Below are 56,642 nucleotides of genomic sequence, written 5' to 3'. Positions count from 1 at the left end.
ATTGCGCCAATCGGCAAGCGGCTTACAATTCGCATAAAGTGACCTACATGGTCTGTCGGGAAGGCCATGCCGGATACGGCGACTAGGAACGTCCCGAAAGAAGGCTCGAAGGGGCCTTGTCGGAGGCGATCGGCGAACGAGATTCCCAGGACCGGACGATGCAATGGCACATCCGGTGCCGATGGGAGGCGAAGCGGAGTTCAGGATCGGTTTCCCGGGCGCCGCTCTCGAGGATCGAGAATGGTCACGGGGTTGCTTCGGGGCCCCCGAGGTTGGGATCAACGGTAGGACTGATCGGGGTCGGCGGCAAGACAGACCGGACGGGGATGAGTAGAGACAATAGTCACGAAAATGACGGTGATACGGGAACCGTCATAGTTACGAAGGCGCGGTCGAAAACGAAACGGCCGAACATGTATCGCGTGCTGCTCCTGAACGACGATTACACGCCGATAGGGTTCGTCGTTCATGTGCTGGAGCGCTTCTTTCAGAAAAACCAGGAGGACGCCACCCGTATCATGCTTCACGTGCACCATCACGGTGTCGGGGAGTGCGGTGTCTTCACCTACGAGGTCGCAGAGACCAAAGTGACTCAAGTCATGGATTTTGCGCGCAAACATCAGCATCCGCTGCAGTGCGTCATGGAGAAGAAATAAGGGGACCCACGTGCCGTCATTCTCCCGCAGCCTGGAAAAAGCCCTGCATCAGGCTCTCGCCCATGCAAATGAACGCAACCAGGAATACGCGACGCTGGAACACCTTCTGTTGGCGCTGATCGACGATCAGGACGCGGCCGCAGTCATGCGGGCGTGCAATGTCGATCTCGATCTCCTGCGGCGCAACCTGATCGAATATATCGACACCGAACTCGACAACCTCGTCCACGACACGGACGACGACTCCAAACCAACAGCCGGATTCCAGCGCGTCATACAGCGCGCGGTCATTCACGTGCAGTCGTCGGGGCGCGAAGAGGTGACGGGAGCCAACGTGCTCGTGGCGATCTTCGCCGAGCGCGAGAGCCATGCCGCCTATTTCCTGCAGGAGCAGGACATGACGCGCTACGACGCGGTGAACTACATCTCGCACGGCATCGCCAAGCGTTCGGGTTCCTCCGAACAGCGCACGGTGCGTGGGGTCGACGAGGATGCTGCGACCGTGGAGGATCAGGAGCCGACTAAGAAGAAGACGGATGCGCTGGAGGCGTATTGCGTCAACCTCAACGAGAAGGCCCGTGAGGGCAAGATCGATCCGTTGATCGGTCGCGACAAGGAAATCCAGCGCACCATTCAGGTGCTGTGTCGCCGCCAGAAGAACAATCCGCTGTTCGTCGGTGATCCCGGTGTGGGCAAGACTGCCATCGCGGAAGGTCTCGCCCGGCGCATCGTGAGTGCGGACGTGCCGGAGGTCCTGCGTGATTCAACCATCTTCTCGCTCGACATGGGCGCGCTTCTGGCGGGAACCCGTTATCGCGGCGATTTCGAGGAACGTCTGAAGCAGGTCGTCAAGGAGATCGAAGATTATCCGGGCGCGATCATGTTTATCGACGAGATCCATACGGTGATCGGCGCCGGGGCGACGTCGGGTGGGGCGATGGATGCCTCCAACCTGCTCAAGCCGGCCCTGGCGTCGGGCGCGATCCACTGCATCGGCTCGACCACCTACAAGGAATATCGCCAGTTCTTTGAGAAGGATCGGGCACTCGTCCGCCGCTTCCAGAAGATCGACGTGAACGAACCGTCGCTCACCGATGCGATCGCCATCCTCAAGGGGCTGAAGCCCTATTTCGAGACTTATCACAAGGTTCGCTACACCAACGATGCGATCAAGTCGGCGGTGGAACTGTCGGCGCGCTACATCTCCGACCGCAAGCTGCCGGACAAGGCGATCGACGTGATCGACGAAACCGGCGCCTCGCAGAGGCTGCTTCCGGAGAGCCGCCGTCGCAAGACAATTGGTGTGAAGGAGATCGAATCCACCATCGCCACCATGGCGCGGATCCCGCCGAAGTCCGTGTCGCGCGACGATGCGGAGATGCTGTTGGGACTGTCGGCCTCGCTGAAGCGCGTGGTCTACGGCCAGGATGCTGCGATCGATGCGCTGTCGTCGGCCATCAAGCTGGCGCGTGCGGGCTTGCGCGAGCCGGAAAAGCCGATCGGGTCGTATCTCTTCTCCGGTCCGACCGGTGTGGGCAAGACGGAAGTTGCCCGTCAGCTCGCCTCGTCGCTTGGCGTGGAGCTGATCCGGTTCGATATGTCGGAGTACATGGAACGCCACACCGTCTCGCGGTTGATCGGTGCGCCTCCGGGGTATGTCGGCTTTGATCAGGGCGGTATGTTGACCGATGGCGTCGACCAGCATCCGCACTGCGTGCTGCTGCTCGATGAGATCGAGAAGGCCCATCCGGACCTGTTCAACATCCTGTTGCAGGTGATGGATCACGGCAAGCTGACCGATCACAACGGCAAGACCGTCGGTTTCCGCAATGTGATCCTGATCATGACCACGAATGCGGGCGCGGCCGACATGGCCAAGGAGGCAATCGGGTTCGGGCGTACCAAGCGCGAGGGCGACGATACGGAGGCGATCAACCGGCTGTTCACGCCGGAATTCCGCAACCGTCTCGATGCGATCATCGCCTTCGGCAACCTGCCGATGGATGTGGTCTACCAGATCGTCAACAAGTTCGTCATGCAGCTCGAAGCCCAGCTCGCCGACCGTGGCGTGACGTTCGAGCTGACGGACGAGGCGGTCAAATGGCTGGCCGACAAGGGCTACGATCCGCAGATGGGCGCGCGCCCGTTGTCGCGGGTCATTCAGGACAACATCAAGCAGCCGCTTGCGGATGAGGTGTTGTTCGGCAAGCTGCAGAAGGGCGGCACCGTCAAGGTCTCGGTGGAAACGCCGAAGGACGGCAAGCCGGGTCTGAAGCTTGAGGCCATCGAGGACACGCTGGTTCGGCCGAAAAAGCCGACGGCCGCGAAAAAGCGCAAGAGCACTTCCAAGGCGAAATCAGCGCCCAAGGGCGACGGCGGCGGTGAGGACGCAAAGCGTTCGCTGGTGCCGAAGGTGCCGCTAGCCGATTGAGCCTGCGCCATACGAAACAGAGAAAGGGTCGGTCCCGTGGGGCGGCCCTTTTTGTTTTGGGGGAGGAAATCCTTTTCCAGAGCCGATTTTTCCATTTTAGCTATGACAAAAATGCGTAGGCTATCCGTCAGCACATGCATCTTATGACCTGACCTAGCGGTTCCGGCTTGTTAGTGTGTCATCTCTAATTTTTAAATCTCCAAATGGATCTGTCCCTTGTCTGAAGTCGATGAGATGTCACGGCCGGAGCCTTGTCCTTCCGGTTGCGTCCGGTTCTTTCGCGGTGCTCGTGCCGTGGTTTCACTTCCTGCCGTCATTCTGAGACCGCGGCCTTTATCGGATATGCCGGGCTTGCGCGTGGGAGCGGGCTGTCGCTCGGCGAAACGCTGGCGCTGACCGGGCTCGTGTGGGCGCTGCCTTCCATCGTGGTGATGACGGGAGCTATCACCTCCGGCATGGAGCTCATTCCCACCGAGATCGCCGTGGCGCTCGCATCGGTGCGCTTGATGCCCATGTCCGTGGCGTTGATGCCCGTCCTGCGGGTCGAAGGGCGTCGAATGCCGCGCTGGAAATTGTCTGACCTCTCATTTCGTCGCGGTGACGGCCTGGGTCTACGCGATGATCCACCTGCCGAACCTGCCGAGAGAGGGGAGGTTGCCTTTCTTCCTGGGGTTCGGGGCGACGATTTCCGGGTTCGTCTTTTCTGCATGACCGGCATTGCCTATGAGCTTGTGGGTGCCATGCCTGAGCCTCTGACGGCGGCATTGTTCCTGCTGATCCCGGTCTACTTTCTCTGTTACTTGTGGGAGGCGTCGCGGCAGAGCGAGGAAAAGCCGGCTATGACCGCCGGGCTCGTTCTGGGACCGCTCTTCTATGTCTATGTGCTGGGGCTCGATCTTCTGTGGAACCGGACTTCTCGGCGGCACGTTGGCTTATGCCGGGACGCGCATCGCCAACGCGGTGCGGCCATGAATGCGATGACAGATGCCTGGTGGTGGCCCTCTATGTGATGATCATCGTCGCAGGTTGGCTTGCGACTGACATATGGCGCTGGATTGGCGTGGTGGTCGCGGGTCGTCTGCGCGAGGACAGCGAGATACTCGCCTGGGTCAAGGCGGTGGCGACCGCGCTGGTGGCGGGCGTCATCGCGAGGCTGATCCTGTTTCCGGCCGGTTCGCTGGCGGAGGCGCCGATCTGGCTGCGCGTTGTCGCGGCTGTGGCCGGGTTCGCGGTATTTCTGAGCACCCGTCAGCGCCTCATATTCGGGATATTGAGCGCTGGGGCGATCCCGATCGGCGGCTGGATGGTGCTGGAGTTATGAACGCACGGAACGCTGCGGAGACAGGTTTCGCGCGGCGTTCGTGCCGGTCATCGTGTGAAGCGCTCTTTGAAGATGGTCAGGACAGCGCCTGGTGGATATTTTCGGCCTGAGCGGCCAGCACGTCCTGATCGCCCATCTCGCCGGTATGGGGGCGCAGGCTCACGCCGGTGAAGCGCGGAATGACGTGGACGTGGGTGTGAAAGACCGCCTGTCCGCCTGCTTCTTCTGAAAACTGCTGGATGGTGCAGCCGTCGGCCTCAAAGGCGGCGATGCTGGCGCGGGTGACCTTCTGGACTGTCGCCATCAGCGTCGTTAGGTCGGCGGGGGCGATGTCGAAAATGTTGGTTGCGCGAAGCGGCCTTGGGGACCCACCAGCACATGATCGTCGCCGCGAGGCATCACGTCCATGAAGGCCAGGGTGTTGTCGTCTTCATAGATCTTGTGGCAGGGTAATTCATCGCGCAGGATTTTCGCGAAGACGTTCTGGTCGGCATAGTCGGGCGTGGTCATGGACTCAGCTTCCACCGGTTGTTGTTAGGATCGCGTTTCCTATAGCTCAAATTCGCTTCGGACAAAACGAGACGAAGGTGCACGACGCAGTCGCGCCGCGGCGCCCGGCATTGAGAAAACGATTCAACTCGCGCCGAAACGGGAGTCGTTTCAGGGCTCTCACTCAGTCCCTTCACCCCGTCTGTAGGGGGCGTGGTGGCTCAGGACCTCCTGTTCTTCCGCCACCGCGCGGCGTTCATCCTCTAGGTAATCCTCAACCGCACGGTGCAGGCCGGGATGGGCGATCCAGTGGGCCGACCAGGTCGTCTCGGGCATGTATTCCGCGGGCGAGCTTGTTGTGCTCCCTGAGCTCCCGCTTTCACGCGCCTGAGGCGGTGGCTGATCGCGTAGTCGATGGCCTGGTGGTAGCATAGCTCGAAATGCAGGAAGGGGTGATCCTCCGTGCAGCCCCAGTAACGGTCATAGAGGGTATCGGAGCCGATCATGTTGAGCGCTCCGGCAATGTAGTGACCATCCCGTCGGGCCATCACCAGCAGGATGCGCTCCCCCAGCATCGAAAAGAAGGTGCGGTTGAGGTAAGGCCGTCCCCACTTGCCCGAGCCGGTGTCCATGTAAAATTCGTAGAAGGCGTCCCAATGGTCCTCGGTGATGTCCTTGCCGGTGAGCCATTCGATCGTGATGTCGTTCTGCAGCGCTTCGCGACGTTCGCGACGCACGGCCTTGCGCTTGCGCGAGGCCAGCGTGGAGAGGAAGTCGTCGAATGTCTCGTAACCGCGATTGGTCCAATGGAACTGGCGATCGGTGCGAATGAGAAAATCGTCGCGGTCGAGAAACTCGGCTTCGTCCTTCGGCAGGAAGGTGAGGTGGACGGAAGAGGGGCCGAGTTGGTCGCACAGTTGATGGAGACCGGCGGCCAGAACGGCACGGCCGGTGTCGCGGTCGATGTCGGGACCCACGAGCAGCCTGCGACCGGTTGCGGGCGTGAACGGCACCGAGATCTGCAGCTTGGGATAGTAGCGCCCGCCGGTCCGTTCAAATGCATCCGCCCAGCCATAATCGAAGACGTACTCGCCTTGCGAATGCGTCTTCACATAGCAGGGGGCTGCGGCCAGCGGTGACCCGTCCTCGTCTTCCAGCAACAGGTGCTGTGCCAACCAATCCGTGCGGGGCGCTGCGCAGCCGGACTCCTCAAGTGTGTATAAAAACGCATTTGAAATGAATGGGTTGAAGGTGGTTTCTTCGCGTTTTGATTCAGGTTCTTGAAGTTTTGATTCAGGCGGTCGAGGATCTGCGCCGCCTGTCAGGGGCTTGGTCGCGCCTGTTGGGGCAGAGGTGCGCTCTGCTTGATGTGACGATTCAAGTCGTCCTCTCTCACTCAGGATCCAGCCTGGATTGGCCAGTCGGTCCCAGCGGGTTGCCGGAATATCGGCGAGGGTGGAGAGGACGCGGATGATGTGGTTCGAACTGTCGGTCATCGCTTGATGGCTTGGGACGAGGCTCTTGAATATCTAGTACGTCGTTCGGGCAGTTCTATGGTCACGCGCGATCTGGATGATCCGCGTGGAAATCGGAATGCGGGATCCGTCGAGATCGGAGACTAGATCCGATCCGGATCAAAGCCTTCGAAAACGATCTGATCTGCATAGCGGGCAGCTGCCGCGCGATCGTCGGCCGTGCGCACTGTCCAGGTCATGACCGGCACGCCGAAAAGGTGGCGCATGATCCAGGGCGCGGGGGCGGGCAGGGAGTGCACGCCGTAGGATATGAAATCGGGCCGGGTGCGTGGCCAATGCAGCATGTTGCGCAGGATGAAGCGTTCCATGACGCCAAATTGTCGGCGCCATTCCGCGCTGCGCGTGTTCTCCGCCAGGATGCCGCGTGGGCGGTCCGGCATGGCGTGGCGAATATTGGTCAGAATTTCGGGATCGAACGTTTTCAACGTCACCGACCCGTCATAGGAGGCGAGCTTTTCGGCGACACCTTCGACGAAGGCACGTTGGCCGTTGCGGGCGTTGAGCGACTTCAACTCGATGATGAGCAGCACGCGACCGGCGACGAGGGCATCCAGATCCCAAAGCCTGTCCTTGCCGTCGCGAACTCGGAATGGTTACGAGCTCGGCAAGCGTGCGCGTCCGGACCGGACCCGTTTCGCGGGTCAGCCGATCGAGATTGTCGTTATGGAAGACGACGGCTCCCTGGTCGGCCGTTTCCTGCAGGTCGACTTCGATGGCAAAACCGCGCTCAAGCGCAGCGGCAACCGCGTTTGGGCTGTTTTCGATGCGACCGGCGGATGCGTCGTGCAATCCGCGGTGGGCAATCGGTCGGGCGGTCAGCCAATCGGGGGCAGACATGGGCACGTGTCCCGTTCAGCGATGGTCTCAGGACAGCTCGAAGATCGCCTCGACCTCGACCGCAACGCCGAAGGGAAGCCCGGCGACGCCGACGGCGGAACGGGCATGACGTCCCTTGTCGCCCAGAACCTCGACTATCAGCTCCGACGCGCCGTTGATGACCTTCGGCTGGTCGCCGAAATCGGGCGTGCAGTTGACGAAGCCGGTCAGCTTGACCAGCCGGGCGATGCGGTTCAGGTCGCCGGTCGCGGCCTTGGCCTGGGCAAGAAGGTTGATGGCGCACAGGCGGGCGACCTTTTGACCGTCTTCCACCGAGAGATCTTCGCCGCAGCGGTCTTTAAAGCCAATGCCGGAGCTGTCGGAGGGGAGTTGCCCGGAGATATAGAGGTGCGTCCGCTGAGTACATAGGGCACATAGTTGGTGGTAGGGGCGGCGGGACTGGGCAGGACAATGCCTAGATCGGCAAGTCTGGTTTCGATCGATGCACTCATGGGAGGCTCCGGCAGATCAGGAAAATGAGGTGGGGGCATTGGCGCAATTTGCGAATGGCGGCAACGGGGTTATCCTTTCTTTTCATGCGGGGATGTTATCAAGCTTGGACAGGCGCATGGCGCCGACTTGTTTCATCCGTTGTCTCCGTCGGGTTTCGGCGCGGAGCGCATCCCCATTCCAAGGTGTGGCGCGCGCGTAAACGTCCCCAGGTCGAGAGGCTCATCCGTGCCGCACTCCGTTCGTCGTTCCTTCAAATCCTTCCGTTTGTTTTCGGGCGTTGCGGGGATTGCGACCGCCGCGTTCATGGGCTTGTCGGCCGCTCAGGCTCAGGCCCTTTCCAATGTTGAGGATCTGGTACCGCATCGCGCGGTCTATAACCTGAAATTGCACGACGCCAGCGATCGGTCCGGCATCGCCGCCGTTGACGGTCGCATCGTCTACGACATTAGCGGATCGCGGTGTGAGGGGTATACGTCGACATTTCGATTGGTGATGAGGGCCTTCGATACCAAGGGCGGATCTCAGCTTACGGACCTGAAGACGTCGTCCCACGAAGGTGGCAATGGCTTCGATTTCACCGTGCGTACCTTCGCCAACGGCGTGCAAACGGAAGACACGCTCGGGCATGCGCGCCATGACGATACCGGGATCGTCGTCGATCTGAAGCGCTCGGACGAGGAAACGCTTTCCTTCGAAGGCGACGCGCTTCTCCCTGTCGAACACACGAAGGCGATCATCGCTGCTGCACAGGCGGGAAGGCATATTCTTCAAGCGGATACGTTTGACGGGTCGGAAAGCGGCCGAGCCGTGTTCCCAACTCTGACGGTTATCGGCAAGCCCGTTGACAAGACAGATGGAAACGAGGCGTCCGCAAACGCTGCCGTGCGCGGGGAAGATCATGCGGATGTCGTCGCCAAGATCGGCAAGGAACGTGCCTGGCCGGTCACGGTCAGCTACTACGATTCCAGCACGCAGATGACGGAAAGCGCGCCGATCTACGAGATATCGTTTCTTCTCTACGCCAACGGCATCACCCGCCGCTTGCTGCTCGATTATGGCGATTTCTCCATCGACGGAGGCCTGAGCGATATCGAGTTTTACAAGCCCGCGGCTCCGTGCCCGGCAAATTAGGACCGCTTGCCGCCCCAAACGAAGCCTAGCTCGACCGCGTCCTTGCCGAACTTCTCCCTGAGCGTATCGACTGCGTGCTCTGCCTTGGCGGCGCGGGTTGAGGCCTCGTCGACCAGATCGTTCGGGTCGGCAAAGGCTGCATCGCAGAGATCTGAAACGCCGATGCCGAGGAGGCGAAAGCGGCGGCCGTTCGTCTCTCCGAGAAGCACTTCGCGTCCCGTGCGGAAGATCCTGTCGGCAAGCTGGGTCGGATCGGCAAGCTGACGGGAGCGGGTATGGATGTGGAAATCAGGTGTCTTGAGCTTCAGCGTGACCGTGCGTCCGGCAATGCCTGCCTTCTTTAGCCGGAAGGAGATCTTCTCGGACAGACGGCGTAGCACCCGGATCAATTCATCCGCATCGCGGATGTCGGTGTTGAAGGTCGTTTCTGCCGATACGTTCTTGGCTTCGTTGTCTGGTGAGACTTTCCGATCGTCGCGGCCGCGGGAAAGGTAGGCCAGACGGAGCCCTATTGTGCCGTAGTACTTGGCGAGATCCGTTTCGTCGGTTGCCTGCAATTGCGCGATGGCCGTGATGCCGTCGGCGGCGAGCTTTCCCTCCAGCGACTTGCCCACGCCCCAGATCTTCGAGACCAGCAGGGATGCCAGCAGCGAGGCCGTTTCAGCCCGGCCGATGATGGAAAACCCACGCGGCTTGTCCATGTCGGACTCCATCTTGGCCAGAAACTTGTTGTGCGACAGGTCGACGGAGACGGTGATGCCGATCTCCCGCTCGACCGTGGCGGCGAAACGGGCGAGCGTTTCGGCCGGGCTTGCATGGTGCAGGCGTTTCGTGCCGGTGAGATCGAGGAAGGCCTCGTCGATGGAAAGCGGTTCCACGAGTGGCGTCAGCGCCCGCATCATTTCGCGGATCTCGCGTCCGATACCGGCTGTATTTCTCCATGTCGGGCGGAATGACAACCGCGTCCGGGCAGGTTTCCAGCGCTTTGAACATCGGCATGGCCGAATGCACGCCGGAGATACGGGCAATGTAGCAGGCGGTGGAGACCAGGCCCCGCTTGCCGCCGCCGACGATGAGCGGTTTGTTGCGCAAGCTCGGATCGTCGCGCTTTTCAATCGATGCGTAGAAGGCGTCGCAGTCGATATGGGCGATCGTCAACTCATCCAGTTCGTCATGCCGTACGATGCGCGGGCTGCCACAGGAGGGACAGTGCGGCACAGTCGGGGAGACGGGCGTCATGCAATCGCGGCATAGCGCCTTGAGGGGCCGGCCGGGCTGGGAGGGGCCTGATTGCATGGCTTGACGAACCCGTCGTAGTGAAGAGGGGAAATTATAACCCGAAGCTCGGCGGTCAGCACGCGCCTTGATTGTCGGCGGCGCTGTTATCCCGCCTCAAGCAGCGTTTCGATATGGGCGCGGGTCGCTGCCAGTCGTTGGTGAAGAGTGTCGCGCCTTCCACGGGATCTGCTCCGGCGAAAAAGCGTGGATCGGCGATGAACTGGATGATGTGGACGCCGAGAACCGCGTTGCGTACCGACGTCAGGTTCGCGATTTGTCCGAATGCGGGGTTTACTCCGGCCCGGCCTTCAGACATCGTCGTCGACCGATCCAACGAGGCGGAAATGGGCGACGGCGATCATCGTCGGCCGTATCCGCGCGTTTTCGGTAAAGGTGAGCAGCAGCGACTCGTCCGACATGAGGAATTCCAGGACACCTGCGAGGAAGCCGGGTTCTGCCGCCGCATCGCGCAAGGTGTCGGGACCAAGGCCCGAGAAAGCGAGAAAACGGCCAAGATGATCCGGTTCACGGGCGATGAAGCCCAGTGCCTCGACGGCGATTCCTTCTGCCTCTTGCGGCGTCAATCCGCTGTCTCGCTCGATTCCGATCACCTGTTTGCCTTTCCGAAACGAATCCACGTTAGTCTTTTCACCGATATCCGGGGGACGGGGTTGCTGAAAGTGTGCTGCAAGGGAAGAGACCCTCGCAAGCCGTCAGCCGTCCTCGCCCCGCCAGTAGAGGCGCTCTGATGGCAAAAACCGTGCTCATCGTGGAAGACAACGAGCTCAACATGAAGCTCTTCCACGACCTGCTCGAAGCGCATGGCTACGCAACGCTTCAGACCCGAAACGGTCTGGAAGCGCTCGACCTGGCGCGCGCCCACCGGCCCGACCTGATCCTCATGGACATCCAGTTGCCCGAGGTCTCGGGGTTGGAGGTGACCAAATGGATCAAGGAAGACGACGATCTCAAGACCATTCCGGTCATCGCCGTCACTGCCTTCGCAATGAAGGGGGACGAGGAGCGAATCCGCCAGGGCGGATGCGAAGCCTATATCTCCAAGCCGATTTCCGTCGCGAAGTTTCTGGAAACGGTCCGTTTCTATCTCGGGGAAGCTTGAACAAGGAGCTCATGCGAGCCCATGTCCGCACGCATCCTAGTGGTCGACGATATACCTGCCAACGTCAAGCTGCTTCAGGCGCGGTTGATGGCGGAGTATTTCGAGGTCCTGACTGCCACCAGCGGTCAGGAAGCGCTCGAGATCTGCGAAAACGAAGAATGCGGCATCGTTCTGCTCGACGTGATGATGCCGGGCATGGACGGGTTCGAGGTCTGCCGACGTCTCAAGGCCAATCCGGTGACCCGTCATGTACCGATCGTCATGGTGACGGCGCTCGACAGGCGTCCGATTGGGTCTGTGGGCTCGAAGCCGGAGTGGATGATTTTCTCACCAAGCCCGACAGCGAGATCGCGCTGATCGCGCGTGTGAGAAATCTCATCCGGCTGAAGCGTGCCGCCGACGAACTGACCATGCGGGCCCACACCAATCGGGAGATGGGCCACGACGAGATGGACGACGTGGAGGACACTCTGCGCGTCAGCGCCGGGAAGGCGCTGCTGGTCAATGACCGGCGCTCGTCCTATGAGCGGATTGCCGGGGGCTCTCCAGCGCATTGGACGTTTCGGTGGAGACCAACCCGTAGGAGGCGCTCTTTCGGGTTGCGGGCGGCGATTTCGACGTTGTCCTTCTGTCCTTATCTCTGGAAGGCTTCGACAGCCTGCGTCTGTGCTCGCAACTGCGTTCTCTTGAGCGGACACGTTCCTTGACAATTCTGCTGATCGTGGAGCCGGAAGACGAAGAGCGGCTGGTCCGCGGACTGGAAATCGGCGTCAACGACTATATCCGGCGTCCGGTCGATACGAACGAACTAATCGCACGCACGCGCACGCAGGTGCGCCGCAAGCGCTATGCCGACTATCTGCTGCATTCGGTGCGCGAGACCATGGAAATGGCCGTCACCGATGAGCTGACCGGCCTGCATAACCGGCGCTATTTGCTCACCCATCTGGAAAGCTCTTTCCAGCAGGCGCAGCAGCGACGCACGGGGCTGACCTTCCTGATCTGCGATATCGATTTCTTCAAGTCGATCAACCACACCTACGGCCACGATGTGGGCGATGAGGTGTTGAAGGAATTCGCGTACCGGATGCACTGCTCGTTGCGTGGGCAGTATCTGGTGTGCCGCTATGGCGGTGAGGAATTCGTCATCGTGATGCCGGACACGGATCCTGGCTCTTGCCTATGGAGTGGCGGAACGGGTGCGCAAGCGCATCGCGTACGAGCCGTTCATGGTGCAGGGCGGGGCGAAGGCGATCGATGTGACTGTGAGCGTCGGCGTGGCGGCGGTCGCCGGGCGTGACGATACGATCGAACACCTGATCAAACGCGCTGATACCGCGTTCTATGCCGCAAAGCGGGACGGGCGCAACCGCGTCGTCGCTGATGCGGCCTGACAAGCTCTTTACGCCAATCCTTCACAAGCCACGTATCGGCGGTATCCATCACAGGGTGGCGCAGAAACTTCCCCTGAGCTGTATCAAGGTGAATTTTATCCGCATGTAAATCTCGTGTTCGTGCTGGATGTTTATTGGCTGATTGAGCGTTGAAGGTGCGGTCGCGTCGCCCCCCATATCGTCGCACGAGAGCGAAATTCCTGCAGTTTTCTCCAATCTCGACTTATTGTGCTTGCGGTCTGCCACGCTAGGACTTCCGAGTCCGGCAACCTGTCGCCCGGTTTCGGGCGCTCCGGAATAAAGGATTGATCTTAGCTGGCAGAGGACGGGGAGTTTCTGCCTTGAATCGATCTACGGCCGACCTCTGAACGGGCCGGTACATCTCGTTGCTTTTCAGCACTTTCATTGCCTATGTCGGCTTTCAAATGCTCGTTCCCACGTTGACCGCGCATATTCGGCAAGCCGGCGGATCCAACCTGAGTGCCAGTCTCACCTACAGCGCGGCTGCGATTGCCGCCCTGTTGTCGCGCTCCGTCTTCGGTTCGCTGATGGACAGGGTCGGACGACAACCGGTTCTGTTGATCGGCGGTGCCATTCTGGTTGTCACCAATCTTCTGCTTTTCGCCGTATCGCAGATCCCGTCGGTGTGCGTCCTCCGCTTCTGTCAGGGTGTCGGATGGGGCATGACGTCAACCGCCTTGGCGACGATCGCCTCCGATATCGTTCCGCCGCGTCGAATGGGGGTGGGGATCGGCTATTTCGCCCTATCGATCGTCTTCGCCACGTCCCTGTCCGTTGTGGTGGGGGCATGGCTGATGAATTGGGCCGGTTTTTCCGCGATGCTTGGTTGTTCGACGGTATTGTTTGCCGCCGCGCTCATGGTGTGTCTGCGATTTGGCGCTTCGCCTTTCAATCGGCCGGATGCGGCACGAAAGCCGTTCGTCTCGCTGCCGGCGAGACGGTTTGAGCCGCGCGCTGTTCTTCCCGCCTTTCTGTGCTTCCTCCATTCGGTTGCCTTCAGCGGCATCATTACGTTCATCATGCTGTTCGGCGCCGAAAGCGGCATCGCAAATGTTTTCATGTTTTTCATCGGCTATGTGCTGATGATCGTCATAAGCCGTCCGCTGGTGGGGAGGATCTTCGACAGCAAGGGGCACGCCGTCATCATCATTCCAGGTATCGTGGCGATGATTGTCGAGCTTCTCCTGCTGTCCTGTTCCCACTCGGAGCTTTTGCTGGTCGTCTCGTCGCTCTTCTATGGCCTGGGGTTCAGCATGGTGCAGCCCTCTCTGCAGGCTTGGGCGGTCGGGCGTTCACCCGCCGATCGCAAGGGCGCGGCCAACGGCATCTTCATGTCGTCGTTGGACCTCGGCTATGCCAGCGGGGCCGTTCTGACCGGGGCAATTGTTTTGGCGACGAGCTATGCCGAGATGTACTGCTTGTCGCCCATATTGCTGGTGATCTTCCTGGCAATCTATATCGCCGCACTGAAACGCGAGCGGAAATAGCCTTTAGCCGCGACAGTCGACATCGCTCAGGTATGTAAAACGAATGCCATGCGAATGATGTCGTCCGCTTCAATCGGCGTTTGGGGGAATGCGGAGTTATCCCGGATAGGGGAAAGGCTTTGGGGGTAATTGTCCCACGTCCAGAACGCCCAGCCTTAAGGTTAACGGTTTACTAAAATTGAAGGCAATTTAGACTTAAACACCAACAAAGCGTTGAAAAATCCCGGGTGTCGAGTAGTGTTAACCTTGGAGTTAGAGTCTTGCAGCAGGCCCCGCAGAGGAGAGGGCAGCATCAGTAAGCGGAACCAGCTTCGCATTTGAAGCGTCCTTTAGGGCCGGTACGTTTGACTGAAGTCTGGGTGCGTTCGCTTCAAGAAGAACGTGCCGTTCTCCTGAACGGGACACGAGACATCCGCTTTGCGACAGAGACGGTCGATGCGAGACGATAGTGCTCGCCCAAGCTTCCGCGAAGCGGCGGTCGCGTCTGAACAGGCTCTCAACAGCTACCCTACGGAGTGCTCAGGTCCGCCGCATCTCCTGGGGCGGTGGGATCTGGCCGGTCGGAAAGCGGGTATGAGTGGCCTCCTCGTAACGCCCGCTTCCCGCCGGTCACCATCGCTTCCGGATCTCTTATCATCGACCAGGTTGCGCCAGCTCCATTCATTGAGCATGGCAAGATTCTCTATGGCGTGCAGGTATGTGCGTCGTTTCAATCCACAGGAAGCGGGTCGCACACGCGCTGGTTGAAGCTGGCGCGAAAGGGATCGTTTTGCGATTTGAGTGTGGCGATTCTCGTCAGAGCGGCGAGGGGCAGGCACAAAAAAAGCGCGGTTGAACCGCGCTTTTATATCAGTCTTCTGGAAAGAAGACTTACTTGATCTTCGCTTCCTTGAACTCGACGTGCTTACGCGCGACCGGGTCGTACTTCTTCATCGATATCTTTTCGGTCACCGTGCGGCTGTTCTTCTTCGCAACGTAGAAGTAGCCGGTATCTGCCGTCGAAACGAGCTTGATCTTGATCGTTGTGGCTTTGGCCATAGCCGTTATCCCTTGGGTCTACGCCCTCGCGGCCAGTATCCGGCAACAGGGAGAGGGCGATGGCATGAAAATCGTGCGAAAACCTACGCATCGTCGGTGCAAAGTCAAGCGGGCTCTTGCGTGAGGTGTCCGAAGGCGTGCGATTTCTCCCGAATTCATATGCCTTCGGGTTTGCGCATCCGCCGGAAGGCGACGAGAAGATAAAGCGCAAAGAACGCCGAAACGGTCCACGGCATGGCCGCCGGGATGCCGGTATCGAGTGCTGCTCCCATCGTCATCGGCCCGGCCAGCATGCCGAGGGAATACATCATCGCGAAAGCCGCATTAGCGGAGGCGAGGTTGGCGCCTGTGAAACGGGAGCCCAGATGCGCCAACCCGATCGTGTACATCCCCGCGATGATGCCGCCCCACAGGAAGAGCAACAGCGAAAGCCCCGCGAACGTGCCGCTCATGGGCGGGATGGCGAGAGCGCCGAGTGCGCCCACGAGTGCGCAGGCCGTCAGGAGCTGACGGCGCTCGAAACGGTCTGCCAGCAATCCCATGGGGATCTGCATGACCACGTTTCCGCCGACGAATGCGGAGACCAGCAGAGCGGTATGTGTCGTCTCCATTCCCACGTGAACGCCGTAGATCGGCAATAGCGACATGGATCCCGATTCCACGGATCCGAAAATGAATCCCGCCAGCGTCGCCATCGGTGCGATGAAGAAGAAACGGGCGAAAGGGCGGTCGTGCCCGCCGTCGATGATGGGACTGGTGCTGCGGGCAAGGAGCACGGGGAGGGCGGCCATGACGAGGATCGTGCTGCCGATGGCGAAGGGCAGCATGCCCGTTGCGCCGATTGCCGCAAAGAGCATCGGTCCGACGACGAAACCTGCCGACAGAATGGTGGCGTAGATACCCAGGATCAGGCCGCGTCGGCTGGCGGGAGCGAGCGCGTTGATCCAGAACTCCGACAGAACGAAGGTCGCCGTGACCGCGCCGTGGAAGACCAGGCGGAGCGGGAACCAGGCCCAGAAGGTCTCTATGACGTGGAATAGATAGAACGAGACGGCCGACAGGATCACCATCCAGAAGGCAAGCCGTGCCGTGCCAACGCGCCGCGTCAGCGGCGTCACGAACGGCGTGACGACGACGGAGGCGATCCCGGCGAAAGCCGTGTTGATACCGGTCCAGGTCGGGGAGATGCCGCGCTGCTCCAGGATGAGGGAGAGCAACGGCAAGCTGAGGCCAAGCGAGATGCCCACGGCGGTGATCGTGGAAATCGCCGCGGCGATCCCACGCCATCGCGCGCCGGAGGAAATCGGAGAAACTCGCGGTGGCGTCGCCTCGGACATCGCCTGCTGATCCTGTGACGCAAATAAAGAGGCGGGGGGGGAGCCGTCGCAGTGCGCGGCTCTTCCTCAAGGGCTTCTCTTCAAGGGGAGCGTCCGCGCCACCTCAAGTCAATGATCGGGACGCGGATCCGGCCCTCATACTTCTTCGCGCACGAAGGCCTTGTTTTGCCAGTGGTAGAAGGGCACGGGTGTTGCCGGGTCGAGATCGGGATCGTCCGCGAGGTGCTGTTGCAGCTCCTCGATGATGGTGAGCGTGATCGTCGGCATCTCGAGGTTCTTGGCCTCTTCCAGGCTCAGCCAGCACAGCTCTTCCAGTTCTCCCGTGGAGCCGGTGCCCTCCGGCAGCTGGTCGCAGATCGCATCCGCCCATACGGCCAGGAAACGCGTGTCGAAGCGGCGCGGCGGGGTAAATGGCGCGGGCGATGAAGCGGATGGGCTTTAGATCGAGCGAGATGCCGCGTTCCGCGAAGGCTGCAAAATCGCCCCGGGCCTTCCAGTCCGTTCCGTCCTTGTGGCCGATGAAGACGCCTACCTCCTCGTAGGTCTCGCGAATGGCGGCGGCGGCGAAGGCACGCGCGCGTGCCTCGCCCTTGCGGTGCCTCATGGCTATCATGAGCTTGGACTTGACCGGATCCTCGTAGTCACCGGCCACGGAAACGCGGGAGTCGAGCGGATCGACCCGACCTCCGGGAAAGACGAACTTACCCGGCATGAACTTGTGCCGGGTGTGACGGCGTCCCATCAGGACCTGCGGTTCTCCTCCCGCCTTGCGATCCAGAATGAGCAAAGTTGCGGCGTCGCTCGGGCGTACGTTGTCATAGTCCATTCGCCTCTCAGCGGCACTCAAACGCTCGACGAAATTGGTCATGCGTCGTTGGAACCTCTCCCTTCGCTCGCCATCAGGGCGTATTCATCTTCGGAATTTGGATCGAACCCATGCATGTAAAGGGCCCATTGCAGGCCGACAAGCGCACCCTTGATGGGGCGCAGCAGAAGAAGTGCGGTGATCGTGGAGAACGGTATCCACATTGCCATGTGAACCCACATGGGAGGACGGAAGGCTGCCTCCACTCCCAGAACCAGGGAAATCAGGATATGGCCCAGGATTAGGATGGTGAAATAGGGCGGGGCGTCGTCGGCCCGATGATGGAAAAATTCCTCGCCGCACGTCGCGCAGGTTGGGCGAACCTTCAGGTATCCATCAAACAAGCTTCCCTCGCCGCAGCGTGGGCAACGGCAGAAGGCGCCGCGCTTCATCGCCTGGGAGAGATTCCGCTTGGGCAGCGGCGGCGGCTCAAGACTTGGGCCGCCTCTTGTTTCGACTGACATTGCCTTTTCCCTTCCTCCCGGCACCAGCCGGCTTTCCCGTCCTGTGCCTCTGCTTCGACGCCAGGCTTGCCTTGCCTGAGCGTCCCCGCATGGGACGGCCCTTGATGCCCTCGCTCAACATCTCGAATCGTAGCGCGCCAGCCAGCGGTGCAGCTTCCACCAGCTTAACCTCAACGCGGCTACCGAGCCGATATGTTTCCCCCGTCGTCCTCCCGACAAGAATATGCGACCTTTCGTCATAGTGGTAGTAGTCGGCCCCCAAAGTCGAGGCCGGAATGAAGCCGTCGGCTCCCGTCTCGTTGAGCTGGACGAACAGCCCCGACTTGGTGACGCCCGCAATGCGGCCGGTAAAGCGTGCGCCGATGCGGTCACATAGCCAATGGGCGATCAGGCGGTCGATCGTGGAGCGTTCCGCCTTCATGGCCTGTCGTTCGATCGCCGAAATCTCGGACCCGATCGCCTTCAGCTTGCCGTCGATGCCGTCCGGCAGGCCGTCGTCCCCTAGATCCAGCGCCCGGATCAGGCTGCGATGGACGATCAGGTCCGAATAGCGGCGGATCGGTGAGGTGAAATGGGCGTAGCAGCGCAGGTTCAGCCCGAAATGGCCGATATTGCCCGGCGCATATTCTGCCTGCGCCTGAGAACGCAGCACGACCGTGTTGACTAGTTCGGCGTTGGGCGTGTCCTCGACGTGCTTCAGGATGCCGTTGAAGTGGCTGGGGCGCAGAGTGCCCGCCTTCGGCAGCTTGATGTCGAGGGTGGAGAGGAAATCGCGCAAGGATTCCAGCTTCTCCGGGCTCGACGCGTCATGGATGCGGTAGAGCAGCGGCGTGCGGCGTTTTTCCAGCGTCTCCGCGACCACCACGTTCGCCTGTATCATGAATTCCTCGACGAGCTTGTGTGCATCGAGGCGTTCGGGAACGACGACGCGGTCGACGAAGCCGCCCTTGGTGAGCAGCACCTTGCGCTCTGGCAGATCGAGATCGAGCGGCTCACGGACCTCACGGCCCCGCTTGAGGCACGCATAGGCGTCCCACAGGGGCTTGAGCACGGGATCCAGAAGAGGGCTCGTCTTGTCGTCCGTACGCCCGTCTACGGCGTCCTGGGCCTGCGCGTAGGCGAGCTTGGCGGCAGAGCGCATGATCACGCGATGGAACGTGTGGCTCTTCTTGCGTCCGTCGGCGGCGAAGATCATGCGCACGGCCATGGCGGGCCGGTCCTCGCCCTCGCGCAGGGAACACAGATCGTTGGAAATGCGCTCCGGTAGCATGGAGATGACGCGGTCGGGGAAATAGACCGAATTGCCCCGCAGATGCGCTTCGCGATCCATCGCGGAGCCGGGCAGCACGTAAGCCGCCACATCGGCGATGGCGACTGTGACGATCCAGCCGTCGGGGTTTGCCTCGTCTCGGTCGGGCTCGGCGTAGATGGCGTCGTCGTGATCCTTGGCGTCGGGCGGATCGATGGTGACGAGCGGCAGCGTGCGCCAGTCCTCGCGTCCCTTCGGCTTGACCGGCTTGGCGCGCTCCGCCTCGTCCAGCACTGCCTGGGGGAAGACGTGGCGGATGCCGTATTCGTGCAAGGCGATCATGGAGATCGCCTTTTCCGGCTTCATCGAGCCGATTGTCTCGATCACCTTGGCCTTGGGGGTGCCATAGCGTCCGGTGCGTGTTGTCTCTACGGCTACGAGATCGTCGTCCTTCGCCTCATTGAGATCCCCCAGATCGATGGGCAGTTCCTTCTGCTTGCGATCAACGGGGATCAGACGGGCGACAGGGTCTCCCTCCTTCAGGCGGATGACGCCAAGGATCGAGGCCTTTTCTTTTTCCAGAATCTTTATGATGCGTGCGACATGGCTCGCCTGTTCTCCGGGATTGCCGGAGCCAAGGCGCACCAGGGCGCGATCGCCGACGCCGGGCTGCGGGGCGTTGCGGTGGCGGTCGGGGACGATCAGGACGGCCGGTACGGGGCCGTCTTCCGCATACCAGCGGGACGGCTGTCCGAGCAGTTCTCCGTCCGCATCGCGTCCTGTGACGTTTGCGACGAAAACCGGCGGCAACGATCCGGGCATGGCCAGGCGGCGGTGGCGTTTTTCCACCAAACCTTCTTCAGCCAGCTCGCGCAGGAGCTGTTTCAGGCCGATCTTGGCCGCCCCGGTCAGGCCGAAAGCGCGGGCTATCTCGCGTTTCCCGGCCTTGCCCGGGTTTTCGGCGACGAATGCGAGGATCTCTTCGCGCGAGGGGAGGTCGTCGTCTCTCCGGCGGGACTTGTGGGATACCAAAGTGTGCCTTGCCTATTCGTCGTCCGTCTCCGCCTTGGCCTTGGATGCGGACGTCGACTTTTTCGTGGTTGTCTTTTTGGTTGTCGTCGACTTGGCCTTTGTCGTCGCTTTCTTCGCCGGGGTCTTCTTGGCTGCCGTCTTTTTGGCTGTCGCTTTTTTCGCCGCAGGTTTCTTGCCGGATTTCTCCGCCTTGGCGGCGATCAGCTCTACGGCCTGTTCCATCGTCACCGAGGCCGGGTTCATGTCGCGCGGCAGGGTCGCGTTGATCTTGCCGTGGTTGACATAAGGCCCGTAGCATCCGTCGCGCACGGTAATCGGGCCGCCCAGATCCGGGTGCTCGCCCAGTTCCTTCAGCGCTGCCGGGGTAGAGCGCCCATGTCCGCCCTTGGCGGCCTTTTGCGCAAGCGCATCGACCGCGCGGTTGATGCCGATTTCGAAAACCTCATCGACGCTGTCGAGATTGGCGTAGGTGCCGTCATGCAGCACGAACGGACCGTAGCGGCCGATGCCCGCTGAGATGGGCTTTCCCGTCTCCGGATGCAAGCCGACTTCACGCGGAAGCGAGAGAAGCCGGAGAGCCTTTTCCAGATCCATCGCCTCGGCCGACCAGCCTTTCGGCAGAGAAGCGCGCTTGGGCTTGACTTCTTCGCCGAGCTGGACGTAGGGGCCGAAGCGACCGGTGCGAAGGGTTACGTCCTGACCGGTTTCGGGATCCTGACCCAGAACCTTCGGCCCGTCGGAGGCCGCGCCCTCCTCGTCGTCGCCATTGACGCCGAGCTGGCGGGTGTAGCGGCATTCGGGATAATTCGAGCAGCCGACGAAGGAGCCGTAGCGGCCGATCTTCAAGGACAGCTGGCCCGTGCCGCAAACGGGGCAGACGCGCGGGTCCTTGCCGTCCTCGGTGGGCGGGAAAATGTGGGCTGCGAGGATTTCGTTGAGCGCGTCGATCACCTGGGAAACGCGCAAGTTCTTGATCTCGCCGACATTGCCGGAGAAATCGCGCCAGAAATCGCGCAGGACTTCCTTCCAGTCGAGTTCGTTCGCGGAGATCTTGTCGAGCTTTTCCTCCAGATCCGCCGTGAAATCGTATTCCACGTAGCGGTTGAAGAAGTTCTCAAGGAACGCTGTGACAAGGCGGCCCTTGTCGTCGGGGATGAGACGCTTCTTGTCGAGCTGGACGTAGTCGCGGTCGCGCAGGGTCTGCAAGGTGGAGGCGTAGGTGGACGGCCGGCCGATGCCGAGCTCTTCCATCTTCTTCACCAGCGTGGCCTCTGTGAACCGCGGGGGCGGCTCGGTGAAGTGCTGGTTGGCCTCGATCGCCTTTTCGATTTCCTGACGCGTCAGAGGTTCGCCCATCTCCATCGGCGGCAGACGGCGCGATTCCTCGTCGTCATCATCGTCGCGGCCTTCCTGATAGAGGGTCAGGAAACCGTCGAAGCGGATGACGGAGCCGGTCGCGCGGAGCTGGGCCTGTTTGCCGGCGCCCGTGGCTTCGATATCGACCGTGGTGCGCTCGATCGTGGCCGACTCCATTTGACTGGCGATGGTGCGCTTCCAAACCAATTCGTAGAGGCGGGCCTGGTCGTTATCCAGATAGCGGCTCACGTCCTTGGGCAGGCGCCCCAGGTCGGTCGGGCGGATGGCTTCGTGAGCCTCCTGCGCGTTCTTTGCCTTGGTGGAATAGTGGCGCGGCTTTTCCGGCAGGTACTTGTCGCCGAATTTGCGTCCGATGACGGAGCGCGCGGCACCGATGGCCTCGCCTGCGATCTGCACGCCGTCGGTACGCATATAGGTGATGACACCGACCATCTCGCCGCCGAGATTGATGCCTTCATACAACCTCTGCGCGACCTGCATGGTGCGCGAGGCGGCAAATCCGAGTTTGCGCGAGGCTTCCTGCTGCAGGGTGGAGGTGGTGAAGGGGGCGTAGGGGTTGCGCTTGGTCGGTTTGGATTCGACCGACGATACCTTGAAGGCGGCGCTTTCCAGCATCGAGCGGATGGCCGTGGCTTCCGTCTCTCCGGCAATGTCGAGACGGCCGATCTTCTTGCCGTCGAAGCCGGTGAGTCGCGCCTGGACGCCGTCGCCCTTGGCGATCGTCAGGTTTGCCAGGATCGACCAGTATTCCTGCGGGATAAAGCTTTCGATCTCCGCCTCGCGGTCACATACGAGGCGCAGCGCAACCGACTGCACACGCCCGGCCGAGCGCGCACCGGGAAGCTTGCGCCACAGCACCGGCGAGAGCGTGAACCCAACCAGATAGTCGAGCGCCCGGCGGGCCAGATAGGCTTCCACCAGCGGCTCGTCGATGGTGCGCGGGTTTTGCATCGCGTTCAGGATGGCGCTTTTGGTGATCGCGTTGAAAACGACGCGCTCGACCGGCTTGTCCTTCAACGCCTTCTTGTTGCGCAGAACCTGCAGCACGTGCCACGAAATTGCCTCTCCTTCGCGGTCGGGGTCAGTGGCGAGCATGAGCCGGTCGGCGTCCTTGACCGCCTTGGCGATCTCGTTGAGGCGCTTCTGTGACTTGGAATCAACGGCCCAACTCATGTCGAAGTCTTCGTCCGGACGCACGGACCCGTCCTTGGCGGGCAGATCTCGCACGTGTCCGTAGGAGGCCAGGACGAGATAGTTCGAACCTAGGTACTTGTTGATTGTCTTGGCCTTCGCGGGCGATTCGACGATGACGACGTTCATGTATGACTGAGACGAATATCTGTTTTAACTGAAGGACATGCGACCCTTATGTCACGTGTCTGGACGGTGATTCGGAACGGACGGACATTCGAGGATCGGACCGGCACTGTCAAATGACCTGTTCGTCGCTCTTTGTCCAGCACTCGCGGCTTGCTTGATCTTTCCTTGTTAAAGGCCCTAAGGTTGCATAAAAAGATTATTGCAATTTTTAGTTTTAGCGGCGTCTGCTACGGCTGCCTTTTCGAGGTTATATATGACCGCCCAAAGGCCATCCAATTCAACCGAAACCCGCCGTTACATCGCCCGCATGTGCAAGGAAATGCGTGATATGGCCCGCGGCATCGAAATGCCGATGCTGGTCTATCTGCTCGACATGGCGCGGCTTGAGGCTAATCCTGATGAAGGGGCTCAGGGCAAGCGGTAGAAGATAGCCTTCGATCGCACGAGGCGAAACTGCCGTTACTGTCGAGACGATATCTCCCGTATTCGCAGGCCGGTTATTATCCGGTCAGCGACACCCGATTGGCCGGATGTCGTTCCAGCCGGCCCGCCAGTTCCAGTTCCAGCAGCACGATGTGAACGACGCTCACGCTTAGATCGGTATGGTGAATGAGTTCGTCAACATCGACGGGGGCAAGCCCCAGCGCGTCGATGATCTGTTGACGGGCATCGGTGCTGATATCGTCGGGGCGCAGATGATGTTCGCGCTCGGGTTCCTCCACCAGCGGAGGCGGGGGGGGAAAGGCGCGTCCGACGTCAAGAGCGGCCATGACGTCATCCGCGTGGTGCACCAGCACCGCGCCGTCACGGATAAGCGCATTGCAGCCGTCGCATCTGGGATCGAGCGGCGAGCCCGGTACGGTGAGCACGTCTCGCCCCTGTTCAAGCGCAAATCGGGCCGTATGGAGGGAGCCGGAGCGGCGGGCTGTCTCCACGAGCACCACGCCGTGCGATATGCCGGAAATCAGACGGTTGCGGCGGGGAAAATCGCGCGAACGCGGCTGCCAGCCGGCCCTCCTGCGAAAACGGCTATGGTGCCGCTCCTGAGGCTGCGGTGTGGGTGGCGGTATCGATGCCCCGGGCAAGTCCGGAAACGACCAGGAACCCGGCGTCTGTGAGATCTCCGGCGATCTGACCGGCGATCTTGCGCCCGGCGAGCGAGCAGTTGCGCGCGCCGAAGATGGAAACGGCCGGGCGACGTTCCTCGAAAATTCCGGTCCCGCCTTTCATGGCGAGAAGCGGAGGCGGGCCGTCGACATGGCGCAGCAACGGCGGGTAATTGGGTTTGCCAAGTGCGACCAATCTCGCACCCAGGTCGTTGAGCCGGTGCAGTTTCTCGACGGCTTCGTGTTTGGGGGCGATACGGATGGCGCGCTTGGCGCCGCCGCCTCTTGAGAGAGCGGGCAGGGCATCAAGGGCCGCTTCGGCGGAGCCGTAATGATTGAGCAGCGTGCGGAAGGTGGCGGGGCCCACGTTTTCCGATCTGATCAACCGCAACCCCGCCAGTTTCTGGCGATTACTTAATATCCGGCCCCTGGCCGGCGCGGGCGGCGTTTCAACCATTCACGATGTCCGTCTATTTTGTCCCGATACGCGCCTCCGTACCCTTGATGAGGCGCTTGATGTTGGCGTGGTGCTTCGCCCAGATGAGAAGCGTCAGAAGGGCGAAGAGCTCGGCATATTGCCACTGACCGAGGGCGGCCAGAATGAAGGGGCAGGCGAGGCTCGCCGTCAGGGCCGAGAACGAAGAGAAACGGGTAAAGACGGCGACATAGAGCCAGATGGCGCAGAAGATCAGCGCGCCGGGCCAGCTCAGGCCGAGGAGGATGCCAATATAGGTGGCGACGCCCTTGCCGTCCTTGAACTTCAGCCAGATTGGGAAAATATGCCCGAGAAAGGCGCCGAGACCGGCAATCAGGGCGCCGTCCACCCCCGCGAAGCTCCAAGCGAGCAACACGGCGACGGTGCCCTTCAGCATGTCGCCCAGCAGCGTTGCGGCGGCAAGGCTCTTCTTGCCGGTGCGCAGGACGTTGGTGGTGCCGATATTGCCGGATCCGATGGCGCGGATATCGCCGAGCCCGGCAATGCGCGTGATGAGCAGGCCGAAGGGGATCGAGCCCAGCAGGTAGCCGCCGATCAGGCTGGCGAGGAGATAGGGCCAGGCGCTTGCCCAGCTGATCGGATCGGGCACGGCGGCTCCCTCAACCCAGGAGAAATCAAGATCAAAACGTCAGACCGGAGGTCCTGCTCAGGCCGGACGCACAGAGTAGGGATGTACTGTGCGTCCCGCAACCAGCGTGCGCAAGACCTTGCCCTGGAAACGCGCATCCTCGAACGGGGAGTTCTTGGACCGCGAGACGATGTCTTCCTTGCTCAGCACCCACGGCATGTCGGGGTCGAAGAGGATGACGTCGGCGGGGGCGCCGGGCTTGAGCGTGCCCGTCTCAAGGCCTAGCAGTTCTGCCGGACGGCTCGTCATGGCGCGCAGCACGGTAATAAGCGGCACGTATTCGGAATGAACCAGGCGCAGAGCGGCAGGCAACAGCGTTTCCAGGCCGATGGCGCCGTCGGCGGCTTCCGGGAAAGGATGGCGTTTGGTTTCAACGTCTTGCGGATCGTGCGAGGAGACGATCACGTCGATGGCGCCATCCCTCAACGCTTCGACCATGGCACGGCGGTCTTCCTCTAGTTTGAGCGGCGGCGACATCTTGAAGAAGGTCCTGTACGGGCCGATGTCGTTTTCGTTGAGCGTCAGGTGATTGATGGAGATACCCGCGGTAACGCGATGCCCGCGGGCCTTGGCAGCGCGGACGATCTCGGCGGATTCGCCGCAGGAGATCTGGGCTGCATGGTATTTGCCGCCGGTCATGGCCGCAAGCCGGAGATCTCGCTCCAGCATGATGATTTCCGCTTCCACCGGAATGCCCATCAGGCCGAGGCGGGAGGCCGTCTCGCCCATGTTCATCACACCGCCCTCGGACAGGTTGACGTCCTGCGGGTGGTGCATGATCAGCGCATCGAAATGGTTCGCATAGGTCATCAGACGCTGCATGACGCGGGTATTGGCGATGGAGTGGCGCCCGTCTGTGAAGGCGACCGCTCCGGCCTCCTTCAGCAGGCCGATTTCCGTGACTTCGGCGCCTTCGAGCCCCTTTGTGAGGGCGGCTGCCGGATGGACCCGCACGATCGCGGTGTCGTGGGCACGCCTCAGCACGTAGTCGACCAGCGCCGGTTCGTCGATGACCGGATCGGTGTCGGGCATGGTGATCAGCGTGGTCACACCGCCCACGCTTGCCGCTTTGGAGGCGGAGCGCAGGGTTTCGCGGTGCTCCGCGCCGGGCTCGCCGACGAAGACACGCATGTCGATCAGGCCCGGTGCAACGACCTTGTCTGCGCAATCGATCACCTCGGCGCCCGCTGGGGCTGCCTTGCCGTCGGCGTCCGGGCCTGCGGCCTGGATCACGCCGTCGGCGATGATCACCGTGCCTTTTGCATCGAGATCGCGCGCCGGATCGACGATGCGCGCATTGCTAAGCACCACCGGGGCGCCATTGGCGGCGTTTGCGTCACCGCTCATCGGAAGCTCTGGATCATTTGTTGGGCAGGTGGGCCGCGAGCGCTTCAAGCACAGCCATGCGTACGGCGACGCCCATTTCCACCTGTTCGCGGATGAGGCTGCGGGGGCCGTCGGCGATTTCCGGGCCGATTTCCACGCCCCGGTTCATCGGGCCGGGGTGCATGACCAGGGCATCTTCCTTGGCGTAGCTGAGCTTTTCGGCATCCAGCCCCCAATAGCGGAAATATTCGCGCACCGAAGGTACGAAAGAGCCGTTCATGCGCTCGCGCTGGAGGCGCAGCATCATGACGATATCGGCATCCTTCAGGCCGGTGCGCATGTCGGTGAAGACATCCACGCCGAGCCGGTCCACGGCGGCGGGAAGAAGTGTCGGCGGGGAGATGACCCGCAGCCGTGCGCCCAAGGCGTTGAGCAGCAGGAAATTGGAGCGGGCGACGCGGGAATGGCGGATGTCGCCGCAGATGGCCACGGTCAGCCCTGCGATCTTGCCCTTGTGCCTGCGCATGGTGAGTGCGTCGAGCAGGGCCTGGGTCGGGTGCTCGTGGGCGCCGTCGCCGGCATTGACGACCGAACAACTGACCTTGTCGGCCAGTAGCCGCACCGCACCGGCGGCATGGTGGCGGACCACCAGTAGATCGGGGTGCATGGCGTTCAGCGTCGCGGCCGTGTCGACCAGCGTCTCGCCCTTCTTCACCGAGGAAGAGGCGACGGACATGTTCATGACGTCCGCGCCAAGTCGCTTGCCCGCAAGCTCAAAGGAGCTTTGCGTGCGCGTGGAGGCCTCGAAGAAGAGATTAATCTGGGTACGGCCGCGCAAAACGGCCTTTTTCTTCTCAATCTGCCGGCTGACCTCGACCGCTTGGTCGGCTAAGTCTAGCAGGGTAAGAATCTCGGATGGCTGCAGGCCCTCGATGCCAAGCAAACGGCGATGCGGGAATGAAGCCGCGTTATCGGTGATGTGTGCTGTCATTAAAGTGGGTTGTATAGGCGGAGTCGGCGTTTGTCACAAGCGCGCAATCGGGCCGTTCACCCGTTATCCCCCACGCCCGTGCTAGGGTCGGGCAAATTATGCGAATCGCGCCCAAAACTGGCGGAGACCTGACGAATGGATCTAGACCCCGGTGTCACCCACGAGGTGTTCAACCAGACGCCACCTTATGCCGGCCGCAACTTGTTCACAGGCGATCCGGCGCTGCGCAGTGCGCTCGATGCGCTGCTGGACCCGCAGGCTGAAGAAGACCTGACGCGTGTCGGCACCTATTGGGGCTCGTCGGACGCTCTGGAAATGGCGCGGCTGGCCAATACCAACATCCCCGTGCTGCATACGCACGATGCACAGGGACGGCGGCTCGATACGGTGGAGTTTCATCCCGCTTATCACGCCATGATGCGGCGTTCTGTGGAGGGCGGGCTTCATTGTTCGGCCTGGGATCAGGACAAGATGCTGACGGGCCGTCGGCACGCCCTGCGCGGCGCGCGTCTCTACATGACCGCGCAAGGCGAATGCGGGCACATCTGCCCCATGACGATGACCAATGCCGCGATCGCGGCGCTGAAACTTTCGCCTGAGCTTCTGGAAGTCTGGCTGCCGCGCATTACGTCGCGCCGCTACGATCATCGCTTCCTGCCGCCCGAGCAGAAGGTGGGCGTCACCATCGGCATGGGGATGAGCGAAAAGCAGGGCGGCACGGATGTGCGCGCCAACACCACGGCGGCCACCCAAAGCGGCAACGGCATGTGGGAGCTGACGGGACACAAGTGGTTCTTCTCTGCGCCCATGTGCGACGCTTTCCTCGTGCTGGCGCAAACGCAGTCCGGGCCGACCTGTTTCCTGATGCCGCGTTTCCTGCCCGATGGTAGCGTGAACCGCATTCGCATTCAGCGTCTGAAGGACAAGCTCGGCAATCGCTCCAACGCCTCCTCGGAAGTTGAATTCCACGGGGCCGGAGCCTGGATTGTCGGTGAAGAAGGGCGCGGCGTTCGTACCATTCTGGAAATGGTGACGTTGACGCGGCTCGATTGCGCGCTGGCGTCGGCCGGACAGATGCGCGCGGCGCTCGGTGAGGCCGTCCACCATGCCCGCCACCGGCAGGTATTTGGTACCCGGCTTATCGATCAGCCGATGATGACACGGGTGCTCGCCGATGTGGCGCTCGACGTGGCGGCTGCGACCGCATTGTCGATCCGGCTGGCCCGGGCGTTTGATCATGGGCCGGTGAACGAGCGCGAGGCACTGTTTGCACGGCTCGTGACGCCTGCCACCAAATACTGGGTGTGCAAGGCGACGCCGCCGCTCGTCTACGAAGCGATGGAGTGTTTGGGCGGCAACGGTTACGTGGAAGAGGGCAATCTCGCCCGCATCTACCGGGAGGCGCCACTTGACGCCATCTGGGAAGGGGCGGGCAACGTCATGTGCCTCAATGTGCTGCGCGCGCTGCAGAATTCACCGGAATCGCTTGATGCGGTGATTGGCGAGGTGGAGCGGGATCTGGGGTCCAGCGGGCCTGTCTCCAGCCAGGTGCTGAAGGCGGCGGCGCGGGCCTGCGTCGACGATCCCGGCTCCTCGCGCATCCTGACCGAGCAGCTCGCGCTGACGGTCGCGGCCGCCTGTCTGCGTCAGGTCGCGCCGCGTGCGGTGGCCGATGCCTTCATCGACACCCGGCTCGGCGGGCAGTGGCGGGCCACATACGGCATGCTGGATTCCCGGTTCGACGCCAAGGCCCTGGTGGAATACGCCTTCCCCGAGATGTGAGATCCGAAGGGGCGGAGTTGCTCAGCTCTCCGCCTCTTCGTCGTCCCCGTCAGGTATGACCATGTCGACGGCCGTCGTGGTGACGCCGACGGTCGTGCCGACTGCAGTGGTCGCCACCTTGGCCGTGCCCCCGACAACGGCGCCGGTCACGGCCACGGCGGCACAGCCGCCCAGTGTTGGCGCCGAAAAAGCGCCAGCAGAAACAAACGGATCGTCATGAAAGTCCTCCTGTGCGGACCGGTTTTCCCCACCCGGTCAGTGAGGCGTTGGATACCGCATGGGACTTAAGATCGGATGAGAAAGAGGCCGGGGTGTTTCGGAACGATCGCGTTATGGCCCATCCTTCGAGACGGTCGCTAACGCGACCTCCTCAGGATGACGAGGTGTGCTTTTTTCTTGAAAAATATCAATACGATAACGTCCTTCTGAGAAGGTCCGAAGGATTGTCTCGAAGGATGGGCTCCAACACGAAACCATCCCGACACGCCATTACTTTGCGCTCGCCTATCCCAGCACTGTCAGGTCATGGGCAGCGTCACGATCGCGGCGAGGGTCTGCAACGTCAGGATTTCCGCCATCAGCTTGGCGTCGCCTCCCATCTGGCGGGCAAGCAGATAGGCGCCGGGCGATGAGGGAATGGCGGTCGCCGGGATCGCGATGCCGTGGGCCGCACCCGTCAGGCCGAGGATCGCTGCGAACCCGGCCACCAGCGACGGCATGCCGACAAGACGCAACAGCGTGGCAGTGGTGAGGGCCGGGCCCGGTCGTCTCAACGCTCCGATATCGAGGCTCGCGCCCACGACCATCAATCCTGCGGCAAGGGCTGCGCGTCCCATCATCTCCATGGAGACCATGATCGCATCCGGCGGCATCAGATCGACGAAATTGATGGCGAGACCGATTGCTGCCGACCAGATGTACGGGATTTTCATCAGGTCTGTGAGGATGTGCAGAACGTCCTTGGACGGGCCGTGCGCATAGCGGATCATCACCAGCACGCTCAAGACGTTGAGAAGCGGGATCATGGCGACGATGGCAACCGCTATCAACGCCACGCCTTCCGCTCCCCACAGACGGTCCGCCATTGCCAGCGCGACAAATGAGTTCTAGCGCATCGCTCCTTGAAACACGGACGTGAATCGTGCGGGGGACACCACGAACCAGCGTTGCAGGAGGGGCCGCATTGCCAGCAGAAACGCAGACATGGTCAGGATCGATCCGGCCAGCGTCGCGCCGAGCTGCAGATAGGGCAGCGTGCCGAAATCCACCAGCACGAGATTTCGGATGATGATGCAGGGAAAGATAACGAAATAGGCGATCTTCTCGAAACCGCGCCAATGGTCGCCCGTTACCAGCCCCAACCGCGCCACGATGTATCTCGTCGCAATGACGAGAAGAACCGGGACCAGTGCGTCGAGGGCCATCATCATTGGCGGGGGATCTCCTCAAACCCCGGTCTGAAACGACAAGCGCCGGGATTTCCGGTCGCCAGCCATTTCGTCATGGGGTCATCGAGTGAGCGATACGGTCGAGGAAGCCCTGCAGGATGTAGGCGGCGGCCATCTTGTCGACGACCTCGTCACGCCGTGCGCGTGAGGCGTCGGCTTCCAGAAGGGTACGGGTAACAGCCACGGTGGAGAGCCGTTCGTCCCAGTAGGTCATCGGCACGGGCTTGCGGGCGGTGAGATTGCGGGCAAAGGCGCGGGTCCCCTGGGCGCGCGGACCTTCGGTGCCGTCCATGTTGAGGGGAAGTCCGATGACGAGACCGACCACCTCATGTTCCGCGACCACAGAAAGGAGCCGGTCGGCGTCGGCAGTGAATTTCTTGTGGCGGATGGTCTCCAGCGGACTGGCGATCGAGCGGCGACTGTCCGACAGGGCGAGGCCGATGTTTTTCGTGCCGAGATCGATGCCGATCAACCGCCCGAAAGGGGGCAGTGCGGCAAGGAAATCGTCGAGGGACAAGGTGGGGTCTGCAGCCATGCCCCGGCTCTATCATGCCCTTTGACTGACGCCTAGCGTAAAGCGCTGCGAGGCGAGGGACATGTCAGCCCAGCTTTTCCAGCATCTGCTCCGCCAACTGCTTCGCCTTTGCCTTGTTGCGGTCCGCGAGCGCCTCGAAAGTTTCTTGCGCTTCGCGGCACATCTCGGCCGTCGTGCGTTCCTTGATCTTCACGATTTCCTTATGCATGGAGCGCAGGCGTTCGAGTTTTTCGCCTTTCTTTTCGTTGGCAAGCTCCAGAAGCGCTTCGGTGATGGCGCCGAGCTGCTTGCCATTGCTGGCGACTTCTTCCGCTACCCGGTTTTCGATCTCCGGCGAGCCCTTGTAATTGACGGTGGTCGAGAACCATCCGCTCGTGGGCGAGATGTTTTGGAAATTGCCGCCTGCTCTGGGAAACTTCACTTCCGTCGGCCAGAAGAAAGGAAACATGGCAATCCTCCGAAATAAGGGGGCGAAACGGGATCTGAATGCGCAGAAAAAATTAGGGCAGTATCATACCGGCGATATCGTTGCAGTACAAAATATCTGCCGTTACGGGATGGCTAGGGGCGCTTGAGACGAAGCCAATACGTCCTATACTTCGCGCGCAATTGCCGGATTTCTCAATCACGACTTCTCATCTATCTGTCGTGTTCTGGTTCCGTCGAATTTTCCAAGGGAGAATAACCATGCAGATTACCTGGTACGGTCACGCCGCCTTTCGTATCGAAATCAAGGATGCCGTCATCCTGATCGATCCGTTCTTGAGCGGCAGCCCGGTTTTCCCGAAGGATCTCTACGTGGATCAGGTCGCGGAAGGCGTCACGCATATCGTGCTGACCCACGGCCACGACGATCATATCGGCGATACGGTCGCCATTGCCAAGAAGAGCGGGGCGCTCGTCACTGGCAATGCGGAGATCTGCAACTGGGCCGTCAGCCAAGGGATCAAGAACGTCAACTCGATGAATTCCGGCGGCAAGGTCGATGTTGAGCCCTTTTCCGTGGCCTTGACGATAGCGCACCATTCTTCGTCCACCAGCATCGGCAAGAAAGCCGACGACTCAGGGGCCATATATCTCGGCAATCCGCACGGCGTGGTCATTTCCGCACCGGGTGAGAAGACGCTCTATCACATGGGCGATACATGCGCGTTTAACGATATGGCGCTGATCAACGAGTTCCATGCCCCGAAGATCGGTATCGTTCCGATCGGCGACCGGTTCACCATGGGTGGCAAGGAAGCGGCCGTGGCCTGCACACGCTTCTTTGACTTCGACACGATCATCCCGTGCCACTTCGGCACCTTCCCAATCATTGACCAGAATGCGGACAAGTTCGTTGCGGCCATGGGGTCGGGCGCGTCCAAGGTGAAAGTGGCCGAGATCAACGTGCCGTTCACGGCCTGAGGGGCTCCGGCTCCTCTATAATTGGTCCGCCGGCACGTTCTTGATCTTGCGCCAGTTCGTGTCGGCGCGGCTGATGATGCCTTCTACTTCGAACAGGTAGCGCTTGTGCGGGGTATCGCCCGCATTCAGGTAGAGCTTGCCGTCGTGGATGTCCCAGGTTTTCGGATCGATCGGGATCTTGTAGCCGAAGCTTGCGCTCGTCGCGCAGTAGCCGCCATAGGCGGGGGCATATTTCGCCGGGTTTGCCGTAAACATATCCCGGTGTTCGGCGCTGACGAATTTCCAGGTGACGCCGTCATGGGTGGCGGTGAATTCGTCGGAGCCCATGACGGGTTTCATGTCGGTGAAATAGGCGACCGGGTCGATGCCGCCGAGTGCTGCGCCGTCCTTGACGTACGTGGTCACTTCGTCGGCCATAAGCGGTGCGGGAGCAACGGTGGCAAGACCGGCCACGATGCAGAGAACAGCGCTGATGCGTGCATGGTACATCTCGAGATTCCTCCGCTTGAAACCCTGCGCGCCTTGTTCGCATGAGGCTTTCAGTTCTCGCGCGAAACCGGAGAGGCGGCCAATCAAGCCCGGTCACAGGCTCGTAAGGGGTCCGTGACGGGTGGAACCTTGTATCCTGGCGGTGCGAATGCATTGCGCGCGTGCAAGCGACGGTGCTATACGCCGCAAAGTCGTTTGCTCAACACAACAGGATCGTTTTCATGTCCGTCGATACTGCCACGGTGAAACGAGTGGCCCGGCTGGCGCGTATTGCCGTCACCTATGCCGAAGCCGAAAAGATGAAAGGCGAACTGAACGCCATCCTCGGTTTCGTGGAGCAATTGGATAAGGTCGATGTTTCCGGCGTGGAGCCGATGACCTCCGCGGTGGAAACGACGATGCGCAAGCGCGTCGACGAGGTGACCGACGGCGATCGCGCCGAGGATGTCGTTGCCAATGCGCCGATGAGCGAAGACAACTTCTTCATGGTGCCGAAGATGGTCGAGTAACCGCCGCCTTTCCAACCGCGAACAATGCCGCTTTCGGCCCGACCCGAGATTTTTCCATGACCGACCTGACAGATCTGACGATCGCCGAAGCCCGCGAGGGGCTGGAGAAGAAAGACTTCTCTGCGATGGAGCTGACCGATGCCTATCTCTCCGTAATTGACGGCGCGAGCGCGCTCAACGCCTATGTGACGACCGTGCCGGAGAAGGCTCGCGAGATGGCGGCGGTCTCCGACAAGAAGCTCGCCGCCGGTGAGGGGGGCGATCTCGAGGGCATCCCGCTCGGCATCAAGGACCTCTTCGGAACCGAAGGCGTTTACACGCAGGCCTGCTCTCACATTCTCGACGGCTTCAAGCCGCGCTACGAATCGACCGTCACCGCGAACCTGTGGGCGGATGGCGCGGTCATGCTCGGCAAGCTCAACATGGATGAGTTCGCCATGGGCTCCTCCAACGAGACCAGCTATTACGGCCCAGTCTTGAACCCGTGGCGGGCCAACGGCTCGGATGCGGCGCTGGTGCCCGGCGGCTCTTCCGGCGGCTCGGCTGCTGCTGTCGCAGCGCATCTGTGCGCAGGCGCCACGGCGACCGATACGGGCGGCTCCATTCGTCAGCCTGCGGCGCTGACCGGTACGGTCGGTATCAAGCCGACCTACGGGCGCTGCTCTCGTTGGGGCGTGGTGGCGTTTGCCTCCTCGCTCGATCAGGCCGGTCCGATCGCGCGCACCGTCAAGGATGCGGCGATGATGCTGAAATCGATGGCCTCCGTCGATCTCAAGGACACCACCTCGGTTGATCGTCCCGTGCCGGATTATGCGGCCGCCATCGGGCGTCCGGTGAAGGGGCTGAAGATCGGCATTCCGAAGGAATACCGCGTCGACGGCATGGCCCTGGAGATCGAGACGCTGTGGCAGCAGGGCATCGATTGGCTGAAGGCTGAAGGCGCGGAGATCGTCGACATCTCTCTGCCGCACACCCATTACGCGCTGCCTGCCTATTACATCGTGGCCCCTGCCGAGGCTTCCTCGAACCTTGCGCGCTATGACGGCGTGCGCTTCGGTCTGTGCGTTCCGGGCGACGATATCATCGACATGTACGAGAAAACCCGCGCGGTCGGTTTCGGTGCCGAGGTCAAGCGTCGCGTGATGATCGGCACCTACGTGCTGTCGGCGGGCTATTACGATGCCTACTATCTCAAGGCGCAGAAGGTACGCACGCTGATCAGGTGCGACTTCGATCTGGCCTTCGAGGCGGGCGTCGATGCCATCCTGACGCCGACGACGCCGGATGCGGCCTTCGAGCCGGGTGCGATCACCGATCCGGTTTCCATGTATCTCAACGACATCTTCACGGTGACGGTGAACATGGCGGGCCTGCCGGGCATCTCCATCCCCGCCGGTCTCGACGGCAAGGGCCTGCCGCTCGGCCTGCAGCTCATCGGCAAGCCCTTCGGCGAGGAGACGCTGTTCCAGGTGGGTCAGGTGATAGAGAACGCCGCGGGAGGCTTCCAGCCGGAAAAGTGGTGGGCCTGATCGCCACACAACGGATTTAACGAAAAACACATAAACCCCGCCCATCCGGACTTGGCGTCAAAGCTCCGGCCCGTCCTTTTCCGCGGCCTGAAACACCCGGCTGACGGCAATGTTCTCCGCCTTGATGGTGGAGAGTTCCTTCACCCCGACCGATCCGGTTGCCGTCTCGAATATCCGGTTCGCCTGCCGGAGCCGCGCGCAGTCGAGTGCGTTGCGGATGGAGCGGGCGTTGGCGAAGAGCGGCTGGGCGCGGCGCAATTCGATATAGCGCGCCATGACGCCGTGCGCCTCATCATCGAGCCGGTAGTTCTGATCGCCCAGCAAATTGTTGGCGATCTTGAGCAGTTCCACGTCGGTGTAGTCGGGGAAGTCGATGTGATGGGCGATGCGCGAGCAGAAGCCCGGATTGGAGGCAAAGAACTTGTCCATCCGATCGCCGTAGCCGGCGAGGATGACCACGAGATCGTCGCGCTGGTTCTCCATCACCTGCAACAGGATATCGATCGCCTCTTGGCCGTAGTCGCGCTCATTGTCGGGCCGGTAGGGATAGTCGGCCTCGTCGATGAACAGCACGCCGCCCATCGCCTTCTTCAGGATCTCCTTCGTCTTCGGCGCGGTGTGGCCGATATACTGACCGACGAGATCATCGCGGGTGACGGAGACGAGGTGGCTCTTGCGCACGTAGCCGAGCCGATGCAGCAGATCTGCCATTCTCAGCGCCACGGTCGTCTTGCCCGTGCCGGGATTGCCGGTGAACGACATGTGCAGCGTCGGCGTCTCGTGCGCGAGGCCGAGTTTTTGACGGACGCGTTCCACCAACAGGAGTGCCGCGATCTCGCGGATCCGCTGCTTGACGGGTTTCAACCCGACGAGTTCTCGGTCCAGTTCATCGAGGATCTCGCCGACACCGGATTGGGTGAATTCGGCAGCAAGATCGACGGTGGCGGGCGGCTGCTCGACCGCCGGGCCATTCGTTTCCGGGGCTTCGAGCGTGTCTGTCATGGTCGCTGTGCCTTGAGGTTTGAAAGGTGAGGGGGCCGGAAAGCCGCGCCTTGCACCGCTCTGGGCGGAGAAAAAGAGCCGGTGTAATCACCTCTCCCAATGGGAGAAGTCGGCGCCAATGCGCCGGGTGAGGGGCGGAGATCTCTCGGGGATACGGAGAAATTTCCTCCCCTCACCCTAACCCTCTCCCCATGGGAGAGGGGACGGCAGACCCGGGGGGCCTACCGCACCGCTTTCAACGTGTAGTCCATGCGGCGGCCCATCACGTCGGTGCGGGTGAGGTCCAGTTTCAGTTCCACCTTCGGGCGGTTGACGATGAAGGACATCCTCACCGTCTCGAAACCACGGGTGGAATCGAAGGTGTTAAGGCGGATGTCGCTTTTCCGAACTTGTCGAGGCGCTCACGTTCCACGACGATGCCGGTCGGCGGGTCCTTGTAGGTCTTCACGTAGGCGACGGGGAAACGCATGTCCTCAAGCTGCGCCGCCTTCAGCGGCTTGAACGAGAAGACATTGCCAATGATCGAGGTCGTCAGGTTGGCGACGGAGCCTTCCTCGAACAGGATCAGGTCGTAGGCGACGTAACAGAAATACTGGCCCGGCGTGCCCGGCACCGGATCGACCCGGTAGGCCTTGGCGCGGTAGCTGTCGCAGGCCGTCAGCCGGTCGGTCCACACGACGGTCCAGGTCGCGGTGGAGCTTTCGCCCGCAACCGCTGCGGCTGCCTCGATCGGATCGACGCCTTCTTGCGGCGTGATGCGGAAGAGGGCGATGACGTCGGTGTCCTTGGGCTCGTAGTCGCCGTCCCAGTAGCCCATCTGGGCGTATTTCAGGACGCCTGCCTTGTAGCGTTCCTTGCCCCGGATTTCGGTGGTCTTGGTGTCTATGATTGGGTTCCTTGTCTGATCGGCTTTTGCTCAGGCGGCTGCGACCGGGGCGATTTGTGGATCGAGGCGACCGGCTGCGTAGCGCGCGACCATGTCGCTCATCGGGATGATCTTGATCTTCGACGCCTGACCGGCCGCGCCGAAACGGTCGAGGCAAAGCGCACGCATCGCCTCCATGGCGGGTTTGAGGAACTTGCGCGGATCGAACTCGGTTGGGTTTTCCTCCGCGATACGGCGGAACTGGCCGGTCATCGCCATGCGGCAGTCGGTGTTGATGTTGACCTTGTGCACCCCGTGGCGAATGCCGCGCTCGATCTCTTCCACTGGCACGCCGAAGATCTGGGGCATCGCGCCGCCGTGGGCGTTGATGATGTTCTGCAACTCCTGCGGCACCGAGGACGAGCCGTGCATGACGAGATGCACGTTTGGCAGCCGCTCATGGATCTCCTCGATGACTGTCATAGCGAGAATGTCGCCGGTGGGCTTGCGGGTGAACTTGTAGGCGCCGTGGGAGGTGCTGCAGGCAATCGCCAGCGCGTCGACTTGAGTACGGGCGACGAAATTGACCGCCTGATCCGGGTCGGTGACGAGTTGGTCATGATCGAGCTTGCCGGTCACGCCGTGGCCGTCCTCGGCTTCACCCTCGCCGATTTCCAACGAACCGAGAACGCCCAACTTACCTTCCACGGAAGCGCCGACCTAATGGGCCATTCTCGCCACGCGCGCGGTGATATCGACGTTGTAGTCGTAATCAGCAGGCGTCTTGGCGTCCGCCATCAGCGAGCCATCCATCATCACGGATGTGAAGTCGTGATGGATGGCCGTCAGGCAGTTGGCTTCGTCGTTGCCGTGGTCCTGGTGCATGCACAGCGGGATTTCCGGTTAGATTTCAGCCAGAGCATCGATCATGCGGGTAAGCATGATGTCATTGGCGTAAGTCCGTGCGCCCCGTGATGCCTGGATGATGACCGGCGCATTGCAGGCGCGCGCGGCCTCCATGATTGCCAGGCCCTGTTCCATATTGTTTTGTTGATGTTGAAAGCGGGAATGCCGTAGCCGTGCTCGGCCGCCTGGTCGAGCAGCTGTCTCTAAAGTGATGCGTGCCATGGTGCAGGCCTCCTGAAAACGGTCGTTTCGTGGGTGGTCCGCACTCATGCGTGCGCGGCGTCGATGGCTTTAGCCGCCGCATCCGCGACAGCCTCGGCCGTGATTGAAAAATGGCGATAGAGATCGCCCGCCGGAGCAGAAGCGCCGAAGCCCTTCATGCCGACGAAGCAAACTCCATCGCCCAGTAGGGCTTCCCAGCTCTGGGAGATTGCAGCCTCGACGCCCACGCGCGGCGCTGAGCCCAGAACCACCGTGCGGTGATCGTCGGGCTGCTCGGCAAAAAGTTCAAAGCAAGCCATGGAGACGACGGCCGCCGAGATCCCGCGTGTCTCCAGAAGATCCGCCGCCTTCATCTCCAGCGACACTTCCGAGCCGGTGGTGATCAGTGTTGCGGCACGCTGGTCGGTCGTCTCACGCAGAACGTAGCTGCCGCGTGCCGTCCGGTTCTCCGCCTCTGCTGTATCTCGCAGGGCAGGGAGCTCTTGGCGCGAGAGGGCCAGAAGCGACGGGCGGTTCTGATTGTTGAGGGCGACGGCCCAGGCTTCGGCTGCTTCCATCGCATCGGCAGGACGGAAAACCAGCAGGTTCGGAATGGCGCGAAGGCTTGCCAGATGCTCGACCGGCTGATGGGTTGGCCCGTCTTCGCCGAGCCCGATGGAGTCGTGCGTCATCACGTAGATCACGCGCTTGCCCATCAGGGCGGAAAGTCGGATGGCGGGGTGGCAATAGTCGGCAAAGACCAGGAACGTGCCGCCATAGGGAATTAAGCCCCCATGCAGTGCCATGCCGTTCATGATCGCGCACATGGCGTGTTCGCGAATGCCATAATGGATGTAGTTGTCCGCGTAGTCGCCGGGGGCGATGGCCGTGTGTGCCGCCACCCGCGTCCCGTTGGAACCGGTGAGATCCGCCGAGCCGCCGACGAGTTGCGGCAGCGCCTCGGAAAAACTCTCCAGTGCCTTTTGGGAGGAGACGCGGGTGGCAAGCGTTGGCTGTTCCACGGCCAAAGTGTTCCACGGCCAAAGATTGTTTCAGGGCATTCAGGGTTGAGGAGACAGTTGCATGGACGTCCGGTTCCAACTGCGTAGTGAAGGCGGCGCGGCGTTCGTCGTCAGTCGCCTCCAGCCGGACGTTCCAAGCGAGGTTCTCGGCAGCACCGCGATGCCCGGGATAGTCTCCGGAATTTCGAAGGGGGCGTAGGGCCAATCGAGAGTTTTGCATGGGCCAGCGATTTCATCCGTACCCAGCGGCGAGCCGTGGCAACCGGATGTGCCCGCCTTGGTCGGCGCGCCGAAGCTGATGGTCGTCTTGCAGGCGATCAGCGTCGGTCGGTCGGAGGCGCGGGCCGTCTCGATGGCGGCTGCGATCTCGTCCGCGTTGTGACCGTCGATGCGTGCCGTTGCCCAGCCGCTTGCCTCGAAACGGGCGATCTGGTCAGTGGAATCGGAAAGTGCGATCGAGCCATCGATGGAGATGCCGTTGTCGTCCCAGAGCACGATCAGTCGGGAGAGCTTGAGGTGCCCGGCGAGCGCGATGGCTTCCTGGGAGACGCCCTCCATCAGGTAGCCGTCTCCGGCAATCGCTTAGGTGTGGTGATCGACCAGATCATCGCCGAAGCGGGTGTTCATCATCCGCTCCGCCAGGGCCATGCCGACGGCATTGGCAAGCCGCTGACCGAGCGGGCCGGTGGTCGTCTCGATCCCTGCGCCGTGGCCGTATTCCGGATGACCCGCGGTCCTGGCGCCGAACTGGCGAAAGTTCTTCAGAGCTTCAAGCGAGAAGTCCTCGTAACCGGTCAGATGGAGCAAGGCATGGAGCAGCATCGAGCCGTGGCCTGCCGAGAGCACGAAACGGTCGCGATCGGGCCAGTTCGGAGCGCTCGGATCGAACTTTAGGAACCGCGTGAAGAGCACGGTTGCCACGTCTTCCGTGCCCATCGGCATGCCGGGATGACCGAAATTCGCGATTTCCACCGCGTCCATGGCGAGCGCGCGCAGGGCATTGGCCATGTCGTGGGGCTGCGGTGTGGCATCGCCATTGGCGAAGATCTCGGGGGTGTCGGGGCGGTTCGTCACTTGGCTCCTTCGCTGATGGCGACGCGCGGGCGGGAGCGCTGCGCACGGCGGCTGCGCTCCACGAGCTGCAGGATCATCGGCGTCAGGATGAACTGCATACCGAGATCGAGTTTGGCGCCGGGAATGACGATGGAATTGGCCCGCGACATGAAGCTGTCCGGGATCATCGACAGGAGGTAGGGGAAGTCGATGCCGCGCGGATTGCGGAAGCGAATGACGACCATCGATTCATCGGCCGTGGAGATCCAGCGGGCGATGAAGGGGTTGAAGGTGTCGACCGTCGGCACCCTCTGGAAGTTGATATCCGTCTCGGTGAACTGCGGGCAGATGAAACGGATATAGTCCGGCATCCGACGTAGGATCGTGTCCGTCACTGCTTCCGTGGAATAGCCGCGCGTGTCGCGATCCCGGTGGATCTTCTGGATCCACTCCAGGTTGATCACCGGCACGACGCCGATCTTTAGGTCCGCATGCTGGGCGAGATTGAGCGTATCGGTGACGACCGCTCCGTGCAGGCCCTCACAGCTCTTCCAGCTTGTCGAGGATGTTCGCTTCCGGCCCGAAATGGCTGAAATTGAAGTTGCCCGTGTTCATCTCCGCATGCATCGCGCGCTTCATTTCTTCGCGGTCGTAGCGGTGAAAGGCATCGCCTTCGACAAAGGTCGCCTCGATGCCCTCGCGCCGGAAGATCTGGGCAAACCCTCTTCCCAGTGCTGGTAGTTGGACGCGTTGATCGCGAACTCCCCGGTTTCGTGGGCAATGGAGACCGCCTCGCGGGTCAGCCGGAAGGTGCCGTCACTGCGATCGAGCACGAAGACGTGGGTGCCCTCGCCACAAGTGAGGACCAGTTCGGTCATGGGGCCGTAGACAAGAAAACCGGCGGCCAGCTGGTTGCGGTCGGACTGGAGGACGGATGCTTCGGCTCCCGCCTCGATCGCGGGCAGGATCGAGAAGATCGTGCCCATGGGCAGGTTGATGCCGATATTCGCGGAGCTGTCGAGCGGATCGATGGCCGCCGCCAGGGGCGCCCCCGCCTGCAGGGTGATTGGGTCGTCCGCCTCTTTTGATCCGACATAGGCGACGGGAGCGGCCGACAGGGCGGCGATCACGTCGCGATGGGTACTGACATCGAGGAGTTTTTGCAGGTCGCCGCCGAGCGGTTCGGCCGCGATGCGCCTGGAAACGGCCGCTCCCACGCCTGCCAGCGCAACGATGGTTTCGGCAATGTCACGGCGGGCGGCGTCATCGCCCGCCCAGCGCTGTAAAAAGCCGGATAACTCATTAAAATCATATATTTATTTCTCCTCCGCACCGCGCTTTGTTTGTTCGTAGCCACCTTCGGCGCGGTTCGAGGTTGGCGTAAATCTCTCCCTTTCCGCTACGGACAGGCCGCACCGGGTGTCATGTCGCGTTTTTTGTGCGATGGCTCGAAAGAACGTCGTTTCGCGCCGTGTTTGGCGTTCGGAGAGATGACGATGCGAAGAAATTTGGATAAAATGAATTTGAAAGAAATTAGTGTGCGTTAAATTTTATTAAAGGATATGGGATGCGCAACGTTTCCTTGAAGCAATTGAGGGTACTCGCGGCGGTTGTCGGGACCGGCACCGTGACGGTGGCCGCATCCGAACTTCGTTTGACCTTTCCAGCGGTTACGACCTAGATGCGCCTTCTGGAGGAAGCTGTCGGCATGCCGCCCGTCGAGCGTAGCGACAGTCACTTCCATCCAACGGAAGCGGGGCTGGAAATCCTGGGTGCGACAAAACGTATCGAGGCAGCCTTGAGCGAATGCGATGCCTCGCTGGAGCTTTTGCACGGATTGGGGCCGGGACGGGTTGCCGTCGGGGTCATCAGTACGGCGAAGTATTTCGCGCCGATGGCGATTGCCGGTTTCGCGCACGATCATCCGGAGGTGGAGATTCGGCTGGTGGTGGGAAACCGGGGCGAGACGATCGCCGTACTCGCTGAATCATCCATCGACATCGCCGTCATGGGACGCCCTCCGGAGGAGCCCAATGTGGAGGCGGACGTTCTGGGCGATCATCCCCATATCATCATCGTTCCTCCGGATCATCCGCTTGTCGGGCATGAACGGATCAACATCGCAGAGCTTACGGAAGAGACGTTTCTGGTCCGCGAGCAGGGTTCGGGTACGCGGCAACTGACAGAGCGTGTGCTCGCGGAAATGAACATGACTGCGCCGCGTTTCGGCATGGAGATCAGTTCCAACGAAACCATCAAGCAGGCGGTGATGGCAGGGCTCGGCATTGCGCTGCTCTCGGCACATACCTGCGCGATGGAACTGGAAGCGGGACGGGACGGCTGGCGATGCTGGATGTCGAGGGATTGCCGTTGGTGCGGCAAGGGTATGTGGTCAAGCGGGCCGACCGGCGTCTGCTTCCCGCCGCCCAGGCGTTCAGAACTTTCATGGTGGAGTGGGGGCACGACTTCCTGCCCGCGCCGGATCTGGTGCAACCGGAAAGGCGGCGGTGAGGAGAGGTTAAGGGCGGTGCGGATGCCCATCCTTCGAGACGACCGTTTCCGTGGCCTCCTCAGGATGACGTTGAACAGGTGATAGCTTCGGAGCAAGTCCCCCCGAAAACGTCATCCTGAGGAGGGCCGACAGGCCCGTCTCGAAGGATGGGCATCCGCACCAACGCAGCACCGCTGCCGCATCAGCCTACCGCCAAATCCTTTTCATCCGCGCCTTGAGATCAACCGGCTGCATCGCGGCCCGTGCGGCGGCATCCTCGGCAGATCGCGGGGCCGTCTGCCATGAGCAGCGCTCGAAGAGCTTCAGTGAGGCGGTGTCGATGAAGCGGGTGCGACTGGCATAAACGTGCCGGTCGCCGCGCGAGCGCTGGCCGTGGGTGTAGAAGCGCTGCGGCGTGATCAGATGCAGCGCATCCTTGGCTCGCGTCATCGCCACGTAGAGCAGCCGCCGTTCTTCCTTGATCTCGGCACTGGTTCCGACCGCCAGATCGGAGGGATGCATCCGTCGACGCAATTCAGCACGAAGACCTGGCTCCATTCCTGCCCCTTGGCGGAATGGATGGTAGAGAGGATCAGATAATCCTCATCGAGCAGGGGAAGGCCGGCTTGATCTGAGGTCGCATCGGGCGGATCGAGCGTGAGGTCGGTCAGGACGCGGGCGGGGGTTGCGGACGCGATCTGTTCCAGTTGTGCCAGATCCGCCTTGTGGATGTCGGCATCCTCGTGGCGGCGTTCCAGATGTGGTTCGTACCAGCGCCTGACCCGCTCGATTTCCGTCGGCCATTGGCTGTTACGGGCGCGCAGGTCGCGGAACAGGGTGACGAAGCCTGCCCAGTCTTCCCGTGTTTTGGCGGCGATGGGAAGGCGGCAAGTTCTTCTGCAAAATCCGCGCTGACGTTAAGCGCATCCATCACCGTCCCGGCCGTTGACGGATCCACGCCCGGAATAAGCTGCAGCACCCGAAACCCGGCCACCCGGGTTGTCGGCGAACCGAAGGATGGCGAGCGTGTCCTTCACATGGGCCGCGTCGAGGAATTTCAGCTCGCCGTATTTCACGAAAGGAATGTTGCGGCGGGTGAGTTCGATCTCCAACAGTCCGGAATGGTGGGAGGCACGGAACAACACGGCCTGATGCTTCAGGAGCGTGCCGGATTCCCGTTCCGCCAGTACCTGTTCGCAAACATACGATGCCTGATCGTTTTCTTCGCGCACGGTGACGAGCTTCGGTTGAATCGTGCTGGTGCGCTCGGTCCACAGATCCTTTGCGTAACGTTCCCGCGCCTGGGCGATAACGGCATTGGCCGCCTTGAGGATCAGTTCCGTGGAGCGATAATTGCGTTCCAGCGTGACCATGCGCGCGGGAGGCGTGAAGAGCGCAGGAAAATCCAGAATATTGCGCACTTCCGCCCCGCGGAAGGAATAGATCGATTGGGCATCGTCTCCGACGACCGTCAGTCCGTGTCCATCCGGTTTGAACCCCGTGAGAATGGCTGCCTGAAGCTTGTTGGTGTCCTGATATTCGTCGACGAGAACGCGGTCGAACCGCGCGCCGATTTCTGCGCCGAGCCCAGCATCGGTCACCATGGCGCGCCAGTAGAGAAGCAGGTCGTCGTAATCGAGAACGTTCTGCGCCTGCTTGGCCTCCACATAGGCCGCAAACAGTGCCTTCAGCGCTGCGACCCATTCAAGACACCAGGGAAACGAGCTTTTCAGCACGTCCTCAAGTACCATCTCGGCATTGACCGTGCGCGAATAGATCGCGAGGCACGTGCCCTTGGCGGGAAAACGCTTCTTCGTCTTGGAAAGCCCGAGATCGTGCCGTACCAGGTTCATCAGGTCGGCGAAATCGGCCCGGTCGTGGATCGAGAACGTGTCTTTCAGCCCTATTAGCGGCGCGTATTCGCGAATGAGCCGGGCGTCGATGGTGTGGAACGTTCCTGCCCAGATCAGTCCTTCGGCAAGGATCAGCGCCCGTTCGCCCATCACTTCGCGCGCGATGCGTTCAACGCGCTTGGTCATCTCTTGCGCCGCGCGGCGGGAAAAGGTCATCAGCAGAATGCGCCGCGGATCGGCTCCGTTGACGATCAGATGGGCTACTCGGTGGGCCAGCGTGTTCGTCTTGCCGGATCCGGCTCCCGCAATGATCAGCAGCGGGTCGGCAATCGTGCCGTGACCGTGCAAGACGGCGTCGCGCTGCTCCGCGTTGAGGCAGTCGAGATAGATCGGTGGTGTCTGTGATTCGCTATCGGCCAGGCTCATGGCTCCATGTAGCGATATTCTCGCTTTGTTCGCAACGGGGGAAGGGAGGGGAGTGGCGCCGGGCTCCCGTGTCTCGGTCGTCATCCCACGGCGAAGTCCGGGGGATCCATCATCCTCCGCATGCCTTGTCGTCTGCTGGATTGCCCGGACTTCGTCGGGCAATGACGGTGGAGAGGGGTGTCTCGAAGGGTGGGCCACGAGCCGGTATCCGTTTTCGCAGCTGAGCCCTACTGCCCGTCGATCTCGCTCAACGCCATTTCGGTTGCCATGCGGGCGAAATCGGCCCGGGTCAGCGGACCGCCTGGGCGGAACCAGGTGAAGGCCCAGTTGAGCATGCCCATCAGGGCCATGGTCACCGCGATAAACCGTCCGCGCTCCAGATCCGGCGCGATCTCGCGAATGGTCGAGCGGAAATGCTCCAGTATCGATCGCTCCACCTGCCGGATACGCCGGGCGTCCTCGTCGGGAAGGGCTCCGAGCGCGCCGAGTTGCAGGCGGTGCAAATCGTCGGCGTTCTCGTAGAGATCGAGCAGGGTGGCGGACAGGCAATGCAGCCGTTCGCGGCCTTGCAATCCGTCAACGGCATCCGCCAGGGCCCGGTCGATCTCGCTCAGGTGGGTGTGGATGATGTCGAAGACGAGTTCGTCGCGATTGCGGAAGTAGTGATAGAGCAGCGCCTTGGAGATGCCGCAGGCCGTTGCGATTTGCGTCATCGATGCCTTGCCATCGGCCTTCGACAGGATGCGCGCCGCGGCGCGATGGATCGCGTCGCGTTTGTCGTCGTAATCGGCCGCTCGTGTCCGCGCCATGCCTCAAGCTCCAAGATAAGCTTCGCGCACGCGCGGATCGGAGATGAGATCCTGCGCCGAACCGGAAAGCGCGATTTTTCCCGTCTCCATAACATAGCTGCGATCGGCAATGGAAAGAGCGGCGTAGGCGTTTTGCTCCACGACCAGAAGGGTTACGCCTCTGTCCCGCAGTGCTGCGATGACCTCAAGGATCTGATCGACCAGCACGGGGGCCAGTTCCATCGAGGGCTCATCGAGAAGCAACAGCTTCGGACGGCCCATGATGGCGCGGCCGATGGCAAGCATCTCCTGCTGGCCGCCGGAAAGCCCACCTGCGGCCAGGTGGTGCTTTTCCTTCAGGATCGGAAAGAGCTTGTAGACCTCTTCCATGTCGGCGGTGAGATCGTCGCTGCGATGGTACCCGCCGAGCGAAAGGTTTTCTTCCACGCTCAGATCACCGAAGATCTGGCGTCCTTCCGGCGAATGGGCGATGCCGAGTCCGGCGCACCCGTGATTGGGCACCTTGGCGAGCGGTTGCCCGGCAAAGCGGATCGTGTCTGCCTTGAGCGGTTGGACGCCGGAGATGCAACGCATCAGCGTCGTCTTGCCTGCACCGTTCGCGCCAACCAGTGTGACGATCTCGCCCTCGTTGACGACCAGATCGATGCCGTGCAGCACTTTGATCGGGCCATATGCAGTGACGAGGCCCGAGATTTCCAGAAGGGGATCAGCCATGAGCCGCTCTCGCCTCCGCTGCACCATGCGCGCCGAGATAGGCGGAGACCACGCGATCATTGTCCCGAATTTCTTCCGGCCGTCCTTCGGCGATCTTGGTGCCCTGATTGAGCACCACGATATGCGACGAGATCCGCATCACCATGCGCATGTCATGTTCGATCAGCACCACGCAGACGCCTTCCTCCGCGATCTGTTGGATGAGGTCATCGACCTCGAGGGTCTCCACCGCGTTGCAACCGGCCGCCGGCTCGTCGAGAAGCAGGATCGAGCACCCCGTGACGAGCGCCCGTGCGATCTCCAGCCGCTTCAACTGGCCGTAGGACAGATCCGAGGCGGGACGGGCGGCAAGGTTGCCGAGGGTCTCCCGATCGAGGGCGGCATGCGCCAGCTCGCGGCTCTTGGTCGTCTCGCGTCGGCTGGACGGCAGGCCCAGCAGATCGGCGAAAAGGTTTGACGTTTCGCGCAGGTGGCAGCCCGTCATGACGTTGTTGAGCGCGGTCATCTGCGGAAAGATCTGCAGGTTCTGGAAGGTCCGCGCCATGCCGCGCCGGGCAAGGCGATGGAGCGGCTCGCCGGTCACTGGCGTGCCCTCGATGCGCACGTGACCCGTGTCGGCCGTATAGACACCGCTGACCAGATTGAACAGCGTGGTCTTGCCCGTACCGTTCGGACCTATGATTGAGGTAACCTCTCCGGCCTGTGCGGAGAAGGTGATCCCGTCCACCGCCTTGATGCCGCCGAACAAGATGCCGAGATCTTCGATTTCAAGCCTGTTGTTGCTCATTTCGACCTCCCGCACGAACGAAGGCGGTGGGTGAGGTCGCCCAGCGCCGGAACCAACCCGCGCCGCATAGCGACCATGGTCGCAACCATCACCGCGCCCAGCACGATGTGCTCGTATTCGGAGACGATGGTGAGAACCTGGGGCAGGGCGGTCAGGATCAGCGAGCCGACGATCCCGCCGTAAAAGGTGGTCGTACCGCCGAGCACGGCCATGGTCACCATTTCGACCGAGTGCATGAAGCCTGCCGTGTCGGTCGTTATGTAGCCGTTGGCAAGCGACAGCAGCGAGCCTGACACCGCCGCATAGACTGCGGAGATCGCGAAGGCCACGACCTTGGCACGCGCCACATCGACACCCAGCGAGGAGGCGACGACGTCGCTGTCATGAACTGCTCTCAGTGCACGGCCCCCACGGGCTGTTGCCCAGATTGACGGCCAGCACGACGCCGAATGTGGCGATAAGGCCCGTCAGCCAGTACCAGGCCTCCGTCGACTTCATCTTGATGCCGAGCGCCATGAACCAGTAGCGCGGGTTGAAACCGGAGACGACCATGCCGTCGGGCCCACCCGTCAGCCAGGATTCCTTGGTCAGCACCATCCAGATCAGCATGCCGAGGCCGAGCGTGGCGATGGCGAGATAGTAGCCGGAAAGCCTCAGGATCGGGCGCCCGATGACGACCGCCAGAAGTTCCGCTATCGCTGCGCCGATGAACAGGGCCGCACCGACGGTACGCCGTAGGCGGGCAGCAGCGCCACCGCGTAGGCGCCGATGGCGAAGAAACCCGCATGGCCGAGGCTGACAAGCCCGACATAGCCCAGCAGGACCACGATGCCGGTAACGGAGATGGTGTTGATCCACACCAGCGCGCCGACGCGGAAATAGTAGCTTGAGGGGAAGATCAGCGCGCCCGCAACGACGAGGGCGAGCGTGATCAGAAGCGCTTTCAGGGTCGGGTTCATCACACGTGTTCCGTTGTCCGCTTGCCGAACAGGCCCTGCGGCCGGACGAACAGGACGCAAAGTATGACGATGAAGGCGGCCGCGTCCTTGTAGTCGGACGAGATGTAGCCTGCGGTCATCGCTTCAATGAGACCGATGGCGAGCCCGCCGACGAGCGCGCCGAACGGAGAACCCCACACCGCCCAGCATGGTGGCGGAAAAGCCCTTCAGGGCCATCAGCACGCCCGCGTCGTAACTGGTGAAGGTGACGCGGGTCGCCAGAACGCCAGCAAGAGCATCGATACCGGCCGACAGCGCGAACGAGAGGTTCATCGCGCGGGCCCGTATTGATGCCGATGAGAACGGCGGCCAGACGGTTGGAGGCGGTCGCGCGGATGTCACGGCCCGCATGGGTGTGGCCGATGAACCAGGCAAGTGCCGCAAAGACCACGAAGCTGCCGCGGATGATCCACAGGCTCTGTGGCAGGATCGTTGCTCCCAGAAAGCGCAGGGCGGTCGCCGCCCGAAAAGCCTTCGTAGCGGTGGATCTGCTTGTCGAAGATGAACTGCATCACTCCGCGCAGGAAGATGCTCGATCCGATGGTGATGATCACCAGCGAGACCAACGGTGCCTTGCCTGCGGGCTTGATCGCCAACCGGTACAGCAGAATTCCGGCCGCGGTGCCGACGAGGATTGCCACAGGGGCGGCGATGATCACCGGTACGCCGAGCGCGACGGCGGCATAGATTGCGCCAACCGTCACGCCCGAAAGAACGAACTGAAGAAGCTCGGACAAGGTCGCCCCGTTACTCTACCGGAACCCAGCCGCCTTCCTGGATTTCCAGCATGCGGAAAGCAGTCAGGTCGAGGCCGAGATGATCGGTGGGTGACATGGTGTAGACGTCGGTAACGCCGGCATAATTCTTGGTCTCCTCGATCCCGTCGCGAATGTTCTGGGGATCGGTGGAGCCTTTGGTCTTGATGGCGGCGACGACCATCTGGAAGGCATCGTATGCATAGCCGCCGAAGGTCGACGGGGCCTCGCCGTAGGTGGCCTTGTAGTCCTTGATGTAGGTAACGACCGGCGTCTTCTGCGCATCGTCGTCGGCAAGCTGGCCGGGGATCCGCATCGCGGTGGCGGGCAGGCGCACGCCCTCTGCCGCATCTCCGGCAAGATGGATGAAGCTGTCGGAAGCAACGCCGTGGCTCTGGTAGAAGGGCAGCTTGATGCCGAGCTGGACGTAGTTCCGGGTCACGACCGCCGGGCCCTGGCCGAAGCCGGGATTGACGATCACTTCGATGCCGTCGGTGTTGGTGAGCTGCGGGGTCACGTCCGCATCGCCCGGGCCGTAGGTCTCGTCGGCGACGATCTCAACGCCCGCATCAGCGGCAACGTCCAGGCACTGCTGACGTATCGACTTGCCGAAACCGCCCGTGCCGGAAATCATCCCGACCTTGCTCATGCCGCGCTTGGTGATGTCCTCGAAGATCTTCAGGCAGGCCATCCGATCGGTGTGCGGCGTCTTGAAGACGTATTCCTTCACGGGATCGATGATGACGACCGCGCCGGCCAGCGAGACGAACGGGATCTCGGCCTGGGTGAAGAGCGGCGCCATGGCCATGGTCGCACCGGTCGAAGATCCGCCGATCACGGCGACGACTTCATCTTCCTCGATGAGGCGGGTTGCGAAGGTGCGGGTCTTGTTTAGGTCGGCGCCGTCGTCATAGAGCACCAGCTCCACTTCTTCACCGTTGATACCGCCAGAGGCGTTCAGTTGCTTGACGAGCATTTCGAGCGTCTTGGCTTCCGGATCGCCCAGGAACGAAGCCGGGCCGGTCACGGCGAGAGACACACCGATCTTGATCTGCGCGAGCGCAGGCGTAGCGGTAAGCAGGGCGAGTGCGGTCGCGCACGCGCCGAATTTGGCAAATGTCATCATTTCCTCCCAAATCGTCACATATTGAGTTCCCAACCTCGAAAAATTTTGTGTCATTTATTGACCGCGTGGTTGGCTTATGAAACATTTTTTTCCAAGAGGAGCTCGAAGGCGCGGTTCTGCCTTGACTTCGACGTCAAATGGGGAGGATCCGGAATGACTCAGCCCGAGCTGACGCCCGTGTTGTTGGAAGAGGTCGTCGACGGCGTCATGACATTGACGCTGAACCGGCCGGACAAGCTCAATTCCTTCAAGTCGGAAATGCATGCGTTTCTGCGCGCCGCCCTGACGCGCGCAGCGGAAGATGCGGCCGTTCGTGTCGTGTTGCTGACGGGGGCAGGGCGCGGCTTCTGTGCCGGTCAGGATCTGGGTGCGCGTCATCATGACAGTGAAGGCGGTGCGCCGGATCTGGGCGAGACGATCGAGACGCTTTGAAACCCGATGGCGCGGTTGATCCGCGATCTGCCGAAGCCCGTCGTGTGTGCGGTGAACGGCGTTGCGGCCGGGGCCAATCTGGCGCTTCTGTGCGACATCGTTTTGGCGGCTGAAAGCGCGCGCTTCATCCAGTCCTTCGCCAAGCTCGGTCTGGTGCCCGATTCCGACGGGACCTGGACAATGACCCATCGCCTTGGCGAGGCCCGTGCCATGGCCTTGACGTTGACGGGCGAGCCTTTGTCTGCGGCAAAGGCGGAGGAGTGGGGGTTGATCTGGTGCGCAGTGCCCGACGACAGGCTGATGGATGAGGCGAAGGCGCTTGCGGCAGGGTTCGCCAAGGGGCTGACATTCGGCTACGGCCTGACCAAGCAGGCGGTCCATGCGGCCGGTCATCTGAGTTTCGATGAGAGCCTCGATCTGGAGCGCGATTATCAGCGCCGCGCCGGTCGCAGTGCCTATTATGCGGAGGGCGTGCGCGCCTTCATGGAAAAGCGTGCTCCGGTCTTCACGGGGAGGAGCCCTCATGACGACAACGGATCAGGCCGCGCTCAAGGAGGATGCCCAGAGCATCGCCGAGCGTTGCGCGGAAGCGATGTGGGCGAACGATCACGCCAGCCAGGGGCTTGGCATGGAGATCGTCGCCGTCGGTCCGGGCTCTGCAACGCTGACCATGCGGGTGCGCAAGGACATGCTGAACGGGCTCGGCACGTGCCACGGCGGTTTCATGTTCACGCTGGCCGACAGCGCGTTCGCCTTTGCTTGCAACACGCACAATCAGTTCACGGTCGCTCAGCACTGTTCCATTACCTACCACGCCCCACCGGGCGAGGGGGTTTTGCTGATGGCGACCGCCAGAGAAGTTCATCGGGCTGGCCGCTCCGGTCTTTACGACATTTCCGTCGCCGGTGAGGACGGGACGCTTTATCACCTTCCGCGGTCATTCGCGGACGGTGCCTGGAACGCATCTCGCCCCCAAGCAGGGCGATGTCTGAGGCACATGACGTCTGAGTCACATAAAGAACCCCGCAAATAACCCCGGCGCCGGGAGAGCGCCGAAAAAGGGAGGTCCCACAATGCTGGACACCGTTACCGAGAGGCGTGTGCCCCTCGACCCCATCGAAACCGTCTCGCGCGACGAGATTTTCGCGCTTCAGCTGAAGCGCATGAAGGAAACCGTCAAGCGTGCCTATGAAGGCTCGCCCTTCTACCGCGCCAAGTTCGATGCGGCAGGCGTTCACCCGGACGATCTGAAGACGCTCAGCGATATCGCCAAGTTCTCCTTCACGGTGAAACAGGATCTGGGCTACAACTATCCCTTCGGGATGTTCGCCGTGCCGCAGAACCAGATCGCCCGCCTGCATGCCTCGTCCGGCACGACCGGCAAGCCGACGGTCGTCGCCTATACTCAGAACGACATCGAGACGTGGTCCGAGGTCGTTGCCCGCTCCGTCCGGGCTACTGGCGGCGCGCCGGGCGATATCCTGCACAATGCCTACGGCTGTGGCCTCTTCACCGGCGGGCTCGGTGCTCACTACGGTGCGGAAAAGGCCGGGTGCACGGTCATTCCCGTTTCCGGCTGCATGACCGAGCGCTAGGTGACCCTGATCGAGGATCTCAAGCCCTCCATCATCATGGTCACGCCGTCCTACATGCTGTCCATTCTCGACGCCTATCGCGCCGCAGGTCTCGATCCGCGCGCCTCGTCGCTGAAGGCCGGTATCTTCGGTGCGGAGCCGTGGACCAACGCCATGCGCGAGGAAACAGAGCAGGCCTTCGACATGGATGCGGTCGATATCTACGGCCTGTCTGAGGTGATGGGGCCGGGCGTTGCGCAGGAATGCGTGGAAACCAAGGACGGCCTGCACATCTGGGAGGATCACTTCTATCCGGAAGTCATCAACCCGGAGACCGGAGAGCCGGTGGCCGATGGTGAGAAGGGCGAACTTGTCTTCACATCGCTCACCAAGGAAGCCTTCCCGATCATCCGTTACCGCACGCGCGATCTGACCCGTCTTCTGCCGGGCACCGCGCGTTCCATGCGTCGCATGGAAAAGGTGACGGGCCGTTCCGACGACATGATCATCCTGCGCGGGGGCAATGTCTTCCCGACTCAGATCGAGGAACAGATCCTCAAATGCGCGCATCTTGCGCCGCATTACGAGATCGTCCTGTCGCGTCAGGGGCGCATGGATACGATAACCGTGCGCTGCGAATGCAAGGAAGATGTGAGTATCGCAGAGGTCGCCGACAGCACCTCGCGCGAGCTGATTCACCACATCAAGAGCGTGATCGGCGTCTCTTCCCGCGTGGAAGTGGTGGAGTCGGGCGGTGTGATGCGGTCGATCGGCAAGGCCAAGCGGGTGCGCGACGAGCGGCCCGAGCGATAGACACTCGTACGGCTTCTGATTGAGCGAGGGAGGTGCGCTGGCTAAAAAAGGCACTTCGTCACTTCCGGAGACTCTTTATGTCCACATCTCTCATCGATCAGATTCTCGAGAGTTTTCCCGTTCGCACGGGAGCTTTCACCGTCACGCTTTACGGCGATGTGGTTGCCCCACGCGGCGGCGAGATCTGGATGGGGCAACCTCATCGAGGCCTGCAAGGTCGTGGGCATCGGCGAGAGTCGGGTGCGCACCACCGTCTCCAGGCTGGTGAGCGCCGGACAGATCGAGGGCGAGAAGGAAGGGCGCAAGAGCTACTACCGGCTGACGAGCCGCGCCAATGACGAGTTCGCGCGAGCCGCGCGGCTGATCTATAGGCGAGGCGGCCGAACGTGGCGCGGCTGAAGGGCTGGCATCTCGTTCTGCTGCCGCATGGGGCGGAGCGGGAGGCTTTGATCTCGAAGCTTTCTGCACTGCGTTTCGGCATGGCCGAGCCGCATCTGGCGATCCTGCCGGACCGTGGCGAGCCGCTGCCATCACTGGGAGTGCCGCATTTTCGGGCGACGACCGACGACGATCTGACCGAGGTCGCGCGTGGAGCCTGGCCGCTGAAAGAATTGGCGGAGAGCATCGATCACTTCGTGAATGGATTTGCGCCGCTTGAAGGTGTGCGGTGCCCGCCGAAGGTGGCCCTGGGCCTGCGGTTGCTGCTCGTTCACACCTTCCGCCAGATCGCGCTGGCGGATCCGGTGTTGCCGGTGCCCTTGCTGCCGGAAAGCTGGAAGGGGCCGGAGGACCGGGCCTTGTTCGCCCGGCTCTATCTGGAGCTGTCGCCTGCTGCAGATCAGGCGATTGCGGATACGTTCGTGGATCGGGGCGGTCTGCTGACGGCCGATCCGACGCGCGTCGCTCGCCGGATCGCGGATCTGTCGTACAGCTAGGCCTTTCGGCGCTGTCTCGACGGATGGGGCACCCGAAAGACAGACGTCCAGTGGAAACCGAAAAGGCCGGACAGACGCCGGAAGAACAAGTGTTCCAGAAGCGGATCGACCGGGGCATAAAGATCGAGCCCAAGAATTAGATGCCTGAGGGCTATCGCAAGACCCTGGTCCGCCAGATTGGCCAGTACGCCCATTCGGAGGTTGTTGGTCAGTTGCCCGAGGGCAACTGGATCACCCGTGCGCCGACGCTGGAGCGCAAGGCCATTCTGCTCGCCAAGGTGCAGGACGAGGCCGGGCATGGGCTTTATGCTCTATTGCGCGGCTGAAACGCTCGGCGTTTCGCGCGACGAGATGGCGGAGCAGCTTCTGGTCGGCAAGGCCAAGTACTCCTCTATCTTCAACTATCCGACGCTAACCTGGGCGGATATCGGAGCGATCGGCTGGCTGGTCGACGGCGCCGTGATCATGAACCAGGTGCCGCTGCAGCGTTACTCCTTCGGTCCGTATTCGCGCGCCATGATCCGCATCTGCAAGGAGGAATCCTTCCACCAGCGCCAGGGCTTCGATATCCTGCGCGCGCTGTGTGAGGGCACGGACGAGGGAAGGAAATGGCGCAGGACGCCATGAACCGCTGGTGGTGGCCGTCGCTGATGATGTTCGGTCCCTCCGGTAAGGATTCCGTCCATTCCGTGCAGTCGATGGCGTGGGGCATCAAGCAGAATACCAATGACGAGCTTCGCCAGAAGTTCGTCGACCAGACCGTGCCGTAGGCCGAGTGGCTGGGGCTGACCATTCCCGATCCCGAACTGAAGTGGAACGAGGAGAAGGGCGGTTACGACTTCGGCGAACCGGACTGGAACGAGTTTTTCGAAGTCATCAAGGGCAACGGTCCGTGCAACCGTGAGAGGCTGGAGGCCCGCCGCAAAGCCTGGGACGACGGCGAATAGTTCCGCGAAGGTCTCATGGCCCATGCCGAAAAGAAGCGTACCGCCCAGGTCGCGGCTGAATAGATCGGGGAATAGGGAGGAGAACAATGTCGCACGAATGGCCCCTCTGGGAAGTTTTCATCCGCGGTCAGCACGGCCTGTCTCACCGCCACGTGGGCAGTCTGCATGCGCCTGACGCCGAAATGGCGGTCCGCAATGCGCGTGACGTCTACACGCGCCGCAACGAGGGCGTGAGCATCTGGGTGGTACCGTCCGCTCAGATCACGGCGTCCTCGCCGGGCGACGCCGGTCCGCTCTTCGAGCCGTCGGAGAGCAAGGTCTACCGTCATCCAACCTTCTTCGACAATCCCCAAGGAAGTGGGGGCGATGTAATGGATCCGTTCGTCACCTTATGTCTGAGGATGGGCGACAACGCGCTCATTCTCGCCTAGCGCACCGGCGAGTGGTGCGGCCACGCGCCCGCGCTGGAAGAGGACATCGCGTTCGCCAATATGGGGCTCGACCTGATCGGCCAGACCCAGCTTTGGTTGAAGCTGGCGGGCGAGGCGGAAGGCAAGGGGCGTTCTGCCGACGATCTGGCCTTCCTGCGTACCGAGCGGCAGTTCACCGACTGCCTGCTGGTGGAGCAGCCGAACACGGATTTCGCCCACGCCCTGATGCGACAGTATTGTTCGATGCCTGGCATCTGCCGGTGCTCGACGGGCTGGCGCAGTCGTCGGACGAGCGGGTGAGTGTGGTGGCCGAAAAGGTCATCAGGGAAGTGCGCTACCACATCGACCGTTCGCGCGATCTCGTCATCGGTCTCGGCGACGGGAGGGAGGAGAGCCGGGCCCGCATGCAGGGTGCGCTCGATGCGCTGTGGCCGTTCACGGCGGATCTCTTGGCGACCGACGAAATCGACGCGGAGCTGCAGGCCAAGGGGATTGTTACCGACCCTGCTCCGGTTGCGGACGCGTTCCGGGCCGAGATCGAGGCCACCTTTGCCGCCGCCCGGCTCTCCATGCCGGAGACGGGACTGGCGCTGACGGGCGGGCACAACGGCGTTCATTCGGAGCACATGGGATATATCCCGGAGCACATGGGATATATCCTGGCGGAGATGCAGTATCTCCAGCGGGCTTATCCCGGTGTGATCTGGTAGGCCATGCACGCCACCGTCGACACCGTGTGGAACTGGCTCGGCGAGATCCCGGATCCTGAAATCCCGGTCATCTCGCTGGCCGATCTCGGCATCATCCGCGACGTTGCCTATGGCGACGACAAGCTGGTGGTGACGGTCACGCCCACCTAATTCGGGGTGCCCAGCGACTCCGATCATCGCGCTCGACATCGAGATCGAGCTTTTGAAGCGCGGTGCGGAAAAGGTGGAAGTGCGTCAGCAGCCTTCGCCTGCCTGGACGACCGACTGGATCAGCGAAGAGGGGCGCGAAAGCTGCGCGCCTTCGGTATCGCACCGCCTGCCGTGGCCGCTGCCAACTGTGCCGGAATGCTGAAGGCGCAGACCTTGATCTGCCCGCATTGCGGCTCCGAGGACACCGAGAATATCTCACCGCGAGGTTCCACGCCCTGCAAGGCGTAGTTCCGCTGCCGCTCCTGCATGGAGCCCTTCGACTATTTCAAGGCGATCTGAGATGAGCGACTTTTATTCCCTGACCGTCACCGACATCGCCCACGACACTCGTGACGCGGTCGTTGTCACCCTGACTCCGCGCGCAGACGATGCCGAACGCTTCGCCTTCACGCCTGGCCAATACCTGACCTTTCGCAAGGATTTCGACGGCAAGGAACTGCGCCGCAGCTATTCCATCTGCGC

General features: G+C 61.8%; 44 protein-coding genes and 20 pseudogenes (1 of these 64 cut by a window edge). 23 read left to right on the top strand and 41 right to left on the bottom strand.

What is annotated here, in order from left to right; all coding sequences use genetic code 11:
* Positions 1–326 precede the first annotated feature (326 nt).
* The 4 genes from clpS to QNJ43_RS02485 all read left to right on the top strand — a co-directional run bounded on the left by clpS (position 327) and on the right by QNJ43_RS02485 (position 4,408).
* Complete coding sequence (gene clpS, locus QNJ43_RS02495) at positions 327–656, top strand: ATP-dependent Clp protease adapter ClpS (protein ID WP_300467095.1); 330 nt, start codon at positions 327–329, stop codon at positions 654–656.
* 10 nt (positions 657–666) lie between these two features.
* On the top strand, positions 667–3,087 hold the full coding sequence (clpA, locus tag QNJ43_RS02490; protein WP_300467093.1) for an ATP-dependent Clp protease ATP-binding subunit ClpA: 2,421 nt from the start codon (positions 667–669) through the stop codon (positions 3,085–3,087).
* 251 nt (positions 3,088–3,338) lie between these two features.
* The gene (locus QNJ43_RS26620) at positions 3,339–4,097 is read left to right on the top strand and encodes an AzlC family ABC transporter permease (RefSeq protein ID WP_346432818.1); all 759 of its coding nucleotides are present in this window, start codon (positions 3,339–3,341) and stop codon (positions 4,095–4,097) included.
* Positions 4,079–4,408, top strand: a complete 330-nt coding sequence (locus QNJ43_RS02485; RefSeq protein WP_346432817.1) for an AzlD domain-containing protein — start codon at positions 4,079–4,081, stop codon at positions 4,406–4,408. Before QNJ43_RS26620 ends, QNJ43_RS02485 begins: the two co-directional genes overlap by 19 nt.
* 76 nt (positions 4,409–4,484) lie before the next feature.
* Here the strand turns inward: QNJ43_RS02485 and QNJ43_RS02480 are convergent.
* From QNJ43_RS02480 to QNJ43_RS02460, 5 genes and pseudogenes are all read right to left on the bottom strand, one after another.
* Positions 4,485–4,918, bottom strand: a pseudogene (locus QNJ43_RS02480) (HIT domain-containing protein).
* Positions 4,919–5,077: 159 nt separating this feature from the next.
* Positions 5,078–6,393, bottom strand: a pseudogene (locus tag QNJ43_RS02475) (GNAT family N-acetyltransferase).
* 122 nt (positions 6,394–6,515) lie between these two features.
* On the bottom strand, positions 6,516–6,962 hold the full coding sequence (locus tag QNJ43_RS02470; protein WP_300467091.1) for a hypothetical protein: 447 nt from the start codon (positions 6,960–6,962) through the stop codon (positions 6,516–6,518).
* Positions 6,871–7,269 carry a glycerophosphodiester phosphodiesterase family protein gene (locus QNJ43_RS02465; RefSeq protein ID WP_300467089.1) on the bottom strand — a complete coding sequence of 133 codons (399 nt, stop codon included), beginning with the start codon at positions 7,267–7,269 and terminating at the stop codon, positions 6,871–6,873. The genes QNJ43_RS02470 and QNJ43_RS02465 overlap by 92 nt, the downstream gene beginning before the upstream one ends.
* Positions 7,270–7,296: 27 nt before the next feature.
* Positions 7,297–7,760, bottom strand: a pseudogene (locus QNJ43_RS02460) (RidA family protein).
* A gap of 226 nt (positions 7,761–7,986) precedes the next feature.
* Between QNJ43_RS02460 and QNJ43_RS02455 the strand changes: the two are divergent.
* Positions 7,987–8,892: a cell envelope integrity EipB family protein gene (locus QNJ43_RS02455; RefSeq protein ID WP_300467087.1), complete on the top strand. Its 906-nt coding sequence runs from the start codon at positions 7,987–7,989 to the stop codon at positions 8,890–8,892.
* On the opposite strand, the pseudogene QNJ43_RS02450 reads toward QNJ43_RS02455, so the two are convergent.
* The 3 genes and pseudogenes from QNJ43_RS02450 to QNJ43_RS02440 form a co-directional block, all read right to left on the bottom strand.
* Positions 8,889–10,131 (bottom strand): annotated as a pseudogene (locus QNJ43_RS02450) (DNA polymerase IV). The gene QNJ43_RS02455 and the pseudogene QNJ43_RS02450 overlap by 4 nt on opposite strands.
* Positions 10,132–10,243: 112 nt before the next feature.
* The gene (locus QNJ43_RS02445; RefSeq protein WP_300467085.1) at positions 10,244–10,486 is read right to left on the bottom strand and encodes a hypothetical protein; all 243 of its coding nucleotides are present in this window, start codon (positions 10,484–10,486) and stop codon (positions 10,244–10,246) included.
* Positions 10,479–10,781: a DUF3572 domain-containing protein gene (locus QNJ43_RS02440; protein WP_346432816.1), complete on the bottom strand. Its 303-nt coding sequence runs from the start codon at positions 10,779–10,781 to the stop codon at positions 10,479–10,481. Before QNJ43_RS02440 ends, QNJ43_RS02445 begins: the two co-directional genes overlap by 8 nt.
* Positions 10,782–10,918: 137 nt before the next feature.
* On the opposite strand from QNJ43_RS02440, the gene QNJ43_RS02435 reads away from it, so the two are divergent.
* The 3 genes and pseudogenes from QNJ43_RS02435 to QNJ43_RS02425 all read left to right on the top strand — a co-directional run bounded on the left by QNJ43_RS02435 (position 10,919) and on the right by QNJ43_RS02425 (position 14,192).
* Positions 10,919–11,290 (top strand): response regulator, encoded by a 372-nt coding sequence (locus QNJ43_RS02435; protein ID WP_300467083.1) that lies wholly within the window; start codon positions 10,919–10,921, stop codon positions 11,288–11,290.
* Between the two features lie 21 nt (positions 11,291–11,311).
* Positions 11,312–12,684, top strand: a pseudogene (locus QNJ43_RS02430) (PleD family two-component system response regulator).
* Between the two features lie 386 nt (positions 12,685–13,070).
* Positions 13,071–14,192: an MFS transporter gene (locus tag QNJ43_RS02425; RefSeq protein ID WP_300467081.1), complete on the top strand. Its 1,122-nt coding sequence runs from the start codon at positions 13,071–13,073 to the stop codon at positions 14,190–14,192.
* Between the two features lie 870 nt (positions 14,193–15,062).
* On the opposite strand, the gene rpmG is transcribed toward QNJ43_RS02425, so the two are convergent.
* The 10 genes and pseudogenes from rpmG to QNJ43_RS02375 form a co-directional block, all read right to left on the bottom strand.
* Positions 15,063–15,230: a 50S ribosomal protein L33 gene (gene rpmG, locus QNJ43_RS02420; protein WP_300467079.1), complete on the bottom strand. Its 168-nt coding sequence runs from the start codon at positions 15,228–15,230 to the stop codon at positions 15,063–15,065.
* 155 nt (positions 15,231–15,385) lie between these two features.
* Positions 15,386–16,567: an MFS transporter gene (locus QNJ43_RS02415; RefSeq protein WP_300467077.1), complete on the bottom strand. Its 1,182-nt coding sequence runs from the start codon at positions 16,565–16,567 to the stop codon at positions 15,386–15,388.
* A 103-nt stretch (positions 16,568–16,670) separates the two neighbouring features.
* A complete protein-coding gene (locus QNJ43_RS02410; RefSeq protein ID WP_300467075.1) occupies positions 16,671–17,393 on the bottom strand; it encodes an NUDIX domain-containing protein in 723 nt (240 codons plus the stop codon).
* A gap of 38 nt (positions 17,394–17,431) precedes the next feature.
* Positions 17,432–17,896, bottom strand: a complete 465-nt coding sequence (locus tag QNJ43_RS02405) for a DUF983 domain-containing protein (RefSeq protein WP_300467072.1) — start codon at positions 17,894–17,896, stop codon at positions 17,432–17,434.
* Positions 17,862–20,177, bottom strand: a complete 2,316-nt coding sequence (gene rnr / locus QNJ43_RS02400; RefSeq protein ID WP_300467070.1) for a ribonuclease R — start codon at positions 20,175–20,177, stop codon at positions 17,862–17,864. Before rnr ends, QNJ43_RS02405 begins: the two co-directional genes overlap by 35 nt.
* A 12-nt stretch (positions 20,178–20,189) precedes the next feature.
* Entirely contained in the window at positions 20,190–22,874 is a 2,685-nt protein-coding gene (gene topA / locus QNJ43_RS02395) for a type I DNA topoisomerase (RefSeq protein WP_300467068.1), read from the bottom strand.
* Positions 22,875–23,374: 500 nt separating this feature from the next.
* A pseudogene (locus QNJ43_RS02390) lies at positions 23,375–24,437 on the bottom strand (DNA-processing protein DprA).
* A 13-nt stretch (positions 24,438–24,450) separates the two neighbouring features.
* Entirely contained in the window at positions 24,451–25,065 is a 615-nt protein-coding gene (gene plsY / locus QNJ43_RS02385) for a glycerol-3-phosphate 1-O-acyltransferase PlsY (RefSeq protein ID WP_300467066.1), read from the bottom strand.
* 57 nt (positions 25,066–25,122) lie between these two features.
* Positions 25,123–26,451 (bottom strand): dihydroorotase, encoded by a 1,329-nt coding sequence (locus QNJ43_RS02380; RefSeq protein ID WP_300467064.1) that lies wholly within the window; start codon positions 26,449–26,451, stop codon positions 25,123–25,125.
* Positions 26,452–26,464: 13 nt separating this feature from the next.
* Entirely contained in the window at positions 26,465–27,421 is a 957-nt protein-coding gene (locus tag QNJ43_RS02375) for an aspartate carbamoyltransferase catalytic subunit (protein WP_300467062.1), read from the bottom strand.
* A 135-nt stretch (positions 27,422–27,556) separates the two neighbouring features.
* Between QNJ43_RS02375 and QNJ43_RS02370 the strand changes: the two genes are divergently transcribed.
* Positions 27,557–29,203, top strand: coding sequence for an acyl-CoA dehydrogenase family protein (locus QNJ43_RS02370; RefSeq protein ID WP_300467061.1), 1,647 nt, complete (start codon positions 27,557–27,559; stop codon positions 29,201–29,203).
* A gap of 21 nt (positions 29,204–29,224) precedes the next feature.
* Here the strand turns inward: QNJ43_RS02370 and QNJ43_RS02365 are convergent, their stop codons facing one another.
* The 5 genes from QNJ43_RS02365 to QNJ43_RS02345 all read right to left on the bottom strand — a co-directional run bounded on the left by QNJ43_RS02365 (position 29,225) and on the right by QNJ43_RS02345 (position 31,634).
* On the bottom strand, positions 29,225–29,353 hold the full coding sequence (locus QNJ43_RS02365; RefSeq protein ID WP_300467059.1) for a hypothetical protein: 129 nt from the start codon (positions 29,351–29,353) through the stop codon (positions 29,225–29,227).
* A 368-nt stretch (positions 29,354–29,721) separates the two neighbouring features.
* Positions 29,722–30,288 carry an AEC family transporter gene (locus QNJ43_RS02360; protein WP_300467057.1) on the bottom strand — a complete coding sequence of 189 codons (567 nt, stop codon included), beginning with the start codon at positions 30,286–30,288 and terminating at the stop codon, positions 29,722–29,724.
* A 21-nt stretch (positions 30,289–30,309) separates the two neighbouring features.
* A complete protein-coding gene (locus QNJ43_RS02355; protein WP_300467055.1) occupies positions 30,310–30,633 on the bottom strand; it encodes a hypothetical protein in 324 nt (107 codons plus the stop codon).
* 70 nt (positions 30,634–30,703) lie between these two features.
* Positions 30,704–31,186: a Holliday junction resolvase RuvX gene (gene ruvX, locus QNJ43_RS02350; RefSeq protein WP_300467053.1), complete on the bottom strand. Its 483-nt coding sequence runs from the start codon at positions 31,184–31,186 to the stop codon at positions 30,704–30,706.
* A gap of 64 nt (positions 31,187–31,250) precedes the next feature.
* The gene (locus tag QNJ43_RS02345) at positions 31,251–31,634 is read right to left on the bottom strand and encodes a hypothetical protein (protein ID WP_300467051.1); all 384 of its coding nucleotides are present in this window, start codon (positions 31,632–31,634) and stop codon (positions 31,251–31,253) included.
* Positions 31,635–31,873: 239 nt separating this feature from the next.
* Here QNJ43_RS02345 and QNJ43_RS02340 point away from each other — a divergent pair, with 239 nt between their 5' ends.
* Positions 31,874–32,593: a metal-dependent hydrolase gene (locus tag QNJ43_RS02340; protein ID WP_300467049.1), complete on the top strand. Its 720-nt coding sequence runs from the start codon at positions 31,874–31,876 to the stop codon at positions 32,591–32,593.
* A 15-nt stretch (positions 32,594–32,608) separates the two neighbouring features.
* Here the strand turns inward: QNJ43_RS02340 and QNJ43_RS02335 are convergent, their stop codons facing one another.
* Positions 32,609–33,082: a YHS domain-containing (seleno)protein gene (locus tag QNJ43_RS02335; RefSeq protein ID WP_300467047.1), complete on the bottom strand. Its 474-nt coding sequence runs from the start codon at positions 33,080–33,082 to the stop codon at positions 32,609–32,611.
* A gap of 221 nt (positions 33,083–33,303) precedes the next feature.
* Between QNJ43_RS02335 and gatC the strand changes: the two genes are divergently transcribed.
* Positions 33,304–33,591: an Asp-tRNA(Asn)/Glu-tRNA(Gln) amidotransferase subunit GatC gene (gene gatC, locus QNJ43_RS02330; RefSeq protein WP_300467045.1), complete on the top strand. Its 288-nt coding sequence runs from the start codon at positions 33,304–33,306 to the stop codon at positions 33,589–33,591.
* A 56-nt stretch (positions 33,592–33,647) separates the two neighbouring features.
* A complete protein-coding gene (gene gatA / locus QNJ43_RS02325) occupies positions 33,648–35,120 on the top strand; it encodes an Asp-tRNA(Asn)/Glu-tRNA(Gln) amidotransferase subunit GatA (protein ID WP_300467043.1) in 1,473 nt (490 codons plus the stop codon).
* A 57-nt stretch (positions 35,121–35,177) separates the two neighbouring features.
* Here gatA and cbbX read toward each other — a convergent pair whose 3' ends face one another.
* The 7 genes and pseudogenes from cbbX to QNJ43_RS02295 all read right to left on the bottom strand — a co-directional run.
* On the bottom strand, positions 35,178–36,122 hold the full coding sequence (gene cbbX, locus QNJ43_RS02320) for a CbbX protein (RefSeq protein ID WP_300467041.1): 945 nt from the start codon (positions 36,120–36,122) through the stop codon (positions 35,178–35,180).
* Positions 36,123–36,343: 221 nt separating this feature from the next.
* Positions 36,344–36,499, bottom strand: a pseudogene (locus tag QNJ43_RS26615) (ribulose bisphosphate carboxylase small subunit); the annotation flags it as partial.
* 2 nt (positions 36,500–36,501) lie between these two features.
* Positions 36,502–37,011, bottom strand: a pseudogene (rbcL, locus tag QNJ43_RS02315) (ribulose-bisphosphate carboxylase large subunit); the annotation flags it as partial.
* 27 nt (positions 37,012–37,038) lie between these two features.
* Positions 37,039–38,115: pseudogene (fba, locus tag QNJ43_RS02310) on the bottom strand (class II fructose-bisphosphate aldolase).
* A 44-nt stretch (positions 38,116–38,159) separates the two neighbouring features.
* Positions 38,160–40,124 (bottom strand): annotated as a pseudogene (gene tkt / locus QNJ43_RS02305) (transketolase).
* 62 nt (positions 40,125–40,186) lie between these two features.
* Positions 40,187–40,950: pseudogene (locus tag QNJ43_RS02300) on the bottom strand (phosphoribulokinase).
* 70 nt (positions 40,951–41,020) lie between these two features.
* Positions 41,021–41,299: pseudogene (locus tag QNJ43_RS02295) on the bottom strand (class 1 fructose-bisphosphatase); the annotation flags it as partial.
* A 551-nt stretch (positions 41,300–41,850) separates the two neighbouring features.
* Between QNJ43_RS02295 and QNJ43_RS02290 the strand changes: the two are divergent.
* Entirely contained in the window at positions 41,851–42,762 is a 912-nt protein-coding gene (locus QNJ43_RS02290; protein ID WP_300467039.1) for a LysR substrate-binding domain-containing protein, read from the top strand.
* Between the two features lie 105 nt (positions 42,763–42,867).
* Here the strand turns inward: QNJ43_RS02290 and QNJ43_RS02285 are convergent.
* From QNJ43_RS02285 to QNJ43_RS02255, 10 genes and pseudogenes are all read right to left on the bottom strand, one after another.
* Positions 42,868–44,939 (bottom strand): annotated as a pseudogene (locus tag QNJ43_RS02285) (ATP-dependent helicase).
* A gap of 227 nt (positions 44,940–45,166) precedes the next feature.
* Positions 45,167–45,748: a TetR/AcrR family transcriptional regulator gene (locus QNJ43_RS02280; RefSeq protein WP_300467037.1), complete on the bottom strand. Its 582-nt coding sequence runs from the start codon at positions 45,746–45,748 to the stop codon at positions 45,167–45,169.
* Positions 45,749–45,751: 3 nt separating this feature from the next.
* Complete coding sequence (locus tag QNJ43_RS02275; protein ID WP_300467035.1) at positions 45,752–46,462, bottom strand: ABC transporter ATP-binding protein; 711 nt, start codon at positions 46,460–46,462, stop codon at positions 45,752–45,754.
* A complete protein-coding gene (locus QNJ43_RS02270) occupies positions 46,455–47,249 on the bottom strand; it encodes an ABC transporter ATP-binding protein (RefSeq protein ID WP_300467033.1) in 795 nt (264 codons plus the stop codon). The genes QNJ43_RS02275 and QNJ43_RS02270 overlap by 8 nt, the downstream gene beginning before the upstream one ends.
* Positions 47,246–47,608, bottom strand: a complete 363-nt coding sequence (locus tag QNJ43_RS26610; RefSeq protein ID WP_346432832.1) for a branched-chain amino acid ABC transporter permease — start codon at positions 47,606–47,608, stop codon at positions 47,246–47,248. Before QNJ43_RS26610 ends, QNJ43_RS02270 begins: the two co-directional genes overlap by 4 nt.
* Positions 47,609–47,630: 22 nt before the next feature.
* On the bottom strand, positions 47,631–47,858 hold the full coding sequence (locus QNJ43_RS26605; protein WP_346432815.1) for a hypothetical protein: 228 nt from the start codon (positions 47,856–47,858) through the stop codon (positions 47,631–47,633).
* A gap of 83 nt (positions 47,859–47,941) precedes the next feature.
* Positions 47,942–48,208: a hypothetical protein gene (locus tag QNJ43_RS26600; protein WP_346432814.1), complete on the bottom strand. Its 267-nt coding sequence runs from the start codon at positions 48,206–48,208 to the stop codon at positions 47,942–47,944.
* 123 nt (positions 48,209–48,331) lie between these two features.
* Positions 48,332–48,520, bottom strand: a complete 189-nt coding sequence (locus QNJ43_RS26595) for a hypothetical protein (protein ID WP_346432813.1) — start codon at positions 48,518–48,520, stop codon at positions 48,332–48,334.
* A gap of 65 nt (positions 48,521–48,585) precedes the next feature.
* Positions 48,586–48,984: a hypothetical protein gene (locus QNJ43_RS26590; RefSeq protein ID WP_346432812.1), complete on the bottom strand. Its 399-nt coding sequence runs from the start codon at positions 48,982–48,984 to the stop codon at positions 48,586–48,588.
* 10 nt (positions 48,985–48,994) lie between these two features.
* A complete protein-coding gene (locus QNJ43_RS02255; RefSeq protein WP_300467284.1) occupies positions 48,995–50,125 on the bottom strand; it encodes an ABC transporter substrate-binding protein in 1,131 nt (376 codons plus the stop codon).
* A gap of 156 nt (positions 50,126–50,281) precedes the next feature.
* Here QNJ43_RS02255 and paaG point away from each other — a divergent pair.
* From paaG to QNJ43_RS02205, 10 genes and pseudogenes are all read left to right on the top strand, one after another.
* A pseudogene (gene paaG / locus QNJ43_RS02250) lies at positions 50,282–51,076 on the top strand (2-(1,2-epoxy-1,2-dihydrophenyl)acetyl-CoA isomerase PaaG); the annotation flags it as partial.
* A gap of 7 nt (positions 51,077–51,083) precedes the next feature.
* Positions 51,084–51,552: pseudogene (gene paaI, locus QNJ43_RS02245) on the top strand (hydroxyphenylacetyl-CoA thioesterase PaaI).
* Between the two features lie 84 nt (positions 51,553–51,636).
* Positions 51,637–52,947, top strand: a pseudogene (paaK, locus tag QNJ43_RS02240) (phenylacetate--CoA ligase PaaK).
* Positions 52,948–53,103: 156 nt separating this feature from the next.
* A complete protein-coding gene (locus tag QNJ43_RS02235) occupies positions 53,104–53,346 on the top strand; it encodes a hypothetical protein (protein ID WP_300467031.1) in 243 nt (80 codons plus the stop codon).
* The gene (locus tag QNJ43_RS02230; protein ID WP_300467029.1) at positions 53,334–53,882 is read left to right on the top strand and encodes a PaaX family transcriptional regulator C-terminal domain-containing protein; all 549 of its coding nucleotides are present in this window, start codon (positions 53,334–53,336) and stop codon (positions 53,880–53,882) included. Before QNJ43_RS02235 ends, QNJ43_RS02230 begins: the two co-directional genes overlap by 13 nt.
* 23 nt (positions 53,883–53,905) lie before the next feature.
* A pseudogene (gene paaA, locus QNJ43_RS02225) lies at positions 53,906–54,892 on the top strand (1,2-phenylacetyl-CoA epoxidase subunit PaaA).
* 23 nt (positions 54,893–54,915) lie between these two features.
* Positions 54,916–55,182: pseudogene (gene paaB / locus QNJ43_RS02220) on the top strand (1,2-phenylacetyl-CoA epoxidase subunit PaaB); the annotation flags it as partial.
* Between the two features lie 18 nt (positions 55,183–55,200).
* Positions 55,201–55,970 (top strand): annotated as a pseudogene (gene paaC, locus QNJ43_RS02215) (1,2-phenylacetyl-CoA epoxidase subunit PaaC).
* Between the two features lie 3 nt (positions 55,971–55,973).
* Positions 55,974–56,408, top strand: a pseudogene (gene paaD / locus QNJ43_RS02210) (1,2-phenylacetyl-CoA epoxidase subunit PaaD).
* Positions 56,409–56,460: 52 nt separating this feature from the next.
* Positions 56,461–56,642 carry the 5' portion of an FAD-binding oxidoreductase gene (locus QNJ43_RS02205; RefSeq protein WP_300467027.1) on the top strand. 472 nt of this gene lie beyond the right edge of the window, so 182 of the gene's 654 nt are visible here — the first part of the coding sequence; the start codon lies at positions 56,461–56,463; its stop codon lies off the right edge, out of view.

The sequence above is a fragment of the Breoghania sp. genome (assembly GCF_030066895.1).
Lineage (GTDB): Bacteria > Pseudomonadota > Alphaproteobacteria > Rhizobiales > Stappiaceae > Breoghania.
Note: the sequence above shows the minus strand (reverse complement) of the source record. Positions and strands in the feature narration are given on the sequence as shown.

What these genes read in the sequence shown, in the direction of transcription:
- clpS (WP_300467095.1), top strand. Translation starts at nt 327, where the DNA reads ATGAGTAGAGACAATAGTCACGAAAATGACGGTGATACGGGAACCGTC.
- QNJ43_RS02465 (WP_300467089.1), bottom strand. Translation starts at nt 7,269, where the DNA reads ATGTCTGCCCCCGATTGGCTGACCGCCCGACCGATTGCCCACCGCGGA.
- QNJ43_RS02445 (WP_300467085.1), bottom strand. Translation starts at nt 10,486, where the DNA reads ATGTCTGAAGGCCGGGCCGGAGTAAACCCCGCATTCGGACAAATCGCG.
- QNJ43_RS02435 (WP_300467083.1), top strand. Translation starts at nt 10,919, where the DNA reads ATGGCAAAAACCGTGCTCATCGTGGAAGACAACGAGCTCAACATGAAG.
- rpmG (WP_300467079.1), bottom strand. Translation starts at nt 15,230, where the DNA reads ATGGCCAAAGCCACAACGATCAAGATCAAGCTCGTTTCGACGGCAGAT.
- QNJ43_RS02415 (WP_300467077.1), bottom strand. Translation starts at nt 16,567, where the DNA reads ATGTCCGAGGCGACGCCACCGCGAGTTTCTCCGATTTCCTCCGGCGCG.
- QNJ43_RS02410 (WP_300467075.1), bottom strand. Translation starts at nt 17,393, where the DNA reads ATGGACTATGACAACGTACGCCCGAGCGACGCCGCAACTTTGCTCATT.
- QNJ43_RS02405 (WP_300467072.1), bottom strand. Translation starts at nt 17,896, where the DNA reads ATGTCAGTCGAAACAAGAGGCGGCCCAAGTCTTGAGCCGCCGCCGCTG.
- topA (WP_300467068.1), bottom strand. Translation starts at nt 22,874, where the DNA reads ATGAACGTCGTCATCGTCGAATCGCCCGCGAAGGCCAAGACAATCAAC.
- QNJ43_RS02380 (WP_300467064.1), bottom strand. Translation starts at nt 26,451, where the DNA reads ATGAGCGGTGACGCAAACGCCGCCAATGGCGCCCCGGTGGTGCTTAGC.
- QNJ43_RS02375 (WP_300467062.1), bottom strand. Translation starts at nt 27,421, where the DNA reads ATGACAGCACACATCACCGATAACGCGGCTTCATTCCCGCATCGCCGT.
- QNJ43_RS02370 (WP_300467061.1), top strand. Translation starts at nt 27,557, where the DNA reads ATGGATCTAGACCCCGGTGTCACCCACGAGGTGTTCAACCAGACGCCA.
- QNJ43_RS02360 (WP_300467057.1), bottom strand. Translation starts at nt 30,288, where the DNA reads ATGGCGGACCGTCTGTGGGGAGCGGAAGGCGTGGCGTTGATAGCGGTT.
- QNJ43_RS02355 (WP_300467055.1), bottom strand. Translation starts at nt 30,633, where the DNA reads ATGATGATGGCCCTCGACGCACTGGTCCCGGTTCTTCTCGTCATTGCG.
- ruvX (WP_300467053.1), bottom strand. Translation starts at nt 31,186, where the DNA reads ATGGCTGCAGACCCCACCTTGTCCCTCGACGATTTCCTTGCCGCACTG.
- QNJ43_RS02345 (WP_300467051.1), bottom strand. Translation starts at nt 31,634, where the DNA reads ATGTTTCCTTTCTTCTGGCCGACGGAAGTGAAGTTTCCCAGAGCAGGC.
- QNJ43_RS02340 (WP_300467049.1), top strand. Translation starts at nt 31,874, where the DNA reads ATGCAGATTACCTGGTACGGTCACGCCGCCTTTCGTATCGAAATCAAG.
- QNJ43_RS02335 (WP_300467047.1), bottom strand. Translation starts at nt 33,082, where the DNA reads ATGTACCATGCACGCATCAGCGCTGTTCTCTGCATCGTGGCCGGTCTT.
- gatC (WP_300467045.1), top strand. Translation starts at nt 33,304, where the DNA reads ATGTCCGTCGATACTGCCACGGTGAAACGAGTGGCCCGGCTGGCGCGT.
- gatA (WP_300467043.1), top strand. Translation starts at nt 33,648, where the DNA reads ATGACCGACCTGACAGATCTGACGATCGCCGAAGCCCGCGAGGGGCTG.
- cbbX (WP_300467041.1), bottom strand. Translation starts at nt 36,122, where the DNA reads ATGACAGACACGCTCGAAGCCCCGGAAACGAATGGCCCGGCGGTCGAG.
- QNJ43_RS02290 (WP_300467039.1), top strand. Translation starts at nt 41,851, where the DNA reads ATGCGCCTTCTGGAGGAAGCTGTCGGCATGCCGCCCGTCGAGCGTAGC.
- QNJ43_RS02280 (WP_300467037.1), bottom strand. Translation starts at nt 45,748, where the DNA reads ATGGCGCGGACACGAGCGGCCGATTACGACGACAAACGCGACGCGATC.
- QNJ43_RS02275 (WP_300467035.1), bottom strand. Translation starts at nt 46,462, where the DNA reads ATGGCTGATCCCCTTCTGGAAATCTCGGGCCTCGTCACTGCATATGGC.
- QNJ43_RS02270 (WP_300467033.1), bottom strand. Translation starts at nt 47,249, where the DNA reads ATGAGCAACAACAGGCTTGAAATCGAAGATCTCGGCATCTTGTTCGGC.
- QNJ43_RS26605 (WP_346432815.1), bottom strand. Translation starts at nt 47,858, where the DNA reads ATGCTGATCTGGATGGTGCTGACCAAGGAATCCTGGCTGACGGGTGGG.
- QNJ43_RS26600 (WP_346432814.1), bottom strand. Translation starts at nt 48,208, where the DNA reads ATGAACCCGACCCTGAAAGCGCTTCTGATCACGCTCGCCCTCGTCGTT.
- QNJ43_RS26595 (WP_346432813.1), bottom strand. Translation starts at nt 48,520, where the DNA reads ATGAACCTCTCGTTCGCGCTGTCGGCCGGTATCGATGCTCTTGCTGGC.
- QNJ43_RS02255 (WP_300467284.1), bottom strand. Translation starts at nt 50,125, where the DNA reads ATGACATTTGCCAAATTCGGCGCGTGCGCGACCGCACTCGCCCTGCTT.
- QNJ43_RS02235 (WP_300467031.1), top strand. Translation starts at nt 53,104, where the DNA reads ATGTGGTTGCCCCACGCGGCGGCGAGATCTGGATGGGGCAACCTCATC.